The sequence below is a fragment of the Bradyrhizobium agreste genome, assembly GCF_016031625.1.
Taxonomy (GTDB): domain Bacteria; phylum Pseudomonadota; class Alphaproteobacteria; order Rhizobiales; family Xanthobacteraceae; genus Bradyrhizobium; species Bradyrhizobium agreste.
In genome coordinates, this window is the sequence record NZ_JACCHP010000031.1 from 1 (window position 1) to 57,671 (window position 57,671).

Genomic DNA, 57,671 nt, shown 5'->3' on the forward strand with positions numbered 1-57,671 from the left:
GCGCTCGGCGGGGTCGGCGGCCTGAAGCCGCTCATCGGCGTCCTCGAGATCGTCGTAGGATTCGAACGGGCTCGACATGATCACCTCAACAGATAGGGAATGTTGACGGTAACCGCGCCGGTCGGGCAATCCGCTTCACAGGGCATGCAGTACCAGCACTCGTCATAGGCCATGTAGGCCTTGTTCGTCATGTCGCTGATGCGGAGCACGTCGAGCGGGCAGACGTCGACGCAGACGGTGCACCCTTTGTCGGCGATGCATTTGGCGTCGTCGACGATCACCGGAACCGATGTCTGATAGGACGCGAGAGGCATTTGCTGTCTCCTGTTGCTGTGTTCTGGTGGATCAGGCGGAGGCGCGGATCCGCTGCTTGTCGTAGAGGTCCTTCTCGTCGTCGGTGATCGGCACGACGTAAGGTTCGACCGCGCGCTTCTCGCTTGTCATCTTGCCGTCGCGCTTACTCAGCAGCGTGTGGCAGAACCAGTTCTCGTTGTCCTTCTCCGGGAAATCCGTGCGCCAGTGATAGAGTCCCCAGCGGCTCTCCTCGCGGTAGAGCGAGGCGTGGGCTGCCATGTCGGCACAATCCATGATCGACTGCACTTCGAGTGCGCGGAGCAATTCATGCGCGTTGCGCGCGATCATGCGCTCCTGCATGTCCTCGCGCGCCTCGGCGAGACGGCGCATGCCGAGCTCGTATTTGCGCGTGACCTTTGGCGGCTGGAGATAGTCGTTGACGAGGCGACGCGTTTTGTACTCGATCTGGTTCGGCGGAATGCCGTCCTCGCGTGCGGTCGGCGCCATCACGCGGTCGCGCTCGATGGCGACGTCGGCCGCGTCGAATTCCGCAAAATCGTGGCTGTCGGCGAACTCCATCGCGTCGATGCCGGCGACCGAACCGTTGGTGAAGGCGCCGAGCATGTAGTTGTGCGGCACGCTCGCCATGTCGCCGGCCGCGTAGAGGCCGGGCACGGTGGTGCGCGCGTTGTCGTCGACGAACACGCCGGAAGCGCTGTGACCGGAGCAGAAGCCGATCTCGGAGATGTGCATCTCGATGGACTCGCTGCGATAGTTGACGCCCCGCCCCTGCTGGAACAGGCCGCGCGTCGGACGCTCCACCTTGTGCAGCGTCGACTCGATCTCGGAGATGGTGTCGGGATGCAGATGCTTGAGCTGGAGGAACACCGGGCCCTTACCGGACAGCAGCTCGTTGTAGAACTCCAGCATCATCTGGCCGGACCAATAGTCGCATTCGATGAAGCGCGAGCCTTCGTTGTTCGCCGTATAGGCGCCGAAGGGACCTGCGACATAGGCGCAGGCCGGGCCATTATAGTCCTTGATCAGCGGGTTGATCTGGAAGCATTCGAGGTTCGCGAGCGCGGCACCGGCGTGATAGGCCATGGCATAGCCGTCGCCTGAATTGGCGGCGTTCTCATAGGTGCCGAACATGTAGCCGGAGGTCGGCAGGCCCAGGCGGCCGGCGGCGCCCATGCAAAGGATTACGGCCTTGGCCTTGATCACCAGCATCTCGGCGGTGCGGGTATTGACGGAGATCGCGCCGGCGATGCGGCCATCACTGGACTTCAGCAGACGCGTCGCCATGTAGCGATTGGATATCAGGATGCGGGCGCGGCGGAGCTGGCGATAGAGCGCCTTCTTCACGGTCTCGCCGTTCGGCATCGGCAGCACATAGGTGCCGATGTGGTGCACTTTCTTGACGGCGTAGTCGCCGTTCTCGTTCTTCAGGAAGCGGATGCCGAAGCTGTCGAGCTCCTCGATGATCTCAAAGCAATTTTGAGCGTATTTATAGACCGCCTTCTGATCGACGATACCATCGTTCGCGATGGTGATTTCCTTGGTGTACTGCTCCGGCGTTGCATAGCCGGGGATGACGGCGTTGTTGAGCCCGTCCATGCCCATCGAGATCGCGCCGGAGCGCTTGACGTTGGCCTTTTCGAGCAGGACGACATTGGCCTTCGGGTTCTTCAGCTTCGCCTTCAGTGCTGCCATCGGGCCGGCCGTGCCGCCGCCGATCACCAGCACATCGCAGGAAACCTCCGAAAGTCCGTCGACGATCTGATCTAGTGCCATCACCTGCTCCTGGTTCGCCGATCCCCGGCGCCTTTGCATCAGATTTGTTCAGAGGGCGTCCCGGCGATAGCAATTAGTTGTCGCCGCGATGCGATTTGCGCCTCAGCGTTCGACGAAGGCCTTCTCGATGACGAAATGGCCGGGCTGGCTGTGATTGCCCTCGACAAAGCCGCGTGCGGAGAACATCGCGTGCAGTTCCTCCAGCATCGCAGGACTCCCGCACAGCATGATGCGGTCGGTCTCGATATTGAGGCCGTCCTGCCCGATATCGTCGAACAGCTGGTTGGAGGCGATCAGGTCGGTGATGCGGCCGCGGTTGCGGAACGGCTCGCGGGTGACGGTCGGGTAGTAGACGAGCTTGTCGCGGATCAAGGGGCCGAAGAACTCGTGATTGCGCAGGCCTTCGACGACATGTTCGCCATAGGCGAGTTCCGAGACCTGGCGGCAGCCATGAGCGAGCACGATGGTCTCGTAATTCTCATAGACGTCGGGGTCCTTGATCAGGCTCGCAAAGGGTGCGAGTCCCGTGCCGGTCGAGAGCAACAGCAGGCGTTTTCCGGAAATGAGGTTGCCAGTGATCAGCGTGCCCGTCGCCTTGCGGCCGACCAGGATGATGTCGCCTTCCCTGATCTTCTGGAGGCGCGAGGTCAGCGGGCCGTCCGGCACCTTGATCGAGAAGAACTCGAGCGCCTCCTCATGATTGGCGCTGGCCATGCTGTAGGCACGCATCAAAGGCTTGCCTTCGACCTCCAGCCCGATCATCGCGAACTGGCCGTTCTGGAAGCGGAATCCGGGATCGCGCGTCGCGGTGAAGCTGAACAGGGAGTCGGTCCAGTGCCTGACCGACAAAACCGTTTCCTTCTGAAATGCGCTCATGATCTCTCCTTGTCGATGACGCCCACGGTTTCGGAGAGAAGAGAGTCCAGCAATTCGGAAGTGAAATTCCCGGTCGATTAGTTTCACATTTCGCGGGTGATGATCGAAGAGGAGGCAGTGAAGATCAGTGCCACGCGTTCGCGCCGGCAATTAGTTGCTATTCGCTCGCGCCCGCGCCGACGTAGAGAGAAGTCGGAGGTTCATCATGACCATAACCGCATTGGCGGCACCGACCATCGCCGACTATGAAGCCAGCGTCGATCTGGCCTCGCTTCTCGTCCGCACCACGCAGGATGATGCGTTGAGCGTCCCGGCCGAAACACTCCGCCTCTCCTGCAAATGCGCCCACTGCACCCGCGCCCGTTTCGACGGCCGCTTCCCGGAAGCGTTTCCGGGAATTGCGATCACCGAGATCGGCGATCTCGGCTACGGGCTGAACATCGCGTTTTCGGACGGGCATAACAGGGGGATTTACCCGAAGACGTATCTGCTTAGTTTGGCGGGGCGCTGACCCGGTATTCGATGTCATGCCCCGGCTTGACCGGGGCATCCAGTACGCCGCGGCCTTTCCGTAACCCATTGCTGTCTCTGGAATACTGGATCGCCCGGTCAAGCCTGGTCAAGCCGGGCGGTGACAGCGGAGAAATGGCGAGGCCGTGCTACAAGCGAACCGCGAGCCCCCATCTGGCACGGACATTGCTCCGCTTTAGGGAACGATTTGAACGTTCCGGAGGCAGGTGATGTTGCAGGCGGCCAATGCGGTTCGCGGGGCTGTTCCCCCGGCAGTCCGGCCTGCGAGCAGTTCCTCGCTGCTGCTCACCGAGAACCAGCAATGGATCGGCGGTCCACCACCGTTGATGGACAAGCTCTCACCGCGCGAGCGGGAGTTGGTGCTGAAGCAGGGCCGGCGAAAAGTGCTCAACCGCGGCCAAACGCTGTTCAGCCAGGGCGGCAAGCATGACGGCATCTGGCTGATCGAGAGCGGCCGCATCCGAGTGTTCTACACCTCTCCACTCGGGCGCGAGATCACGCTCGCCTACTGGCATGTCGGCAATTTCGTCGGCGGGCCGGAGGTGTTCGAGGGCACCGTGCATCAATGGTCCGGCGTTGCGTCCAGTAATTGCAGCGTGGTGCACCTGCCCGGAAAGGAACTGCGGTCGCTTGCCGCAGAGATCCCCAACCTCGCGATCGGCCTGATCGAAGGCCTGACCTTCAAGGGCAAATGCTATTCGGCGCTGGCGCAGATGCTGGGAACGCGCTCGATCACGCAACGCCTCGCGCATCTGCTCTTGCACCTCGTCGAGCTCTACGGCGTCGAGGACGCCGACGGCACCGTGATCGCGGCGGCCTTCACCCACGCCGACATCGCCCACATGGTCGGCGCCACCAGGCAATGGGTCACGATCAGCCTGAAGCGGATGCAGGAGAAGGGAATCGTCCTGACCAAGCGCTCTCAGATCGTGGTCTGCCGGACCGACGTGCTGGAGGAGATGCGCGGCCAGGCCTCGGATTGAAAGGGAGCCGCGACCATGGCCGGTGCACAGGCAAGCGGCTTTATAGTGCAGGACTGCCCAAGGAGTATGCAATCAGCTTTTCCCGGCAACTAATCGACTGCGGCGGTCACTCCGGATTTGCCCTGCCGGTGCCCTCCCCCAATCATGGCAACCACAGCACATCCAACCGAATGAGGATGAGAATGGTCCGCCATCTTCCCACGCTCTCGATCGCGATGTCAGTGACGTCGCTGGCGCTTCTAACCGCGCAGCCGACTTCGGCGGAAACCGTCACCCTCGGCATCGGAACGCAGGACACCACGACCAACACGGTGACCGCGGGCGTCGTCATCCGCCAGTTGCATCTGCTCGAAAGATACCTACCGAAGGACGGCAAATACGCCAACATCAAGTTCGAGCTGGAGTGGCAGAATTTCACCTCCGGTCCGCCCGTCACCAACGCGATGATGGCGAACAAGCTGCAGATCGGCATGATGGGCGACTATCCGCTGATCGTGAACGGCTTCACCTTCGAGAGCAATCCGGAGAGCAAGAGCCGCCTGATCGGCGTCGCCGCCTACAGCCTCTCCGGCTCCGGCAATGGCCTCGTCGTACACAAGGACTCGCCCTACTACGATCTCGCCGATCTCAAGGGCAAGCTCGTCAGCGTTCCCTTCGGCTCCGCCGCGCACGGCATGGTGCTGAAGGCGATGCAGGATCGCGGCTATGCATCCGATTTCTTCCAGCTCGTGAGCCAGAGCCCTGAAGTCGGTTCAACCAACCTGCAGGAGAAGAAGATCGATGCTCATGCCGACTTCGTCCCCTTCGCCGAGCTGCTGCCGTTCCGCGGCTTCGCGCGAAAGATCTTTGACGGCGTCGAGACGAACTTGCCGACCTTCCACGGTATCGTCGTCCGCACCGACTTTGCCGAGAAATATCCGGAGGTCGTCGTTGCCTATTTCAAGGCGGTAATCGCCGCTAACCAGTGGCTGCGCGATGATCCGAAGCTGGCCGCGGAAAAGATCCAGGAATGGACCGGCATCAGCAAGGAAGTCGTCTACATCTTCCTTGGCCCCAGCGGCAACATGATCACCGATCCCACGGTCAAGCCGGCGCTGATCGATGCGGCCGCAACCGACGTCAAGGTGCTGCAGAATCTCGGCCGCATGAAGGAGTTCGATCCGAAGAAGTGGGTCGACGACAGCTACATCCGCAAGGCCTATGCCGAGATGAAGCTCGACTACGACACGCAGCTTGCGAGCACCAAGAACTACGAGATCACGGGTGAAGACGCTTTCTGCAAGAAGCCGATCGCAGATCCGCGCAAGGCCGGCGAGGTCTGGGTCGATGAGGCCGGCATCATGCCTTTCTCGTCCGCCAGCTGCACGCTCGGCGCCTATGCCGACTTCAAGGCCAAGGGCAAGAAGATCAACGTCGCATATGTCTTCGACACCACCCGCGGCATCAAGCTGTTCGCCGACCAGGCCTTCTTCGCGGTCGGCAATGGCGATGTCGCCCCGTTCCTGCTGAAGAAGGACGCCGAAGCCTATGCGGCCAAGATCAGCGGCAAGGTTCTGGGCTTCGACGATGCCGTGAAATCGGCCGTCACCGGAGGCAAGACGTGAGCAGCAGTCCCGCCATCCTGCGCCATCAGGAGGATGCCATGCCGGCAGCCGCAGCCGTCACCGAGTCCATGTCCGCGCCCGTCACGGCACCCACCGCGCCGCCCTCATTTGGCGCCCCAGCAGGGCGCTGGTATCGGCTCAACCAGAACAGGTTGCGCGCAACCGCCATTGGCGTGATCTCGCTCGCCGCCTTCCTTCTCGTCTGGCATCTGCTCACGACCTATCGCGTCGTGTTCTTCGTGCGCTTCACCAACGTGCCCTCGCCGCTGGCAGTCTATGCGAGCTTCACCAAGGCGATCCACGATCCCAAATTTCTGCTGCACATCCTTTTGAGCTGCCGGCGCATCTTCATCGGCTTCTCGCTGGCGGCCATCGTCGGCGTGCCGCTCGGGCTGATCATGGGCCGCTTCAAGCTGGTCCATGAGGCGGTGTTCCCGGTTGCGGAAGTGCTGCGGCCGATTCCGGCGATCGCCTGGGTGCCGATGGCGATCATGCTGTGGCCGACTAACGAGCAGAGCATCGTCTTCATCACCTTCCTCGGCTCGTTCTTCCCGATCCTGGTCAACACACTGCACGGCATGTCGCTGGTCGATCCCGTGCTGGTGCGCGCGGCGCAATGCCTGGGGGCGCGCGAGCGCTCGATCTTCCGGGAGGTGTACTTTCCGGCCTCGCTTCCACACATCTTCACTGGCCTCACCATCGGCATGGGAGTCGCGTGGGTGTCGCTGATCGCGGCCGAGATGATCTCCGGGCAATACGGCATCGGCTACTTCACCTGGGAGGCCTATTCGCTGGTCCAATATGCCGATATTGCGCTCGGTATGATCGCGATCGGCGTGCTCGGCCTCGGATCGAGCCTGCTGATCCGCGGCGCCGGACAGTTGGTGATGCCATGGAGGGCGAAATGAGCGCGATGGCGACGGCCACCCCGCAGGGGCATATCGAGGTCGAGAACTTTTCGCTGAGCTACGAGACCATCGACGGCTTGGTCGATGCCGTCACCAACACGCATATTCATGTCAAGCCGGGCGAGTTCGTCTCGATCGTCGGGCCCTCCGGCTGCGGCAAGTCGACCTTCCTGAATGCGGTGGCGGGGTTTCTCAAGCCGACCACCGGCACCATCACGGTCGACGGCGAGCGCGTCAGCGGCCCCAGCGCCGAGCGCGGCATGGTGTTCCAGCAATATTCGCTGTTTCCCTGGAAGACGGTGCGGGAGAATGTTGAGTTCGGCCTGAAGATGCGCGGCATGCCGCGCTCGCAGCGCGAGCGCGCCGCGCGTACGTTGCTTGGGCTCGCGGGCCTCGAGGCCTTCGAGAAGCATTATCCGGAAAAACTCTCCGGCGGCATGAAGCAACGCGTCGGCATCGTGCGTGCGCTCGCGACCGGACCGAAGGTGCTGCTGCTGGACGAACCCTTCGGCGCGCTGGACGCGCAGACCCGGGTGATCATGCAACAGATCCTCACCAACATGTGGCAGCGGCTGAAGATCTCGGTCTTGTTCGTCACCCACGACATCGACGAGGCGATCTTCCTCTCCGACCGCGTGTACTGCATGACCGCGCGGCCCGGTTCGATTAAGGCGGAGATCCCGATTCCGCTGGAGCGGCCGCGCCAGCAATCGGTGATGATGTCCTCGGAGTTTCTGGCGCTGCGCCGCGGGCTGATGTCCCTGATCCGCGAGGAGAGTCTGAAGGCGATGGGCGGCGAGATCAACGATTTGGGCATGCAGGGATTAAACATCGAGCTGCACGGCCATTCGCTGGTCGAGGTACTTTAGGCGAGAGCACCCTTAACCTGTCGCTCTTGCGCAAGGAGATAGAATCGCATTGCAGGTGAGCCCAGGAAAGGATTCCTGGGACATCAACTACGCTAACCGCGAAGCTCCTCATTGCAACCGATAGTCACCTCTCAGAGGCTTGACCCTCGTCTCGCGGCGAAAGCAATTTGCGTCTTCCGCTCCCGCTAGGAGCGTCAGCTAGCATAAGATTGTAGGTTGGCGCAGGAAATCCTGGGCAAGAAGCAGCGGCGGACTCGCTTATACTCACTTCCCTTGCTCGCTGATGGCATTTCTGAAGAGTCGATGGCTATAACGCGGTCGCCTAGTGCATCGCCACAAGGGCTACGCTTGCTCGGGTGACGATCTCCTTCCATGACGTAGAGACTGCTAGAACGGCTGACGATAGCCGCCGGCCCATCAGGATCGGCCAGGAGCGGATTTGGGTCCAGCCTCGGCTGGATCAATCATCCCGATCGTGTGGTAGGTGCGGCCGAAATAGATCAGATTGTCGGTGCAGCCCGATCTTTGCAGCGACGCTGCGCGACCTCTACAATCTCACCGCCGCCGCTCGCGGCCATTGGGTGCTGTGCGGCTCGGCCGAGCGCATCGCCGATACTCTCCAGCTCTGGTTCGAGGAGCGTGCCGCCGACGGTTTCAACGTGATGCCGCCCTATTTCCACAAAGGCTTCGAGGACTTTGTCGAGCTCGTGGTGCCGGTCTTGCAGGAGCGTGGGCTGTTCCGCAGCGACTATGAGGGCACGACATTGCGCGATCATCTCGGCCTCGCGCGGCCGGCCAATCCGTTCTTCACGGCTTAGAGCACCCCGGCAGTTCGCAGTGCATGCAACTCGCCGCGTGTCGCTGGCGGCTGCGGTGGCCGCGCGACGTCGCATGACAGGCGTCCAAGCAGTTTCAGACCGGCCTTTAGCCGCACGGTTGCCCGTCCTCCAGCGGACAATCACCTCAACAGCAATTGCGGCCGTCATCGCCATTCCGCTCGGGATCCTGCTCGGCTCGTCCGAAAAGGTCTACGGCTCGGCCAGCGCGTGTTCGAGGCCCAGCATCTCTTCGACATGCCCGCAATGTATGCTCTTCGCCGCGGGCGCGCTGGGCTATTCCCTGAACCTCATGTTCCTCGTGATCGACCGGCGATTCGTTCACTGGGCCGGACGCCGATCCCCAGAGGCGGCCATCAATTGTCGCAGGCCGAGGTGACGCTCGCCCGCGAATGGATCGGCAAGGTCGCCGCAATAGCTGCCTGACTCCGAGAACAGGGCGCACCGCCACACCCGGTGCGCCCTTCGCCATCCCTGCAAGCGACCTTCCGCTGCATCTGAGCAATCGGGCGCCACCTGCCGGAAATTTCCGCTTGCCCGCTTCCGCGTCGGCCTTAGAATTTGGGACATGGTTCCGAAATATGGAACCGCGTGGACCGACCTTCATGAGCGCTCTCACCAACGCGATCGAGATCCTGCGCTGCTTCTCCAGCGCGCGACCCGATCTGTCTTTTGCGGACGTGATGGCGTTGACAGGCAAGCCGAAGAGCTCGACCTCGCGGCTTCTGCGTTCCTTGCGCGATTGCGGCCTGCTCGAGCAGGATCCGCACACCCGCCGCTACCGCCCCGGCCTGCTCACCTTCGAGCTCGGCCGGCTGCACCGCGCCCATGACGATCTCATCAGCATGGCCGAGCGCGAGCTGCGCGAGGTCTGCGCGCGCACCGGACACACCGGCTACATCGCCGTGCTCGACGGCTACGAACAGGTCGTGCTCAGGATCGTTCCGGGCTCGAATCCCTTGCGCGTCGTCAATCCGCCGGGCCAGCGCACGCCGGCGCTCGCGACCTCAAACGGCCGCGCCATGCTCGCGCGCCTCTCGGATGAGGAGATTCGCGCGCGCGTGCCGGCGACCTATCCCAGGCTGCCGCGCAACTCGCCACAAAACTTCAAACAACTGACGGCGCGCCTCGACGAGATCCGCCGCACCGGCATTTCGGAAGCCGCCGACGAATCCATCGAAGGAGTCGGCTCGCAAGGCTTTGCGCTCAAGAGTGGCGAGACCGGCGAGTTGATCGGCATCGCGGTGTCCTATTCAGTGCAGGCGACCACTGCCGCCGAGCGCGCCAATGTCCGTCGCGAGCTGGCGGCGATGGCGGCAAAGCTGCGGCGGATGACCGGCGATCCACTTAATCAAGATGCCGCGCAGACGGGGACGCGATGAGCAGCGCTTCGACAACCCGCCCCAACGGTGTTGCGCTCTTCATTCTACCGAGCGCATTGCTGTTCGCCCTGTTCTTCTTCCTGCCGATCGGCCTGATGGCGCTAATGAGCGCATTGACCGGCAATCCGGTGGTGATGCCGAAGGTGGCGTTCACCACGCGGCACTACGCTCGTATCGTCAACGACCCCTATTATCTGGAAGTGATCTGGACCACGATCCGGATCGGGCTCGTGACCACGCTGGTTGCACTCGCAATCGGCTATCCGCTGGCGCACTGGATGGCGCGCATCAAGAGCCGCACCGGGCATGCGCTGCTGCTGATGGCCGTGCTGGCGCCGATGCTGACCGGCATCGTGGTGCGCACCTTCGCCTGGATGACGCTGCTCTCAGACAAGGGCGTGATCAATCAGACCCTCATGTCGCTCGGCCTTATCGCTCAACCGTTGAAACTCATGTACACAGAGACCGGCATCGTGATCGGCCTTGTCCACATCTACGTCCCGTTCATGGTGCTGACGCTGACCGGCGTGATCGGCCGCATCGACGAACGGCTGGAGCAGGCCGCGGAAAATCTCGGCGCGAGTCCCTTGCGCGCCTTTCTCGAGGTGACGTTGCCGCTCAGCCTGCCCGGCATTCTCGCCGGATCGCTGCTGGTCTTCGCGCTCGCGATCAGCGCCTATGTCACGCCGATCCTGCTCGGTGGCTTCCAGATCATGACGCTGCCGATCCTGATCTACCAGCAGATCTCGGCAAACTTCAACGTCGGCTTCGCCGCTGCGCTCGGCATCGTGCTGCTCGTGATCTCGCTCATGCTCGTCATCGCCTATAACCGCGCGCTCGGCCTCGTCTCCGGCCAGCGCGAATTGCAGTGAGGTCGGAGATGCAAACCGCGGCCTCGAACAGCGCAGCGCTCGCAGCAAGCCGGCAGGCAGCATCCGCACGGGCGGCTGCAGCCGCATGGCCTTACGGCCGCACCCTCTATCTCGTCCTCAACATCGCCATCCTGGTCTTCCTACTGGCGCCCATCGCGATCGTCGCGGTCTTCGCGCTGAACCCGACGCCGTTCATCCAGTTTCCGCCGGTCGGCGTGTCCTTGCGCTGGTTCGAAAAATTCTTCGCTTCGCGCGACTTCATGCACGCGCTCGGCTTCAGCCTCGAAGTCGCCGTGCTCACCACCGTGTCCGCAACTATGCTGGGCGCCTGCGCGGCGCTGGCGCTCGCGCGCGGCAACCTGCCGGGCACCCGGCTTATCGTCGCAACGATGCTTTCGCCCCTGATGCTGCCGGCGATCCTCACCGGCCTTGCGCTGTTCCAGACCTATGTGCTGCTCGACGTCGGGCGGCCGACCTGGGGCCTCGTTGGCGGCCACACGCTGGTGACGCTGCCTTACGTGGTGCGCACCACCCTCGCCGTGCTGCATAATTTCGACACGCGCCTGGAAGAAGCCGCGCGCAATCTCGGCGCCAGTCCCTTGCGCACTTTCTTCGAGGTGACTCTGCCGCTGATCAAGCCCGGTGTGATCGCAGGCGCGATCTTCGCTTTCATCGTCTCGTTCGACCAGTTCCCGGTGTCGCTGTTCCTGGTTAGCCCGGGCAACGAGACGCTGCCGGTCACGCTGTTCAACTATCTCAAGTTCGATCTCGACGGCACCATCGGCGCCGCCTCGGTGGTCTCGATCGTGCTCGCCTTTGTCGTCGTCATCGGGCTCGATCGCACGGTCGGCCTGCGCTCCTACGTCAAATTGTAACCGCTCATTCCAACGAAGGAATCGACACATGATGAAAGCTCTGGGATCGTCACGGCTCAGCCGCCGCCGCTTTCTGACCGCGGGCGCCTCGCTCGGCATCGGCACCATCGCCGCGCCTTACGTCGCGCGCGCCGAAGATCCGACGCTGCGCATCACCGGCTGGGGCGGCAAGTGGGGCGAGATCATGAAGGCCGAGATCGGCCCCGCCTTCGAGAGCGAGTTCAAGTGCAAGCTCCAGACCGACTCTGCCTTTCCATACTTGCCGAAACTCCAGGCGAGCTCGCGCTCGGCGCCGATCTACGACGTGCTGCACACCAACTCCAACGAGCAGTGGGCAGCCGCCGAGATGGGTCTTGTCGAGCCGAAGATCGATCCTAAGCTGGTGCCGAACCTCGCCGACGTCTATCCCTACGCGGTCAGCGAGAAGATCGTCGGCGTCTCGATCTTCACGAGCGCGATCGGCCTCGGTATGCGCACCGACAAAGGCTACGGCAACGTCACGTCCTGGAAGGAGCTGTGGGACACTAAATACAACGGCGTGCGTGGCGGCTATGTCATTCCGGTCAACAGTCTCGGCCAGGCCTTCCTGATGATGTGCGGCACGCTGTTTGGCAAGGGCCAGACCGATCTCGATGCCGCCTATGCGGCGCTCGAGAAGCTGAAGCCGATCAAGATCGTCGATTTCACCGGCGCGATGGAGAAGATGCTGCTGTCCGGCGAAGTCGGCCTGTGCGTCATCCACGATTCCGGCATCTATCGCTACGACGGCCAGAACCAGCCGATCGATTTCGTCGCGCCGAGCGAAGGCGTCTTGTCGCTGGAGCAGGTCCTGACCATCACGCCCGGCAGCAAGATGAAGGAGCTCGCCAACGCCTACGTCAACTACATGCTTCGGCCGGAGGTGCAGAAGCGCCTGGCTGAAACGGTCTGGTATTCGCCGGCCAACAAGAAGGTGAAGCTCGATGCCAAGTACGATGCCAAGCTGCTCACCACGCCCGAGAAGGTCTCGAAGCTGATCCAGGTCGATTGGAAGTGGTACAACGAGCGCAAGGACGAGATCGACCAGCGCGTCAACCGGATCTTCCGCGCATGAGCGCGTCAATCGAGATCGCCGGCGTCAGCAAGGTCTATGACGGCGGCATCCGCGCGGTGGACGCGGTCGCGATGGACATCCGGCAGGGCGAGTTCTTCTCCCTGCTCGGTCCGTCCGGCTGCGGCAAGACCACGACGCTGCGCATGATCGCCGGCTTCGAGACGCCGAGCGCTGGCGCGATCCGTGTCGACGGTGCCGACATCACCCACGTGCCCGCGCACAAACGCGACATGGGCATGGTGTTCCAGAACTACGCACTGTTCCCGCATCGCACCGTCGCTGAAAACGTCGCCTTTGGCCTGCGCATGCGCGGGCTGGACAAGGCGAGCATCGCCGCGAATGTGAAGGCGGCGCTCGCCATGGTGGAGCTGTCCGGGCTGGAAGATCGCCGCCCTGCGCAGCTCTCCGGCGGCCAGCAGCAGCGCGTCGCGCTTGCCCGCGCCATCGTGATCGCGCCGCGCGTCCTACTCTGCGACGAGCCGCTCGGGGCGCTCGACAAGAAGCTGCGCCAACAGATGCAATTCGAGCTCAAGCAGCTCCAGAAGAAGCTCGGCCTCACTCTCGTCTTTGTCACCCACGACCAGGAAGAGGCGCTGGCAATGTCCGACCGGATCGCCGTGATGAATGGCGGCCGGGTCGAGCAGGTCGGCACGCCCAGCGAGATCTACAACCAGCCGACCACGCGCTTCGTCGCCGACTTCATCGGCGACACCAACATCTTTCGAGGCGAACGCATCGGGCCGAACCTCAGCGTCGGCAAGGACCTGATCCTGGCGCTGCCGCCAGCCGAGACGCAGGGCACCGGCATTCTCTCGGTGGCGCTGCGCCCGGAAAAGATCCGGCTCTCGCCACGCATCGACGTGGCCATCGCAGCCGGCAGCTCCGCGCATGGCACCGTCGAGAATACCAACTTCCTTGGCGGCGCCGTGCTCTATCGCATCACGCTCGATAGCGGCCATCGCGTGCTCGTGCAGCAGCCCAATGCAGGCACGGGCCGCCTATTCGTTCCCGGCGACGCCGTCACGCTTGAATGGACGCCGGCCGATCTCGTCGTCTTGAAGGACTAGACCAGATGAACATGCCATTGAAACACCAGCGCATCGGGGTGGTCGTGATCGGCCAGAGCCCGCGCCCCACCGTCGCTGCCGAGATCGCCGCCGTGCTGTCGCCGGGCATCCAGATCGAGCTGCGCGGCGCGCTCGACGGCATGAGCCGCGCCGAGATCGACGCGATCCCGCCGATGGACGGCTACGACACGCTGTTCACGCTGCTGCCGAACGGCGACGCGGTCACCATCAGCAAGAAGGAGGTGGAGCGGCGCGCGAGCCAGCAGATCACCCGCTTCAAGCACGAGGGCGTCGGCGTGACGCTGATGGCGTGCACCGGCAAATTCCCAAATCTCGCGGCCGACGGCCTCGTCATCCTGCCCTCGGCCATCCTGCACAACCTCGTCGAGGCCGTGCTGCCAAAGGGACGGCTCGGCGTGTTCTCGCCGCTGCCCGAACAGACCGCGCTGATCGACAAGAAATGGCAGCGCGAGGGCGTCGAGGTCGTCGGCATCACGCTGCGTCCCGGCTCAAGCGACACCACAGTGGACGAAGCCGCGCGCACGATGGCGGACCTCGAGCCGGATCTCGTGGTGATGGACTGCATCAGCTACACCAGCGCCAACAAGGCGCGCGTGCGCACCGCCTATCCCGGCCCCGTGATCCTCGGCATTGCCGCGGCCGCCCGCATCGTCGAGGAGCTGGTATCGTGAGCAAGGCAGAGTTGAAGACGATCAGCCTCGAGGAGATCGAGGCGCTCGCGGTCGGCGCCTGGATCCTCGGCACCGGCGGCGGCGGCAGCCCCTATCTCGGCCTGCTCAACCTGCGCCGGCTCTATGCCGAGGGCCACCGCGTACAATTGATGTCGCCGCTCGACCTCGACGACGAGGACTGGGTCGCGGTGGTCTCCAACATGGGCGCGCCCCTGGTCGGGCAGGAGCGCCTCGCCGACAGCCGCAACATCGCGCGCGCCGTGCGCATGCAGGAGGAGATCAACAACGTCAAGTTCCGCGCCGTGATGTCGGTCGAGATCGGCGGCGGCAACGGCGTTCAGGCCCTGATGGCGGCCGCCCATCTCGGCATTCCCGTCGTCGATGCCGACTGCATGGGCCGCGCGTTCCCGGAGGCACAGATGACGTCGGTCGCAATCGGTGACCTGCGTCCCTATCCCTGCACGCTCTACGATCCCCGCGGAATCGAAGCCGTCGTGACCAAGGTGCCCACCTGGAAATGGATGGAGCGGGCAAGCCGCAAGATCTGCGTCGAGATGGGCTCGATCGCCTCCACCAGCAAGGCGCCGCGCACGGGGCGCGAGGTCAAGGACTGGGGCATCCATTTCACCACGACGAAGGCGATCCGCATCGGCCGCGCCGTGCAGGAGGCCAACCGCCGTCACGAGGACCCGATCGCCGCACTGCTCGCGACCGAAGGCGGCCAAAAACTGTTCACCGGCAAGATCGTCGACGTCGCTCGGCGCACCACGGAAGGGTTCTTGCGCGGCACAGCCATGGTCGACGGCAGCGACGCCGACCGCGATACCAAGCTCAAGCTCTCGTTCCAGAACGAATGGATCGTGGCCTGGCGTGACGAGGAGGCGATCGCGACCTCGCCCGATTTGATCTGCGTGCTCGACAGCGTCAACGGCCACGGCATCGGCACCGAGACCATCCGCTACGGCCAGCGCGTCACCGTCGTCGCTCTGCCTGCGCCGCCGGTGCTGACGAGCCCGCGCGGCCTCGAATTCGTCGGTCCGCGCGCTTTCGGCTACGACCTCGACTTCCATTCCCTCTTCTCGCCCGCAGCGGCCGGAGCTTAAGACCCCATGAAGCGTATTGGCATCGATGTCGGCGGCACCAACACGGACGCCGTGCTGATCGTCGACGAGAAGGTCGTTCATTCCGTCAAGCGGCCGACCACGGCCGACGTGACCTCGGGTATCCTGGACGCGCTTAGGGCGTTGCGCGCCGAGCCGTCCGCCGCGGTGAAGGTCGATGCGGTCGTGATCGGCACCACGCATTTCATCAACGCGGTGGTGCAGCGCCGCCACGTACAGAAGATCGGGGCGATCCGGATCGGCATGCCCGCCAGCGCCTCGCTGCCGCCGTTCTGCGACTGGCCGGCGGACCTCGCCAGCCCCGTTAACGGCGAGATCTTCATGCTGGAAGGCGGCCATGACTACGACGGCCGCCCGTTCATGCCGCTCGACATCGCGGGCCTCAAGAACGCCGCGCGAAAGATCAAGGATGAAGGCCTGCGCTCGGTCGCGGTGTGCTCGAGCTTCTCCCCGCTCGATCCCTCCTGCGAGACCACCGCGCGCGAGATCCTCGCGGACATCTGCCCTGACGTCGCGGTGACGCTGTCGCATGACCTCGGCCGCATAGGCCTGCTCGAGCGCGAGAACGCCGCGCTGCTCAATGCTTCGCTGCACGACCTCGCCGTCAGCACCGTCGCGGCGTTCCGCAAGGCGATCGCCGACAGCGGCATCGACGCGCCGCTGTTTCTGACCCAGAACGACGGCACCGTGATGCAGGCCGAGATCGCCATCGCCTTCCCGGTGATGAGCTTCGCCTCCGGCGCCACCAACTCCATGCGCGGTGCCGCCCATCTCTCCGGCCTCGACGACGCCATGGTCGTCGACGTCGGCGGCACCACTTCCGATATCGGCCAGCTGCGTCACGGTTTCCCGCGTGAAGCCAATGCCGTGGTCGAGGTCGGCGGCGTGCGCACGCTGTTCCGTATGCCCGACCTGCTCTCGATCGGGCTCGGCGGCGGCAGCCATGTCGACGAGGACCCGCTCCGCGTCGGCCCGCTCAGCGTCAGCTACCGCCTGACGTCGGATGCGCTGGTGTTCGGCGGCTCGCGCCTCACCGCCACCGACATCGCCGTCGCGGCCGGCCTGATCGATATCGGCGACCGTTCGCGCGTCGCTAACTTGCCGAAGCGCCTGATCGAGGCCGCGCTGCGCGACGCCTGGCGCAAGCTGGAGGAAGACATCGACCGCATGAAGACAGAGGCCGGCGACGTGCCGCTGCTCGCGGTCGGCGGCGGCGCCTTCCTGGTGCCGGATCGCCTGCCTGGCATTTCCGAGATCGTGCGCGTGCCGTATGGCGACTGCGCCAATGCGGTAGGCGCCGCGATCGCGCAGGTCTCGGGCGAAGCCGATCAGGTGTTCCGCGACCTCAGCCGCGAGGACGCGATCGCAGCCGCGCGCGACATCGCAGCCGATCGCGCCGTGCAGGCCGGCGCTGCTCGCGACAGCCTCAAGACCGTCGACGTCGAGGACATGCCGATCGCCTACCTGCCCGGCAACGCGCTGCGGGTGCGCGTCCGTGTTGCAGGTGCGATTGCCGATCCGGATCTGCCCGCGGCGGCCTAGCGGCCACGAGCGGATGATCGAGCGTGCTTATGTGTCGCGCATCCGCGCCACCCGGGCGAAAGCCAGCTGGTGACCGAGGTCCCGAAAAATTCGGCGTTGGCGCGCATGAAATCACGCTCGTGTTCAGGCAGTTCATCCTGCACGTAAATCGCCGGAAGGACGGCGGGACGTCACATTGCCCAAGGACCGATCGCCAACACAGATCGAGCCCGATGAACAGTGGTCCACTCTGCGCCAAGAGCTGCCCGAGCTGCTGCGTCCGATCGCCGACTATGTGGTACAGATCTGGTTCAAGTGGTCGCTCGCAACTATCGTAGCCGCCGCCACGTAGACCCATGCACTCCTCAAAGTTGCCATGATGCGTGGAAGCAGACCTCTGCTACATGCCAACATGCGGCAATCCGTCCGCCGCTCGCATGGGCTTCGCATGATTGCGCGAAGACGGAAAGTTGACGAGATCGAGGTAAATGATACGTTTGAACCGCCCGGTTTAGCCATCGAACCAGGCGCGAGAATAAAGGCGAGGGGTTCGGCCCCATCGTGTCACTCGGGTCTTACCCCTCATACATCGCACGTGGATCGGGGCGGCTCTGTAGAGGATGACACGGCGGACCGGGCAAGCCCTATTCGGCTCGGCCGCGGCATGGTTTACCGGCATGAACCTTTCATCATTTATGGGCCCTGGCCGGGCTCACGGTCCGCAGGTTCTGTGCGACGAGGAAGGGATTCGCCTGTGCCGAACCCGCCGCGAAAGCATTGACGGTGAGCGACAGGTTGTGTTGGCCGTCGTTCCGGCGGCGGAACATCCAACGCAGCACAGCCTTGATCGGCTCGCACACGAATTTGCGCTGAAGGGTGAACTGGACAGTGCCTGGGCGGCGAAGCCGCTGGAGCTTGTGCAAAATCGCAGCCGCACCATTCTTGTGCTCGAAGATGTCGGTGGCGAGCCGCTCACCTGGCTGATGGACGCTCCCATGGAGATGGTGAGCTTCCTGCGCCTGGCGATCCAGATTGCCGCGGCCCTGAGCAAGGTTCACCAGCGCGGTCTGGTTCACAAGGATATCAAACCAGCAAATATCCTGGTCAACCGCAGCAACGGCAGCGTGCACCTCACCGGCTTCGGCATCGCGTCGCGCCGTTTACGCGAACGGCAGTCCCCGGCCCCGCCCGAGTCGATCGCCGGCACATTCGCTTACATGTCGCCCGAGCAGACCGGGCGCATGAACCGCTCGATCGACTCCCGAAGTGACCTGTACTCACTCGGCGTCACGCTTTACCAGATGGTCACCGGCTCGCTTCCATTCACCGCTTCCGATCCGATGGAGTGGGTGCACTGCCACGTCGCAAGACAGCCAGAGCCGCCGATCAAGCGATCCGGGAACATCCCCGCTGCGGTTTCCAGCCTCATCATGAAGCTGCTCGCCAAGATGGCCGAGGAGCGCTATCAGACTGCAGCCGGCGCTGAAAGGGATCTTCAGCACTGCCTTGCGGAGTGGGAGCTTCGACGGCACATCGACGACTTCCCGCTCGGCCAGCACGATACGCCCGACCGGCTGCTCGTTCCCGAGAAGTTGTACGGAAGAGCGCACGAAGGCGCGATGTTGCTCGCCTCGTTCGAGCGCATTGTCAAGAACGGCACGCCCGAGCTGGCGCTGGTCTCGGGATATTCCGGGATCGGAAAATCCTCTGTTGTCAACGAGCTCCATAAAGTGCTTGTGCCCTCGCGTGGGCTTTTTGCATCGGGCAAATTCGACCAGCACAAGCGCGACGTCCCTTACGGGGCGCTCACCAAGGCGCTCCAGACCCTCGTCCGGCCCCTCCTGGGCAAGAGCGAGACCGAGCTGAGCAAGTGGCGCCATGATCTCCTGAGCGCGCTCGGTCCAACCGGACAGCTCGTCGTGGACCTGATCCCGGACCTGAGGGCCATCATCGGCGAACAACCACCTGTTCCCGAGCTGCCGCTCCAGCACGCGCAAAGCCGCTTTCACCGCGTGTTCGAGCAATTCATCGGTCTCTTTGCCCGATCCGAACATCCGCTGGTGCTGTTTCTCGATGATCTGCAATGGCTCGATATGGCGACGTTCGAGCTACTCGAGGATCTGCTGACCCGGTCGAATCTGAAGCATTTGATGCTGATCGGCGCCTATCGGGACAATGAGGTGGATTCCGCTCATCCCGTGATGCGCATGCGCGAGGCCATCAGGACACGGGGTGGACGGGTCGTGGAGATCACGCTCGCGCCGCTCGGCCGCAGGCATCTCGGCCAGTTGCTCGCGGACGCACTTCACTGCGAACGCCAGCACGCCGCCCCGCTGGTGCAGCTCGTGCATGAGAAAACCGGTGGCAACCCGTTCTTTGCCATCCAGTTCATGTTTTCGCTGGTCGAGGAAGGACTGCTCGCGTTCGACCATGATGCAGCGCACTGGTCCTGGGATCTCGATCGGATCCACGCCAAGCGATACACCGACAACGTCATCGACCTCATGCTGGGCAAGCTCACCCGGCTTCCCGTCGCGACGCGCACGGCCTTGCAGCAGATGGCCTGTCTTGGGAATATCGCCGAGGTCGCGGTGCTTTCGATCGTCCTCAACACGTCAGATGAGCAGGTCCACGTAGACCTGTGGCCTGCCGTCCGCCAGGAATTCGTGGAGCCTCAGGCCGGCGCCTATCGGTTCGTCCACGACCGCTTCCAGGAGGCGGCCTACGCACTGATTCCGGAGAAAGAACGGGCTGCGGCCCACCTGCGCATTGGCCGACTGTTCGCGGCCCGAACCCCATCGGAAGCAATCGAGGAAAATGTCTTCGAGATCGTGAGCCAACTCAACCGCGGCGCAGCCTTGATCACCGCGGGCGACGAGCGCGTGAAGCTGGCGGAACTGAACCTGTTGGCCGGCCGGCGCGCCAAGGCGGCGCCCGCCTTTGCCATGGCACTCGCTCACTTCGCCGCCGGGGAGGCCATGCTCCCGGAGGATCGCTGGGAGCAGCATTACGCGCTTAGCTTTGCCCTGGCGCTACAGCGGGCCGAATGCGAGTTCGTCGCTGGTGAGCAGGCAGCGGCGAAAATCCGCCTTGCCGAGCTGGCGAGCCGCGCAGCCACTCTGCCTGATCTCGCAGCCGTCACGCGGCTCCGCATGGAGCCCAGCGATCGCGACATCGAAATTGCTCTCGACTATTTGCGGCGCGTCGGCATCGCCTGGTCCGCACATCCCTCATCGGAGGAGGTCGGGCGGGAATACGAGCGAATGTGGCGACAGATCGGTGAGCGTCCGATCGAGGCCCTTCTCGACCTGCCCCGGATGGCCGATCCGGTCGCACGCGGAACGATGGACGTTCTCACGGTCCTGGTCTCACCCGCCTGGTTCATCGACGAGCGGTTGCGCCGTCTCATCATCGGACGGATGGCCAATCTGAGCATGGAATACGGCAACTCCGACGCCTCCTGCCTCGCCTACATCGTGCTCGGCACCGTGCTTGGCCCTGACTTTGGCGACTATGCTGCGGGGTACCGCTTCGCCCAACTCGGCCTCGACCTCGTCGAACGACGGGGGCTGGATCGGTTCAAGGCTCGCGTCTATCTTGGCTTTGGCAGCTGGACGCGACATGTGAGGATGGGCCGCCCGTGGCTCCGGCGTGCCTTCGACGCCGCGCAGCAGGTCGGCGACATCAACTACGCCAGCTTTACCCGTCACCATCTCTTGACACACCTTCTCGCCTGCGGAGATCCACTCGCCGACGTGCAGCGGGAGGCCGAGGCCGGGCTAGATTTCGCACGCCGGGCGCGCGTTGAGCTGGCGGCCGATCGAATTGCCGGACAGCTCCAGCTGATCCGGACACTGCGCGGACTCACCACGAAATTCGGCTGCTTTGATGATAACGAGTTCAACGAGCTTCAGTTTGAACGTCGGCTCGAGGCTGAGCCGCATCTGGAGCAGGCCGGCTTCTGGTACTGGGTGCGCAAGCTTCAGGCTCTGGTCCTCACCAACGACCCCGCTGCGATCGCGGCGGTGGCGCAGGGCGATCGGCTCCTGTGGACTTCGAAAGCCCTCTTCGACCGCGTCGAGTTTCACTTCTATGCTGCGCTGGCACAGGCTGCATTCGGCGAGGCCGCAGCGGCAAGCGAACGAGCCCCGCATCTCGATGACCTGGCTAGCCACCATCGCCAGCTTCAGCAATGGGCCGATATCTGCCCGGAGGATTTTGCTGACCGTGCCACTCTGATCTCGGCGGAGATTGCGCGCATCGAAGGGCGCGAACTCGATGCCATGCGCTTCTATGACCGCGCGATCGCCTCGGCGCGCGCTAGCGGATTTGTTCAGAATGAGGCGATCGCAAACGAACTTGCCGGACGCTTCTACGCAACGCGCGGTTTCGAGAAGATCGCCTATGCCTATCTACGCGATGCTCACTACGGATTTCTCCGCTGGGGAGCTGACGCCAAAGCAAGACAACTCGAACACCTGTATCCTCACCTCCACGTTGCAGAGGAACCCAGGTCCGCGGTGAGCCTGACCGCCGGGCAAATGGACGTCACCACCGTGGTGAAGGCGTCTCAGGCCGTCTCCAGTGAAATCGAGCTGCCGAAGCTCATCGGAACACTGATGAAGATCGCTCTACAGAACGCAGGCGCTGATCGCGGCTTGCTGATACTGTCGCGACATGATGACTTCTGGATCGAGGCGGAGGGCCAATCCAAAGGCGACGAGTTTGCGGTTGTGATGCACCGGACCCCCCTCTCAGCACCCGATTGCCCAGAGGCATTGCTGCGCTACGTCATTCGCTCGGAAAAGCCTCTCATCGTCGACGATGCGACGCAGCCTGATCCGCTTTACAGCGAAGAGTACGTCCATCGACGGCATCCCAGATCGATCCTCTGCCTACCGCTCATCAAGCAAGCCAAGCTCATCGGGTTGCTGTATCTGGAGAACACACTGACGACCTACGCCTTCACGCCCGATCGTGTTGCGGTGCTTGATCTGCTGGCCGCTCAGGCGGCGATTTCTCTGGAGAACACTCTCCTCTACCGGGATCTTCAGGAGCGCGAGGCCCGCATCCGGCGTCTCGTCGATTCCAACATTATCGGAATACTGTTCTGGGAGCGCAGCGGCGATATCTCCTATGCAAACGATGCCTTCCTGGACATGACCGGATACTCCAGGCAGGAACTGGTTTCGGGTGCGGTCCGCTGGAAGGACATGACCCCGGCGGAATACCGGAACGAAGACAGGCAGCGCATTGAACATCTCCGGTTGTGGGGGCAGATCGCGCCGCGCGAGAAGGAATTCTTGAGAAAGGACGGAAGCCGCGTTCCTGTTCTCATCGGCTCCGCCTCGCTGGCAGGATCCGATGACGAATGCGTCTCATTCGTCCTTGACCTGACAGAACTCAAGCGGGCGGAAGCCGAAGCGCGCGAGAGCGAGCGGCGCTATCAGGGAATGCAGCTTGAGTTGGCGCACGCGAACCGGGTCGCTACTATGGGTCAGCTTACCTCTTCCATCGCCCATGAGGTCAACCAACCCATCTGCGCTATTGCCATCAACGCGGGTGCGGCGCTGAACTGGCTGGCTCGGAAGACGCCTGATATCGAGAAAGTGCGGTCATTGATATGTCAAATCGCCGACGACGCGCATCGCAGCGGTGAAGTGATTGGTCGGATTCGTGAACTCTTCCAAAAAGCGCCGCCGCGAAAGGAGCGTGTGGATCTCAACGAGGTGATACGGGAAGTGCTCGTTCTAACCCATAGCGAAGCGCTGAAAACCGGCACTTCGGTGAGGATAGAACTTGCGGAGACTTTGTCGCCGATCGAGGGGGACCGCGTGCAGTTGCAGCAGGTTTTGCTCAACCTGGTTGTCAACGCCATGCAGGCTATGGCCACTATCGAAGGGACAAGAGACGTTCTCATCACCACCGCCGCGACCGAGGCAAACGTGCTGGTCCGAGTCGCTGATTCCGGGCCAGGCCTCGATCCAGAGACGCTCGGGCATGTTTTCGATCCATATTACACCACCAAACCTGACGGCTTGGGCATGGGACTTGCGATCTGCCGCTCAATCATTGAGGCCCACAACGGACGCTTGTGGGCGAGCGACAACCAGGCTCGCGGAGCCGTGTTTCAGTTCACGTTGCCAGCTCAGCAGGAGCCGACCTGAAGCGGGTCTCGTGGCACAGCAACCCGGTCGAAAGTGAATTCATGGGCATCTACCCGGCTTAAGCGGCGATGTCATTCTCATCCCTAGCCCTCGCCTCCGCTCCATCTGTCATGAGCTAGGCGGGTCCCTCTCGGTTCCGATTTGCTGTCGAAGTTGGGCGTTTCCTCAGTCTAAGGGCAGCAGGTCTGTAACTAGGATCTGCTGTCCGTCAGTGCACCGACAAATGAATCACGTTCCATGACGCCGGGCCTAGATGCGCTCGTAGCAGGCCACCTTCGATGGTCCCCTCCTGCAGCGGCGCCGGCTTCACCCGCTCCGGCGTGTCCTTCGTATTTGTCGCATGGAGATCATCGTGGCGCAATTCAATCGCCTGGGAAACAGCGAAACGGCCAAAACCGCGTGCCTCGACATTGACCTGCATATCCCGCTTCAGGTCTCGGTTAAGTAAAAAAATCGAAAGACCGCCGCCCTCTCCTGCAACTGCCGCGACCTTCAAATAAGGCACGTTGGACACCGGGAAGGTTAGCTCCTGCACACCTCGAGGATCATAGTAGGACGAATCGTAACTGTCCGACTCAACCTGCGTGCGCAGGACCTTGCCGCGGCCGAAGCGGCTCATATGCGCGAAAGGAAAGAAGATGGTCTGGCGCCACGCTCCTCCGCCCGTCTCGGTCATGATCGGCGCGATGACGTTGACGAGTTGCGCAAGGCAAGCGACCTTCACCCGATCGGCATGATTGAGCAAGGAAATGCAGGCGCCGCCGAAGGCGAGCGCATCTTCCATCGTATAGATTTCCTCGAGAATCGGCGGTGCCACCGGCCAGCCTTCCTTCACCCGGTCGGCCCGGCTGCGACGCGTGCGATACCAGACGTTCCATTCGTCGAAGCTCAGCATGAGACGCTTGTTGGAACGCCGCTTGGCCGCAACCGCATCAGCCAAGGCGACGACCTCCTCTATGAAGCTGTCCATCAAGTCGGGACTTGCGAGAAACGATGCTGTGTCCTGCCTGTAATTGTTGAGATAGGTATGGAGCGAAACGTAGTCGACATGATCGAAGGTGTGCTCGAGGACCGTATCTTCCCACTGGCCGAATGTCGGCATGTTGCGCCCCGACGAACCGCACGCAGCAAGCTCGATGGTCGGATCCACCCAGCGCATCATCTTGGCCGCTTCGCTGGCGATCGCACCGTAGGCGGCGGCGCTCTTGTGCTCCATCTGCCAAGGTCCGTCCATCTCGTTGCCGAGGCACCATAGCTTGATGTCATGCGGCTTGTCCCAGCCGTGCTTGCGGCGCAGCTCCGACCAGGCCGTTCCGCCAGGATGGTTGCAGTATTCGACCAGGCTGCGCGCTGCATCGCCGCCGCGGGTGCCGAGATTGACCGCCATCATCGGCGCGACATCCGCAGCCCGGCACCAGTCCATGAATTCATTGGTGCCAAAACTGTTCGGCTCCGTGCTGAACCAGGCAAGGTCCAGGCGCGCCGGCCTCGCCGCCAGCGGCCCGACGCCGTCCTCCCAATTGTATCCCGAGACGAAGTTGCCGCCGGGGTATCGAATGAGCGTCGGGCCGAGCTCCTTCACCAGCGCCAGCACATCCTTGCGAAAGCCCTTCTCGTCCGCGGTCGGATGGCCAGGCTCGTAGATGCCGCCATAGACGCACCGGCCCAAATGCTCGATGAACGCACCGAACAGGCGAGGATCGGTATGACCGATGGCAAAGTCGCGGTCGATCAGAACTCTTGCTTTCCTCATGCTCTTCTCTCGGGTTCCCCGGGGCTGGTGAGATAGTTCATGCTAGGTATGTCGGCCGCGGCTGGGGAGCCTCAGGTTATAGCACGGCTTCACGCAATTGGCGCGTATAGGGATGCTGCGGCGCCTTCAGCACCGTTCTCGCATCGCCGCTTTCGACGACGCGGCCCTTCTGCATGATCATGATGCGGTCACTGATGTAGTAGGCCGTAGCCAGATCATGCGTGACATAGATGATCGATATCCCAAGTTCGTCCCGCAATGTCTTGAACAGATTGACGATGGATATGCGCAGCGACGCATCGATCATGGACACCGGCTCATCCGCGACAATCAGTTTTGGCTCGGCCAAAAGTGCTCGGGCGATTGCGACCCTTTGAAGCTGCCCGCCGGACAGCTCGTGCGGGTATCGATGGCGCACCTCCTTGAGCGAGAGCCCGACTTTGTGCAGCGCGTGATTAACGGTCGTTTCGGCTGCCCCCTCGCCGGCCTCACCGGAAAACCGGCGCCGCGTCATGAACAGATACCGATCGAGCCGCTTCAGCGGGTTGAACGACTCAAAGGGATTCTGAAAGATCGGCTGCACCTTGTGCATGAACGCCATGCGACCGGCACTGTTTCGAATGGCAGCAAGGTCGATGCCGTCGAGCACCAACTTGCCGCTGGTCGGCGTTTCAATGTTCAGGATCATTCGTGCCAGCGTCGTCTTGCCGCTCCCGGACTCACCGATGATCGCCAAGATCTCCGGTCGCCGGGCGGCAAGCTGGAAGCTCACCTCGCTCACCGCAGCGATCTTCTGCCTTGACCATAGCCCTCCCCGGACGAAGGTCTTGCTGACCTCGGAGATGTCGAGGAGCAGATCGTTCATGGCCGGCTGCCTTGGTTGACGGCGAAGCAGGCAACGCGATGCCCGGTGTCGGCTTCCAGCATGGCAGGGACCTCGCGCTTGCAAATCTCGGTTGCGAGCGGGCAGCGCGGATGGAATCGGCATCCGGGCGGGGGATCGGCGAGATTGGGCGGGGAGCCGCCAAGCCCCTCGCGAGGCGTGTCATCGCCGATGCGCGGACGGCTCGAAATGAGATGCCTAGTATAAGGGTGTAGCGGGTTCCGGAAAATCTCCGCGGTCGCGGCCTCTTCCACGAGACGTCCAGCATACATAATGGCGAGGCGATCGGTGACGTGCGCGTGCACGCCCATGTCATGAGTGACGAACAGGACCGACGAGCCGGTCTCCCGCTGAATGCCCCGGATCATGCCGAGCACCTCCTTTTGCACCACCACGTCGAGTGCGGTCGTGGGCTCATCGGCGATGATGAAATCAGGACGGCAAATCGTTGCCAGCGCAAGCGTGGTTCGTTGACGCATGCCCCCCGAGAGCTCATGCGGGAAGGCTGCCAGCACCGATGGGTCGAGCCTGACCCGCGCCAGATGGGCGATCACCTGTTGCTCAAACTGCTTCCGGCTGCCGCCGATATGCGGGTATGCGAAATCGACGAATACCGATCGGACACGGCGAACCGGATTCAGCACGTTCATCGATCCCTGCATGATATAAGACAGATGCCGCCAGCGAATCCGCGCGACGTCCACTGGCGGCGCGCGGTGCAATCCGCCATAGCCGGGCAGGAATGCAAACTCCACGCTGCCGCCCACGATCTCGAGTGGCGGTCTGATCGCCCCTGCGATGCTCTTGATCAGCGTGGTCTTGCCGGAGCTGGATTCTCCAGCAAGCCCATAGATCTCACCGCGATTAACAGCAAAACTGACGCCGTCGACCGCTTTGACGCCGCGTCTGACGCCGAAGTGGCTGGTCCGGTAATGGGCTTGCAGATCGCGAACCCGGAGAATCGGCTGGGCGCCTTGGGGCGCGGGCGCGGACTGAGCGTTGGCGTGCATCACGAGGCCCCTTCCATGCTCCAGAGGCGGCTTCGTGGATCGATGTAGGCATTCGCAGATACCGCGAGCAGGAAGAGCCCGATAAACACCATGATCACCGTGATGGTCGGAAAGACGATCCACCACCAGACTCCTGCCACCATTGCGGTGTGCTGGTTGGCCCAATAGATCATGCCCCCGACCGTCGGCGTGTTGATGTCGGTGAAACCGAGCACCGCAAGCGTCACCTCAAGTCCGATCGACCACACCATGTTGTTCATGGTCGTCGAGAATACGATCGGCATGACATAAGGCAAATGCTCCTCGGTGAGTATCTGCCGTGTGCTCATTCCGGAAAAAAGGCTGGTCTGCGTGAATTCGCGTGCCTTCAGGCTCATGACCACCGAACGGATCAACCGGGCGTCATAGGCCCAGCCGAAACAGGCCATGATCAGCGCAAGCATCAGCCAGGAGATGCGGTCGCGCATCATGAAATAGAACAGCACTAAGATCGGCAGCAGAGGAATGACGATGAACGTATCGTTTACTGACATCAGGGCGCGATCGATCCACCCCCCTTTGTAGCCGCTGATGAGTCCGATCACGAGCGCGAACAGGCGGCTGATCAGAGCCACCGTGCATCCGAACAACAATGTATTTCGGATGGCGAAGCTCAATTGCCAGAACACGTCCTGGCCGCGCGATGTGGTGCCGAACCAGTAGGTCAGCGACGGCGGCACGTCGGGCGGCACCACATACACACTCTCCGGCGGATAGGGCGAAAAGCTCGCCAGTACGGACAGCAACAGAACGAAGACGACCAGCACGGCCCCTATCCGGAATTCAGGGCTGTCGCGCAGCAGATCGCGCAGAAGTACGATCATCAGCTGACCCTCACCCTGGGATCGAGCAACGGATACAGAAGATCGATGGCGAGCACGCCGATCGACACGCCGAGGATCGAGATGGTGGTCACGCCGAGGACAAGCCCGTAATCTCCGGCATAGACGGCGTCGACCAGGAGCGAGCCGAGACCGGGATAGCCGAACACCTTTTCGGTGATCACGGCGCCGTTGAAGATTCCGCCCAGCGACATGGCGAGCCCAGTCACCTGCGGCACGAGCGCGTTACGCATCACGTAGGATGTCAGGACACGCCAGGATCTCACGCCGGCGAGTTCGGCATAGACGACGAAGTCCTCGGCGAGGACATTGGATACCAGCGAGCGCATGCCAAGGAACCAGCTCCCTATGCCGATCAGGATCAGCGAGAGCGCTGGCAGAATCGCGTGCTGCAGCACGCTCAGAACGAATTCGGGAGTCAATGTCTGGGGCAGGTTCATCGCCGATCCTCCGCTGATCGGAAGCACCGGCCAAAGGAAGCCGAACACGATCAACAGCAGCATCGCCAGAATATAGTATGGGATCGGATGGAGGCCCATGGCGATCACCCCCATCAGCTTCAGGCCACGGCTCTGCCGGTAGTAGCCAGCCAGCCCACCCAGCAGATTTCCGAGTCCCCAGGCGACAATGGTCGAAACCGCAAGGAGTCCCGCGGTCCAGGGCAGCGCACGTCCGATGAGGGTGCCGACTGGGGTCGGAAACGCCGACATCGAGGGACCAAAATCAGCGCGCAGGATCCGCTTCCAGAACAGCAGGTATTGCTCAACGGGCGTGCCGCTGAGACCGTAGAGCTCGCGCAAGGAGTTGCGCATCTGCTCGATCGCTCCCGGGGCGGTGTTGCCATAGGAGGTCACTGCCGAGATCGATTGCTCGACGGGATCAATTGGCGAAGCATGGGTGACGACATAAGCGATATTGATGCCGATGAAGACAACCAGCAGAAACTGCCCGAACCGCCGGCCCACATAGGCGAGGTATCCCCTCATAGGTGCACCAGGGATGTCCGCCAAAGTCGTTCATCCAAGCACGGCCCATGCGGTCGCATTTGTGTCACCGCATCCTAACTGGCCGGCTTCAGCCTGACGAACATGTAGCGCGAATTGCCCCAGTTCGGCACTGGATTGGTGTAGGGATTCTCCGAGGTCGGAAAGCCTGTCCAGTAAGTCTGGTCCATTGCGGTGAACACGTTGTAAGCCATCAGTGGTATGGTGGGCATCTCCTTCACGGCGAGCTTGACGTACTCCTTGCCGAGCTCGATCGATTTCGGATCATCGAAACCGACCGTCCGGATCTCCTCGATGATCTTGTCGAGGGCGGGATTGGACCAGCGCTGCCAATTGCGGAGCGGCTGCGGTTTTCCTGGCTCGGCGATGAACTGCGAGTGCCAGCTGTCGAGGAAGTAGGACAAGTCCTGGTGGCCGCCCCAGGTTTCGACGCTCCAGCCGATGAAGGTGTCGAAATCGCCGGCCGCCCGTCGCGTGGGCAGCGTCCCCTGCGCGACATCGATCTTGGCATCGATTCCCGCCTGCTTCCATAGCTGCACAATCATCGTTCCGGCACGGGTCATCACCGGACGCAAATCGCCTTCGACCATGACGCGGAGGCCGAACGGCTTTCCGTCGGGCGTGATCCAGGTACCGCCTCGTTTGGTGAAGCCGGCCTTTTCCAGAAGCTCCTGCGCTGCCTGCGGATCGGTCTTCCACCAGCCCCTGCCGAACGCCTTGGCAATCTCCGCAGGATCGGATGGGATCTGCTCGCCCATGGACGATCGCAGCATGTCGGCAATCTGCTTGCCGATCGTGGGGTCATACGGCTTGATCTTGCGCTTGCCGGTATCGATCTCGAATGCCTTGAGCCACTCTTCCATCGGCCCATGATAGGTCGCCGGGTGGGTTCCGGTCGGTGGCACACCGATCGCCGATATCGTAGCGGCGCCGCGATAGGCCGCCATCGCCACGGCCTTGATGTCGATCAACAGCGCCAGCGCCCATCGCACGTCCGGGTTCTTGAAAGTCTCATTCTGGGTGTTGAAGATCACGGCGGGAAGCGTCGGGTCGGGGTGGCCATAGGGGAAACCCTTGAACCATGCCCGCGTCGCCTTGCTCTGCTTGGCAAGGGCGAACATGCCCTCAGGCGCAATATCGTGGATCACGTCGAGCTCGTGGTTGAGTTGCGAGATCACCCGCTTCTCGGGCGGTCCGGGATCGACATAGGCGAGATATTTCGGACCGGGCCTGCCAAAGCGCGCAAGCGTGGTGCGCTGCCAGTCGTCCCGGAGGTGCCAAATGTACCATTTGCCGTCGGGATCGTAGCTCTGCAGCAGGTAGGGGCCGAGAGAAATCGGCTTGTTGAAATCGAATTTGGCGGGATCTTCGACTTTGTCGAAGACGTGTTTGGGCAGGATCCACACCGCCCCCCAGCGCACCGTGAAATTGGCGTGGAAGCGTGAGTTCGGCTTCTTGAGCTTGAACACAACCGTATGGGCGTCCGGAGCATCAACGGATGCGACGTTGCTCGCCAGCACCGCGCTGAAACGCATGCCCGGATTTTTGATCTGGGTCGCCACCGTCGAGACGACATCGTCGGCGGTGAATTCGACGCCGTCGCTCCAGAAGATGCCGCTGCGGAGCTTGACCGTCATTTCGGTAAAGTCGGCGTTGTATTGCGGCTTCTCGGCAGCCAGCGAATTGTCCCAGACGCCGTCGAGGCCGCTCTCGGGATCGATGTACCAGAGCGTATCGAGCGCGACCTGCTGCAATCCGTTCGACTGCGATCCGGCATTGATCGCCCAGATGTTGAACCAGCCCGCGTTCTTGACGGTTCCTTCCGGGTTTTCCAGGATCAGCAAATCCTTTCTCGAGATGTTTTGCGGAATGCCCTGCGCATGGCTCGGCGCCAGCGCGACCAGCAGCGAGCCGAGCGCGCACGCAATCGGCAGCAATGCTCGAATGCAGCGCATCATGTCCTCCCGGCGCGGTTTGTCTCGATGCCGTTTTGGCTCGATGCTAAAGGCGCCAAAACCGATGAACAACAGAAATCTTATGCCGCAGGGGTGCATGTGTGAGAGAGCCGGCCGATCGTCGGCCAGAGCGCAATCTGAAAATCAGCGGCCGCCCACTGGAGCGATCACCATTTCAATGCGGCCGTGCGCACGGGATGATCCCAGAGCGCAGTGGTTTCGCTATCGAGCAGGCTCACGGTGAGCGAGCATCCGGCCATCTCGAGGGAGGTGACGTAGCTACCGACCAGCGAGCGCGCGATGCGCAGGCCGCGCTTCTCGAGCATGCGGCGCGCCGCGTTGTACATCAGATAGAGTTCGATCGCCGGCGTGCCGCCGAACCCGTTAACGAGCAGGAGGGCCTCGGAACCCTTGCGGCCTTCGAGATCCTGCGCAATGGCTGTGGTCATCTCCTCCGCGATCGCATCAGCCCGCTCCAGCTTGACGCGGCGGCGTCCCGGTTCGCCGTGAATACCGACGCCCATCTCCATCTCGTCCTCGCCAAGCGAAAAGGTTGGCGTGCCCGCGGCCGGCACCGTGCAGCTCGTCAGCGCCACGCCCATCGAGCGCGTGCGCGTATTGACGCGCTCGCCGAGCGCAACGCAGGTCTTGAGGTCGGCGCCCGTCTCGGCGGCCGCGCCGACGATCTTCTCGACGATCAGGGTGCCGGCCACGCCGCGGCGGCCGATGCTGTGGATCGAGTTCTCGACCGCGACGTCGTCATCCGTGACGATGGTCGCCGTGCGGCCCTCGGCAATCTCGGCCGCCATCTCGAAGTTCATGCGATCGCCCGCGTAGTTCTTCACGATGAAGAGCACGCCGGCGTCTCCGGCGACGCCTTGCGCCGCCTCCACGATCTGATCCGGCGTCGGGGAGGTGAAGACCTGTCCCGGGCAGGCCGCATCCAGCATGCCGTAGCCGACGAAGCCCGCATGCAGCGGCTCATGGCCGCTGCCTCCGCCCGAAACGAGGGCGACCTTGCGCGGATTGAGGTCGCGGCGCCTCACGAATTTGCGCTCCGCCCCGAGCGTCACGAGATCTGCATGCGCAGCCGCAAAGCCGTCCAGGCTCTCTGCGAGCACGCCGTCGACCGAGTTGATGAACTTTTTCATTGTCTCCTCCCCTCTCCGTCCCTTTGCGCCTCGCGGCTATTTTTCTCGCATGATGGCAACGAGACGCCGCGCGAACTCCTGCAGCAGCGCGTCCAGCTCGGCGTTGCGCTTGGCACTGCCGAGGTCCGGCAAATGCAGCGTCAAAGTCCGTTCATGCGAGCCTTCTGTCAGCCGCCCGATCCGGCGCGGGTGCGCGCGCGCATAGGCGCGCAGGAAGGCGGCCTTGGCCGGCGGCGGGAAATGGCAGACATCGAAGATCGTGTTGAGATGCTGCACGGGGATCGGCACTGGATAGGCCGGATTGCTGATCTGGCTGACGAAGCTGCGGTTCTTCCCCATCGCGTGCGCAAGGCGTAGCCGCATGCCCGACGGACGGCTCTCCAGCACCTCCTTGAAGATGCGCTTGTAGACCGCGACAGCGCCGGCCTCGGCCGGCTCTTCGATCGCCGTGTCAGCCAAGTGCGCCTCCACTGCTCAGCCGGTCGATGGTCTGCTTGATCTGCGCAAGCGCCGCGGCGTTCACGGACAGCTCGCGCAGGCCGCAGTTCAGGAGCGCAGGGACGCAGCGCGGATCGCTGGCCATGTCGCCGCACAGGCTGACGCTGGGGCCGGCGCGCCGGCCATGCTCGGCGGTCCGCGCGATCAATTCGAGCACAGCCGGATGCAGAGGATCCATCAAGGGGGCCAGAGCTCCGTTCGAACGATCGCAGGCCAGGACATATTGCGCCAGATCGTTCGAGCCGATCGAGAAGAAGGCTGCCTTGAACGTCGCAATCGCCAGGGCCGCCGCAGGGACCTCGACCATGATTCCCAGCTCGGGCAGCATTGCGGCTATGCCCTCGGCCCGCAAGCGCTGCACGATGTCAGCAAACAGCTTCCGCCCGGCCTCCAGCTCGTCCGCCGAGGTGACCATCGGGAACATGACCTTGAGGTTGCCGCGCACGGCCGCGCGCGCCAGGGCGCGGAGCTGGACCGCGAAGATCTCGGGGCGAGCCAGGCAGAGCCGCAAGCCGCGGAGCCCGAGGAAGGGATTGGCCTCGCCTTCGATCGTGAATCCCGCCACCGGCTTGTCGCCGCCGGCATCGAAAGTGCGAATCGTCACGGGGCGCGGACCGGCCCAGCGCATGACGGCATCATAGGCCCGAAACTGCGTCTCCTCGTCGGGCAGGCCGCCCCGCTCGCTGAGCAGGAACTCGGTTCTCATCAACCCGATGCCGTCGGCATATTGCGCATCGGCGTGGTCGAGATCCTCGACGCGCTGGATGTTGATCAAGAGCTTAATCCGCTCGCCGCGCCAGAACGCCGTCGGCCGCCGCAGGATCGCTCGGGCCGACGCCCTGCTCTTGCGGTGCATCTCCCGCCGCTTCTCGAACAGGCGGAGCTGCTCGCCGCTGGGATCAAGCTCAAGGGTCGCCCCTTCGCCGTCGAGCAGCGCCATGGTTCCGGCGTGAGGGATGGCGCCGAGCTGCACGACCATGGGAATGCCACGCGCACGGGCCAGCATGGCGACGTGGCTCGCGGGACTGCCGCGCAAGAGCGCCAGACCGCCGCCGTCGGACCAGTCGATCTCCAGAAATCGCGAGGGCGGAAGATCATCGGCGCAAACGATCGCACCGCCCGGAACCTTCAGGGGCAGGCCCGCGCCTCCGCGCAGGACATTGATCACGCGGTCGCGGAGGTCAGCGAGGTCGGAAGAGCGCGCCTTGAGATATTCGTCCTCTGCCGAATTGTAGTCCGCGATCTGCGCGTCGAGCGCCGAACGCCAGGCGACATCCGCCGCATTTCCCTCGCCGATGGATGCGAAAATGGTCTCGATGAAATCCTCATCGTCCAGGAGCGCGACCTGGAATTCGAGAATCTGCGCGGCCTCGCCGCCGGCGACCCCGGCCAAATCAGCGATCTGCCCGCTTGCCGTCTCAATCGCAGCACGAAGAGCAAGCGCTTCTTCAGCCAGGTTACCCGCGACACGCTCGCCACCGGCATCAGCGTCGACCCGGACGAACGGACCATGGGCAAAGCCAATCGAGGCGGTCCTGCCGCGGTAGGCCAGTCCGTTAGCGCCGCCCCGCATGCTATGACGCCTCGTCGGGAAAGTCGGTTGCGATCAGGTTGACCAGCGCCTCGACCGCAGCCTCTGCATCGCTGCCGGAAGCCTTGATCTCGATCGTGCTGCCGTGCGCCGCGCGCATCGCCATGATTTTGGCCACGCTCTTGGCATTGATCCAATCCGGAGCACCCGCGACCCGGACCGAAATGTGCGCCTGGAACCTCTTGGCGAGCTTGGTCAGCTTGACCGCCGGGCGCGCATGCATGCCGACCGCGTGCACCAGCCGCACACTGCCGTTGAAGATCTGTCCGTCCGCTTTATCCAGCATCGTCATATTCCGTCATCGCTTCGCCGACATCTCAGTCGGCAGAGAGTTCCTCGGCCACGGCTTTCACCTGGGCCAGCGAGCTGCCGCCTGCCGCCTCGGTCGCCGCCATCACGGCGCCCTCCACGATCGGCGCGTTGCATACGACGACGAGATCGCGCCGTGCGGGCTCCAGCATCTCGACCGCCATTTCGCTGTTGGTTTCGGCGCCGCCAAGATCGACGAGGATCGCGACGCCCTTTGTGGACCAGGCATTATTGATGGCGTCGATGATCGAGGAAACACTGGTGCCCAGTCCACCGTCCGGATTGCCGCCACAGAAGGCCACCTTGACCTCGCTGCCGACCATCTGCCGCACCATGTCGGCGGTGCCCTTGGCGATATCCTTCGAATGCGAGACGATCACGATACCCACAGTGTCGGTCATTGTTGTCCCTCCAGGCTCGCGCAGACCGCCTGCACGAGTACGCAGCTCGAACGTGCGCCGGGATCGACATGTCCGACGCTGCGCGGTCCGAGGAACGACGCTCGCCCCTTGGTGGCCTGCATCGGTGCGGTCCGCTCGACCGCTTCGGCCGCGGTGGTGCGGACCCGCGCGATCAGATCCGGTTGGCCGGCCGCCATCCTCAACGTTTCCAGGACTGGAACAAGCACGTCGAGCATTGTCTTCTCGCCGGCCTGCGAGCGCCCCCGCGCGCTCACCGCATTCACGCCGCTACCAAAGACATCCGCAAGATCGTCCGGCAAGTGCCTGTCATGCGAGAGCGCTTCGCCCGCGGCAAGAAAGAAACTGCCGTAAAGCGGCCCGGAGGCGCCTCCCACGGTCATCACCAGGGTCTTGCCGATCATCTTCAGCGCCTCGTCCAGCGGTTGCGCCGAGATGGCATCAAGCTTGCCGAGCACTGCCTCGAAGCCGCGCTTCATGTTTGTCCCATGGTCACCGTCGCCGATCGCCTGATCCAGGGTCGTGAGTTCCGGCGCGCTCGCGATGACCTGCTCTGCGGCCACCTTCACCAGGGTCCTGATCGTCTCGGGTTGTAGCGACATCGAGTTGATCCTCTAGTGAACCATCGCAGGGATGCGTTGTCCCGCGCGATCGAAACAGAGCGGATGCACCAGGTGCAGTTCGACTTCCTGGCCGGACTGAAGTGGCTGGCGCGGATCCGCAAGCGTCACCAGCATCTCGCCCTTATAATCCAGGTGAACGTGATTCTGCTCACCGAGGTGCTCGACGCGGTGCACCCGGCCGACCATCCGTCCTCCATTGCGCGCAGCGATTTGCAGATGCTCGGTTCGGATGCCGACCGTCTCCGTTCCCGGTGGCACCGGCACGTCAGACAACAGATGGGCCGGAAGTAAGTTGATCTGGGGCGAGCCGAGGCGCGAGGCGACGTAGCTGCTCGACGGGCTTTCGTAGATCTCCCGCGGCGTGCCGCACTGAAGAAGCTGGCCGTCCCTGATCACGCCGATCCGGGATGCCATGGTCATGGCCTCGACCTGATCGTGGGTCACGTAGAGAATGGTTGCGCCAAGCTCGAGCTGGATCCGCTTGAGCTCAAGACGAAGCTCCGCTCGGAGCTTCGCATCCAGCGACGACAGCGGCTCGTCCATCAGGTAGATCGAGGGATCGCGAACCAGCGCGCGGCCGATGGCCACCCGCTGCATTTCGCCGCCGGACAGGCGGGTTGCACGGTTTTTCAGCTTGCTTGCGATATGCAACAGCTCCGCTGTCTGCTCGACGCGCTTGCGGATAATTGGCTCGGGCACGCGCCGCGCGGGGGAGCGCAACGGAAACGCCAGATTGTCATAGACCGTGAGGTGCGGATACAGCGAATATTGCTGGAAGACAAAGGCTATATCGCGTGATCCTGGCGGATCGTGCGTCACGTCGCGGCCGTCGATCATGACCGAGCCGGCGTCGGGGGTCTCGAGCCCGGTGATCAGCCGCAACGTCGTGGTTTTGCCGGCACCGCTCGGCCCGAGCAGGACCAGGAATTCCCCGTCATTCACCGCCAGCGATAGTTCGCGCACGGCCTCAACCGTGCCGAAGCGCTTGCTGATGTTGCGCAGGATGACGTCAGCCACGGCGCGCGCTCCCTTCATTGGCGGTCCGAATAGCCAAACCGCTGCCGACATCGAACAGCGCGAGCCTCTCGGAGTTGAATTCAAGACCTACCGTCTCGCCGATCCGCACCGACGCGCTGGAGGGCAACCGCGCCGCGACGCGTCCATGCGCCGTGTCGACGGTGACGATCTGCGTGGTGCCGAGATATTCGGCGCCGAACACCTCGCCGCGGACGGGTGCCGCGTCGGCAAAGCGAATGTGCTCAGGACGTATCCCGAGCGCCAGCGGTGCGCTCGCACGATCCTCGCGGATCTCTGGGACTTCGACGCTGACGCTATGGAAGGCGACAGCCCGATCCCCCGCCCGTAGGCCGCTTTCAAACCGCAGGAAATTCATCGGGGGCGAGCCGATGAAATCGGCTACGAACATGCTGGCGGGCCGGTCATAGACCTCTTGCGGCGAGCCGATCTGTTCGACGCACCCCTTATTCATGACCGCGATCTGATCCGCCATCGACATCGCCTCGAGCTGGTCGTGCGTCACGTAGACCGTAGTAGCACCAATGCGATCATGGAGGTCACGGAGCTCGCCGCACATCAGATGCCGAAACTCGGCGTCGAGCGCCCCGAGCGGCTCGTCCATCAGAAAAGCCTTCGGCCGCCTGACCATGGCACGCCCCAGCGCGACCCGCTGCCGGTCGCCACCCGACAGCTTTGACGTCTTGCTCGACAAGAGATGCTCGATCCGCAACAGCCGCGCCGTTTCCTGCACGCACTCGCGAATCTGGCGCTTCGCCATGCCCTGGCACTTCAGCGGAAAGCCGATGTTTTCGGCGACATTCATGTGCGGATAGAGCGCGAAGAGCTGGAAGACGAAGGCGATGTCGCGCGCGGCGGCGCGCCGGAACGTCACGTCCTCGCCGTTGAGCATGATCTTTCCATCGGTCGGCAGCTCGAGGCCGGCGATCATGCGCAACGTGGTGGTCTTGCCGCAGCCCGACGGGCCGAGCAGCGCAAAGAAGACGCCGTCGTCGATGGTGAAGTTCGAGCCTTCGACGGCCGTGAACTGATCGAACGACTTGCGCAGGTTTTCGATGCGGATTTGTGCCATAGCTGCCGCCCTATTCCGGAAAATGGCTGACGATGACATAGCCAACCGTGCCGGCGAGGATCGTCACGAAGGAATAGCTGTACAGATCGATCGACCACGGCTGCACCAGCATGACGATGCCGCCCCCGATCAGGGTCATCGCGCCGGCCTCCCAAGGCCCACGAAGGAACCAGCGACACATTCCGCTTTTGGCAACCGCAGAACCGCTCATTTGCGCACAGCTCCGAAAGTGATGCCGCGCAATAGATGCTTGCGCAACAGCACGGTGAACAAGACGATCGGTATGACGAACAGCGTGGTCGCCGCAGCAACCGCCGGCCAGTCCTGCCCGCCCTCGCCGATGATGAAGGGAATGAAGGGCGGCATGGTCTGCGCCTCGCCGCTGGTCAGGAGAACCGCGAAAGCATACTCGTTCCACGAGAAGATCAGACAGAAGATTGCGGTTGCCGCAATTCCCGTGACGGCCTGCGGCAATACGACCTTGCGCAACGCCTGCAGCCGCGTGTAGCCATCGACAAGGGCGGCCTCCTCGTATTCGCGCGGGATCTCGTCGATGAACCCCTTGAGCAGCCAGACCGCGAGCGAGACGTTCACGGCGGTGTAGAGCAGGATCATTCCGAGCCTAGTGTCGGTCAGGTTGAGCTGCCGGTACATCAGATAGATCGGGATCGCCACCGCAACGGGCGGCATCATGCGCGTCGAGAGGATGAAGAACAGGAGGTCGTCAGCCAGGGGAATGCGGAAGCGAGAGAAAGCGTAGGCCGCGAGCGTGCCGAGAAAGACAGCCAGGAAGGTCGAGCCAAACCCGATGATCAGCGAGTTGACGAAGCGCGGCACAACCTTCGACGGTCCGGCAATGACCATGTCGCGCTGGCGCACGAGCTTGTCGTACCACGTCTCCGGCGGCGGCAGCTTGGCGATGAAATCCGGCGTCTGGCGGGTGCGCACCGTAAAGAGGTTCACGTAGCCTTCGAGGGTCGGCTCGAAGATCACCTTGGGTGGATAGGCGATGGCGTCGCTCTGCGACTTGAATGCGGTGGCGACGATCCAGAGCAGCGGCAGGATCGTGATCACCGCATACAGGATGACGAGACCGCCAGCTACAATCTTTGCGCGCGGCGAGGCTTCGACGATGGAGTGAGCGGAAGACTTGGTGAGGACAGCGGTCATCGTTGCTTCACCTTATTGAGCGCTTTGACGTAGATGTTGGCGGCACCGAACACGGTCACGAACAGGATGATGGCGAGCGCGGAGGAATAGCCGGTGCGCCATTTCTCGAATGCCGCGCGCTTCAGCGTGATCGACACGAGCTCGGTGGTCGAGCCCGGGCCTCCAGACGTCAACAGATTGACCATGTCGAACATCTTGAAGTTCTCGATCGCGCGGAAAAGCACGGCGAGCATCAGGAATGGAACCGTCATCGGCAGCGTGATCGACCAGAACTGCCGCCAGGCCGAGGCGCGATCGACTTCGGCCGCCTCATAGATGTAGTCGGGAATGGAGCGAAGCCCAGCGAGGCAGATCAGCATGACGTAGGGAGCCCACATCCAGGTGTCGACCAGCACGATGGTCCAGGGTGCGAGCGAGACCTGCCCGGTCATGCTGAACGAGCTCGGCGGCACACCGGTGAACATACTGATGAGGTAGTTGAACGGGCCGATTTGCGGCTGCAGGAGCAGCGTCCAGAAGTTGCCGACGACCGCAGGCGACAGCATCATCGGCAGCAGAATGATCGTGGTCCAAAAGCTGTGACCACGAAATTGACGGTTGATCAACAGCGCCAGGCCATAGCCGATGACCACCTGTAGTGCCACCGACCAGATCACGAATTGCGCCGTGGTCTGGAGCCGGAACCAGACGTCCTCGTCGGTGAGGATGTCGGTGAAATTGTCGAGCCCGACGAACCGCAGCGGCAGATAAGACATGCTGAGGTTGAGGCTGGTGAAGGACAACCGGATCATCCACACCAGCGGAAAGATGTTGATCGCCAGCAACAGCGCGATCGTCGGCGCAACGAACAGCCAAGCGATGGTCCGGTCCGACAGGCCGCGGACGCGCCGCGTGGCACGAGATTTGGCGGGCTCGCTCACGCCGGGGATCATAGTATCATCGGGTTGAAGGATCGTCGTCATCTGGTCCATCGACTGGCTGGTTCGGTTTCCCCGGGATACACCCCGGGGAAACCGGTTCAGTTGATGCGAGTGCCGCGCCTATTGCGACGCGACCTGCTTGCCCTGCTCCTTGAAGACCTTGGTCCAATCCTTGACCAGGAGATCGAGCGCCTGCTGCGCCGTGCCCTTGTCGGCAACGACGTAGTCATGCACCCGCTTCTGCATGTCGAGCAGCAGTTGCGCATAGGATGGCTCGGCCCAGAAGTCCTTGACGATGCCCATCGACTCCAGGAATTGCGGTGCGAATGCCGCGCTCTTCGGGAAGTCGGGCGCGTCGACCACCGCCTTCAGGGCCGAATAGCCACCGAGCTGCCACCATTTCTGCTGCACGGCAGGCTGCGCGAACCACTTGATGTAGGCGAGCGCGTCGTCCTTGCGATCGGAGGTCGCTACCACCGAGATGCCCTGTCCGCCGAGCTGGGTGAAGTGTCCGTTCGGGCCGGCCGGGTTGACGAAGAAACCGATCTTGTCGCCGCCGACATTCGGATCCTTGTAGAGGCCGGGGAAGAAGGCGAACCAGTTCATCTGCATCGCCACCTGCCCGGACTTGAAGGCGTCCAGCCCCTCCTGCATGTAGGCATTGGTCATGCCCGGCGCGGTGCAGCACTTGTAGAGCTCCTTGTAGAACTCGAGCCCCTTGGCCGCTTCCGATGAATTGACGACGCTCTGCATCTGGTACGGCTTCTTGGGATTGTCGTAGCTGAAGCCGTAATTGTAGAGCACGTTGGTCACGCCCATGGTGATGCCTTCGGAGCCGCGCTCAGTGAAGATGTAGGCACCGTAGACCTTCTTGCCGTCGATCTCGCGGCCCTGGAAGAACTCAGCAACCTGCTTCAGCTCGTCATAGGTCTTCGGCGGCGCCAGGTCGCGGCCATACTTGGCCTTGAACGCGGATTGAATTTCGGGCCGCGAGAACCAGTCCTTGCGATAAGTCCAGCCTACCGCATCGGCCATAGCTGGCAGCGCCCAATAGTTCGGCGAGTTCTTCGGCCACTGCGAGTAGCCGACGACCGTCGCCGGGACGAAGTCGTCCATCGATATCTTCTCCTTGTCGAAGAAATCGTTGAGCTTGACGTACCACTTGTTCTCGGCGGCGCCACCGATCCACTGGCTATCGCCGATGATCAGGTCGCAGAGCTTGCCGTGGGAGTTGAGCTCGTTGAGGAAGCGATCGGCATAGCTCGTCCACGGGACGAACTCGTATTTCATCTCAATGCCGGATTGCTTGGTAAAGTCCTTGCCGAGCTCGACCAGCGCATTGGCCGGATCCCATGCCGCCCAGCACAGCGTGAGCTGCTTGCCCTGAGCTGCGGCTTCGCCTCCGCCAAATATCCCCAGCAGCGCCGTCCCGAGGACCGTGGTTGCCGTCGAGCTTCTTAGCCAATTGAATGTCCGCATATCCGTTTCCTCTCTCGTTGAAGCATCTAACCCGCTCGGCGCTCCCTGCCGGAAAGACGCCAAGATCCTGAAACCGAGTTTGAGGAGCGATGAGTGGAGAACGAGACTGACCATTTCCGGAAACGGGTCCGGAAGGGCTTGGGCTCCTCCCACACATCGGCTCGATGCGTGATGTTTATGTTTTTTGTAGAACTAAACGTATTACTAAATTTTGGGAGCCGTCAAGCCGGCTTGTCGTTAGCCTGGCGAAAAGATTCGCGACGTTCGCGCGCGCAAGCGGGATGTTCGCAGCGCAGCAAAATGCCGGGCTTTTGTCGGAAGCTTCGATTTCCGATCTGACGCCGCGGAGCAATCCAGCCGCCCGGATAACCGGCGAGCCAGAAGTTGGCCATCGCCAAGCATGTTTAGCAAATAGCTTTACTGAACGTTCAACAAAGCGATTAAGAGCGTGAGCGGTCTCCTCATCGGCCGAAATCTGCTATCGCCGCGGACCACACCTGTTTCGCCCCAGAAACGACCTCGCCAAAGCGCAGCTAACGCAATCGAACTCAAGCAATGAGCGCAGCAAGTTCGACCAGCGGGGCTGCACGGAGCGGGATGAGAGGGTGGCGCCTCATGTTTCCACCAACTGATGCTGATCGTCAGCACTCACCTATCTCGCTCCCCTCGGAAGCAATGGACGTGCTCCTTCCGCTGACCCGAGGCAGCCCAATCTCATCTCACGAGGTCTGCTCACATTGGCTGTGACGAGATTTTTCTTGATCTCCCGGTGCACACGTCGTGCACACGGCGTCTTCTAAGTATCTGAAAGACCTTAATTCTCGCTCCAATCCATCATGGGCCGGTTTAAGCAAGCTCGAAGCGAATAGTGGAAAATTAAGCCAACTCGCTCAGCGCGGCGGTCCAGCGTCCGAGAGAGTTCTCATCTCACCGGTCGTTTCAGGAAAGTAGACCTTGCAGCGTTGGCCGGCTGGCAAGCGATGATCCGAGTTCGGCAGTGCGAGGCGAACGCCGAAGGTCCCGCTGGAAGCATCGAAGACCCGGTCGACGACGACAATCTTGGCCTCGTAGCTGCCACCAATCGGCGGATCGGGACGGACGATCCCGCTCATGCCCGTGCGGAGCTGCGGATACATCCGCACCGGCAGAAAGGCTTCCACATGCAGCGGATCGAGCTGTGCGAGCACGGCGATATAACCCTCCTGATAGATGAACTCACCGGCCGTGAGTTTGCGCTCGCTCACCACACCGCCGATCGGGCTGCGGATCACGCGCTGATCAAACGTCGCTTCCGAACGATCGACCTCGATCAGGGCAAGATCCCGCTCGAGCTTCTCGCGGGCGAGATCCTGCTCGGCGACGCGAAGATCCGCTTGAAGCTCGTCGAACTTGTCCTGGGCGACAACGTGCTTCTCGAGCAATTGACTCGCGCGATCCATCCGTGCCCGGGTCAACGCAAGGCGCGCGAGCTGCGCATCGATCCGCGCCGAGCTGGCCGCGCGCGCGCGATTGTAGGCAAGCGCCGCCGTCTCGACGCGTGATTCCAGCTTCGCGATCACCTGCCCCGGCGCGACCACGTCGCCGCGGCTGACCAGCACCTCGGCGAGCAACCCCGGTACGGAACTGCCGAGCTTGACGGTCTGGGATGGATCGATCACGCAGTCGAACACTGGCTCCGCTGCGGTTGCGGGCAGCGTCAAAAGGATCGGGCCGAACGCGCAGAGTGCAGCCAGGAGACGGGACTGCACGGCACGACGGCCGCTATTCTGCCTTGCCGGCAAATGCCAATGCATGATCGAGCCTTTCGTCACTGTTCAACAAAGCCCCGCGCATGCGGGAATGAAGCCGTTCCGCCTTCCACTGGGCGCCCCGGATCGCGATCGCGGCCAGCCGCTGGCTGCCGATCACAAGTCCAAGGCGTACGAGCATCCGCATGATGCCGCTCGGGTCCATATCGAAGAGCGCGTCCTCGGCCGACAGGATCGACTGGCACCAGCCGGGCTGGCCCTGCCGGGCGCAGCGGCCGACGAGCTGCCGGTCGATCCGCCGCGAGTCGTGGCGCTCCGAGATGATCACATGCAGGCCGCCGCGGACACAGACGTCCTCGGGCACCTTGATGTCGGTACCGCGCCCGGCCATGTTGGTCGCCACCGTGATCCGGCCCGGCTGTCCTGCAGCCGCCACGATTTCGGCCTCTGCGCTGTCCTGGGCCGCATTGAGCACGACATGGTCGAGGCCCGCGGAGTGCAGATATTCGCTGGCGCGCTGCGAGGCCAGCACCGAGCGCGTGCCGAGCAACACCGGCAGGCCGCGCGCGGTCAATCCCGCGATCGTTGTGGTGATGGCCTGCCACTTCGTCGTCTCGTTCGGCAGCACCCGGTCCGCTACCTGGACACGCCGCGAGGGCCGATGGGTGGGAATGCGCGCGACCTTGAGCCGGTAGACCCGCCATAGTTCGCCGGCGATTTCGGTCGCCGTTCCGGACATGCCCGAGAGCCGGCGGTAGCGGCGGAAGAACCGCTGATAGGTCATCCGCGCAAGGGTCTCGCGCGCGCCGGTCGCCGCACAGCCTTCCTTGAGCTCGATCATCTGGTGCAGGCCGTCGCTCCAGAAGCGATCGGCCATAACGCGTCCCGTATATTCGTCGACGATCTCGACCTTGCCGTCACGCACGATGTAGTGCTCGCCGCGATTGAACAGGTAAAGGGCGGTTAGCGCCTGACACACCAGCTCCTCGCACTGCACCGGACCGTTCCCCAAACCTCCGGCCGCTTCGGCGAGCCGCGCGACGCGAAGTAGGCCGCGCTGTGTCAGGCTGATCCGCCGCTCATTGCTGCGCGTCAGGTAGTCACGCCCTTGCTCCAGCGATCGCGCGATCTCGATGGCCCGGCGCACGTCTTCCGAGGAGATGGCGGACGGCAGACTGCGCGAGAGGATCAGCGGCGTGCGCGCCTCGTCGATGAGGACGCTGTCCGCCTCGTCGACGATGGCGAAGGCCAACCCCCGCAGCAGCAGCGAGACGGGCGGCGCCGCACCGAGACGCGCGACCTTACGCCGAAGATTGCCCCGCTGCTGACCGAGTTCGAGACGGTCCCGGAGATAATCGAAGGCGAGATCCTTGTTGGTGCAATAGGTGATGTCACAGGCATAGGCGGCCTGTCTCTGCTCGGGTGTCAGATCGTGCACGACGATACCTGCCGATACACCGAGAAAGGTATAGAGCGGGCGCATGATGTCGCAATCGCGCGTGGCGAGATAATCGTTGACCGTCACGACATGGACCGGCATGCCGGCCAGCGCCGCAGTTGCGGCGGCAAGCGTCGCGGTCAGTGTCTTGCCTTCGCCGGTGTCCATTTCGGCGACCATGCCCTGCAGCATCGCGTAGCCGCCCATGAGTTGCACATCGAAATGACGCATGCCGAGGACGCGGTCGGAGACCTCACGGATCACCGCAAAGGCCCTGGCCACGACCGCCGGGTCCTGCGCCTGCGTCCGCCGCAACGGCTCACGCAACGCCTGCGTATGCGCCTGAAGCTCAGCATCGGGTATCCCGGCAAGCAGTCGTCCCTCATCTGCGACCCGCACCACGATGTCGCGCAGCCGTCGTGCTCGCAGCGGCGCCCGGGTGACCAGCATCGAGCCGAAGGCGTCGGCGACGCGATCGAGCGGTCTCGGGCGCGGCCAACGCCGCTCCGGGTAGAGCACCGGCCGCGGCAGCACGAAACCGGGCGACGACATGGGGGCGTCAGACACTGAACTGCCTCAGGAACAGCTGCCGCACGGATCGCACCACGCGCCAGGCAATCGGCTCAGTGCCGTGATCGAAGCGGACGTAGACGCGGCCGCCGATCACTCGCGCCGCGACCTCCTCCGGCACATGGAGATCGAACTGGAACTGGGATTCCAGCGCCTTCGGTGCATCCGGCTTCGATGGATCGAGCGCGATGTCGCCGCCGCCGCGCGTGCTCAGCGCAAGGCTTGGAAGCTCGGCCACCGCGCTCGGCACCTCGCGTACGATGATCGCGGGGAAAATCTGGTCGTTCCGGTCGACGAAGCGAACCTCGACCTTCGTCGTTCGGCGCCGCACCAGATCGACGTCGTTCTGCGGCACCACGACGCGAACGACGAGGTCGCTGGCTTCGACTACATAGCCGAGCAGATCGCCCTTCTTGACATAGCGGCCCGGCAGATCCGCCGCTCCCGGCAGCATCACGCGCCCGGCCTTTCCGGCAACCAGCGTGAGCTGCGACATCCGCTTGCGGTTCAGTTCGAGAGCGCTGTCGACATGGCGGATCTGCTCGCGAAGGATGTTGGCCTGGACGAGGTCGGAGGTCAGCACCGCACCGAGCCGCAGCCGGTAGGTCTCGGCCTGGATCGCGAGCACCGCGGTCTGGCCGGCCAGGATCGGATCCTCCAGCGTCAACAGCGGCGCGCCGGCGGCTACATTCGTGTCGTTGGGCGCAAGCACCTCCACCACGTGACCGTCGGTGAGGACGCGCGCCGCCGACTGGTCGGGCACCACGACGACGCCCTGCGCCAGCGTCGCATAGGGCAACGGCACGACCAGCAGCAGGACGAGCAGGCTCCCCGCCGCCGCGGCCGTGATCGCGAGCGCACGTCGTCGACGATAGCGAAGCTGCGGACTGCGAGCGACGTAGCACAGGCCCTTCACCAGCGGAAACATCAGGCTGCTGGCCACCGTCCAGAGCGCCAGGCCGACCCCGATAAAGAACAGTTTTGTGCCGATGAAGAGCGCGACGCCGAGCATTACCGACAGACGGTAGAGGAACGATGCGACAGCGAAGCCCAGCAGCCATAGCTGCTCTCCCGGAGCGGTCACCGGCGAATGGGCGTCGTCGATGCGGAAGGCACAGCGCTGTACCAGATAGCCGACATATTGATTGGCCCGAGTGCCGAGATTGGGGATTTCGAGCAGATCGGACAGGACATAATAGCCGTCGAACCGCAGCAGCGGATTGCCGTTGAACAGGATGGTCGAGACACCGCAGATCAGCGCCACGTTGAAGGCGATGGCGCGCACAATGCCGGATTCGACCGACACCCAGAGTATCACCGCGACGGCTGCAAGGGCGGCTTCGACCATGATCCCGGCGGCGCCGACAACCACCCTCCGCCACTTCCGTGGAAACGCGGAGGACGCCGATGCATCGACATAGGGAACGGGCATCAGCGCGAGCAGCATCACGCCCATCTCATGGACCTCACCGCCCCAGCGGCGGGTCGCATAGGCATGGCCCAGTTCGTGCAGCGTCTTGATGACGGGATAGATCGCGAGGAGCAGCACGATGTTGCCCGCGGTCAGGACCTGGTCGGTGATGTTGTGGGTCAGAACCGACCAGTTCATCGCGGCCACGACGATCCCCGCAGCTACCAGCGCAAGCCAGACCAGCAGTCCGGAGGTGCTGAACAGGACGCGCGCCAGCGACAATGTCGCGACCAGGAAGCGGTCGGGATCGAGCAGAGGCAGCCGCAAGGCGAGCGGATTGCGCAGGTGCTGCATCAGATTGTACCGGGCGTGGCGCTGCGCCCGCTCGCTGATCTCCTCCATGTCGGGCGGAATTTCCCCGAGCAGGAGATCGGCGGCGTGAAGTTGCGCCAGCAGGCGGATCAGTTCATCCTCAGTCGGCTGGTGCTCGCCATATCTCGCGCCGATCAATTGCCTGATCTCGCCGACGGTGCGACGGCCGTCCATCATGCACGCGAAATAGTGCGCCGCCGGCGACAGGCGGTGGTAACGCCCGTTCTGCTGGTCCTGCAACACATACCAGGTCTGGCCGCGGAAGCGCTGGCGGTGCATGCGGGCGTGCGTCCGCAGTCGCGGTCTCAGGCCGGCGACGCGATACCATGACTGGCTGCGCGACGACTTGCTCATGCCTTCGCCTCCGTGCGATCCCGTCGTCCGGCACGGCGGTGGGCGGGGCCTACGCGAACCACCGCCAGCTCCAGACCCGCCACCATTCGATCAGTGATCGCGACCAGATCCAGATCACACGGCGGCGCTCGATCTCGATCTTGCCGACGCCGCGCATTCCAGGGCGCAATTCCGGCGCCGCGCCTTGTAGCGACGCCTCGACGCGGAAGGTGTTGCGGCCCTCCTCGGCCTTGGCCACGGGCGTGATCTTCTCGACCGTAACCGGAAAGGTGCTGTGCGGCAGCGACGCGACCAGCAACTCGCCGCGCGCACCGACGATGATATCGCCGATCTGGCTCTCATCGACGTCGAGCACGACGCGGTAGGCTTCGAGCGGTGCGATCTCGAACAGCACCTGGCCTCGCTGCACCGCCGCGCCAATCGACTGGCTGAGATCGCCGGAGATGACGAGGCCGGCGAACGGGGCCCGCTGCGACGAGCGCGCGAGCTGCTCATCGACGAGGCGGATCTGGGCCTCGGCTTCCTCTCGCTCGGTCTCCGCGATCCGTGCCTCGGCTCGGCTGCGCGCGCCGAGCGCCTTCTCGTACTCGTAGGTCTTCCTCTGCCGCTCGGTCACCCAGCGCAGCCGCTCGAGCGCGAGATCGCGCTCATCCAGCGCCATCAAGAGCTGGCCCTCGCTCACGGTGTCTCCCGCACGGACCGCCGCCTCCTTGATGAAGCCATTGAATGGCGCGACGATGGCACGCTGGATCTTGCCTTCGATCACCGCATTGGCCGTGACCCGGTAGAGGTCGGTCATGACGTAGAACAAGGCGAAGACGGCGGCTGCGATCACCAGCGCGAGCTTGCGCCCGAAATAGCCCGGCCCAAACAGCCGCCGCACCTGTTCCCAGAACGACGACGCAATCTTCACGATCAGCCAGCGGTCCTCGAGCCGTTTGACCTGCAGCACCGGACCGATCACCGACGAGACGCATTCCAGGAATTCGACCGCGTCCTGATCGAACGGAGTATCCTCGCCGCGCTCGAATGTGAAGGCGCCGACGAATTCGTCCTTGACGTAGAGCGGTGCCGTGAGGACCGCGCCGCAGCCATGAGCCGCCGCGAGCGCGGCATGGGCGCGAGTCACCGACAGATCGCCTGGCACGGGCGGATGGAGGATGACCGACTGCTGATCGATCGCCTCCTCCATCGTCCTGGCGACCAGACGCACTAGATTCATGTGCTTGCCGAACTGCGCGGTGTGCGAGATCGAGGTGACGCGCACCCGCCCGTTCCTGACAAACCCGAGACTGACCCGTTCGCAGCCGTGCCGGAGCGCGAGCTCGGTGACGCAGACGCGACACGCGGCGGGAAACCGCTCCTCCTCGAGGCAGGCAGCCAACAGATCTAGCGCGTCCATCATGCGTGCGAGGGTGCGCTCCTTGGCAGCAAGCGTTCGCAGCCCGAGCTGTTCGCGAACCCAGGCCGCGCCCCACTGCAATTGTCGCATCGCGACGCGCAACTGCGGCGGCCGGTTCTCGCACAACTCGAGCGCGATGGCCCCAACAGGCCGTTCGTCGATCGCCAGAGGATAGGCAAGCTGCGCGACTTGCGACTGAGGGCCAGCTTCGGTCGCAGCCTGCTGTACCACGCCCCGGTTCTGGGCGACTGCGGCATCGACGACAAGACCAAGCCGCTCCGCGGCATCGCTCCCTTGCGGCCATGATACAATGGGGCGGCGTCCGGACGATCCGTCCTGCGCCGACACCGACGCGAGGGTCACGCCGGGGATCATGCTGCACAGCACGGCAACCCAGGCGGCTACGACATCGTCCAACCCCTGCGCCTCGCCCAAGCGCTTCCATAGCGCCTGTTCGAGCACCGCGATCCGAGCATCATCGCCCGGCCTCGACCGTTCGGTTGAGCGAAGGTCGGGTGGCCGCTCGCTACCGCCGAGCATGGCGGACTGGCCTGACGCCGGACGTGCACATGGTTCGTGCGGGTGCTTAGCGCCCGTCGATCTTCAACTGGCCGTGCCGCGCCTCGTACTCCTTGAGCACGCCGCCGAGCGCAATCCACAGCCGCTTGGCGGCATGCGGGCTCAGGATGACGCGGTCGGTCAGGTCGACCTTGACCTCGTTGGCAACGTTCCAGGTCTTGTTGGTACCGAAGAACAGATCGACCTGTTCGAGCGTGCTCTGGATGTTCACCACGTTGGCAAAGTGGGTGACCATCCGACTGTCGTCCCAATGCACGGCTGCCTGGCGGGTAGCCTCGGTGGCTTCACCGTGACCGTTGCCATTGGTCCGCACCGCGTGGCCTTGCTCTTCAACCTGTTCCATACGCATCCCCTTCGAACTCGTTTCGGGACCTGCCTGCCCCCATCCACCTCTGCGGGTGCCGGCGGACGGCGGCGACCTTCGCAGCCCAATGTGACAGCCGTTTATCTGCACCGCCAATGGCACAGAACTTTGTTTTGCAAGGCGGTGCATGCGCTACACCTGTACCGCCTTGCCGGCGAGCTTCTTGGCCTGAGTGATCGTGTTGATCCAGAGCCAGTCGTCGTCAACCTGATCGGAGACCACCGCAGTCGATGCGAGCGTCGCAGCCGCGGGCATTGCCGCCATCCTGACGCCGCTCGGGTCGACGACGCCCAGCGGTCCGGCGGCGATCAATTGCTGGACCTGGCCGGCGCTGAGCGCGCTGCCGAACATCGCGACCTCGTCGATCAGGCCATTGAAGGACTTCGTGATCCTCAGCCGCGACAAATCGCTCGAGCGGTCGGTGTTGGTTTCGTTCGATCCTCCAATGACGACGGCATCGCGGTTCTGGACGAGGCCGCCGGTATAGGCGTTGGTGCCGGCCAGCGCGCCGTCGAGATAGAGCTTCATGCCATCGGCGCCGAAGGTGAACGCGATGTTATGCCAGCTATTCCGCGTCACAGCCTGGGTCGAGCGGATCGAGTAGACCGCGGTACCCGCCCCCTCCATGCGCACCACCAGACGGTCGCCATCGAGCCCGATGGTCAGACCGGCGTCGGAGTCGGCGCCGTCCTTGGCGAACAGCGTCTGCTGGCCGGACGTGCCGCGCGCGTCGAACCAGAGATCGACCGTGCCGTTGGCGACCTCGAAGGCGGCGTCATGGGCCACCGCGATATATTCCCGGCTGTTGCCGTGAACGTCGGCGGCAGTGCCGGCGCCGACCGGCGCAACACTTGCCGGCGGGCCGGCGTCGTCGCGATCCGGCCAGCCGGCGGCGAAGAACGTTCCATCCTGTGGTGTGCCGGCACTGTCGTGCACGATGGAGCTGGTGTCGTTGAAGTTCCAGTAGCCTATTGGCGTCAACAGGGGCTGGTCGGGTTGGGCGTCGACGCCGGCCTGCACGAGAACCTGGGTCGCTCCGCTCTGGAAGACCGTGAACGAGGTAGCACCGACCTTCTCGGTGCCGAGGTCGCTCCAGGCGCCGATCAGCCGCAGCGACTGGTCCGGCGGTCCGAGCACGGCGAGCGTCCCGTTGCCGGCGAGCGCCTGGATGTCCTTCGCCGAGAGCGCCGATGGATTGGAGCTGCCCGCGCCGAGCACATAGGCGGTCGTGCCGTCGCCGAAGCTCAGGCGCTCGACATTCTCGTACTGGTCGGTGCCGTCGATGGTCGGCCCGTTGCGGCCGGCATCGATCAGAGCCTTCGCACCCTGGTTCATCAGCCGTCCGACCTGTGTCTGGTTGAAGGCGCCGTTAAAGATCGCGACCTCGTCGATGAAGCCATTGAAGACGTGGTTGACGGTGAGCCGCGACAGGTCGGCCGCGCTATTGCTCTCGTCGGATCCACCGATCACGATGGGCGCGGTGTTGGCCGCGATACCGCCGGTATAGGCGTTCTCGCCGACGAGGACGTCGTTGAGATAGAGCTTCATGCCACCCGCGCCGAAGGTTAGAGCGAGCTGGTTCCAGCCGCCCTTGCCGACGATGTTGCAGGTCTCGATGCGATATGTTTGACAATCGCCCTCGAGCTGAACTTCGAGATGCGAGTCGACCAGACTGATCGTGAGCCCGTTGCTGACGCCGATGCCGTCCTTGGCAAACAGCGTCTGCACGCCGGTCGTGCGGCTGGCGTTGAACCAGAGCTGGATCGTGCCCTCGGCCAGTTGCAGGTCGGGCGACGATGCCGCCGCGATATAGCTGCGGTTGTCGCCATGGAACTCCGCGGACGTGCCCGCACCGAACGGCGCCACAGTGCCGCTCGCTCCAGCATTACCGAGATCCGGTGTGCCCTTGAAAGTCGCGGTATGCGACAGCCCCGTTGCGTCGGCCAGTGTCGAGCCGCTGGTCTCGTTCAGCGACCAGTAGGCGACGCCCTGCGGCAGCGCCGGGCGCGTATCCGTCACCTGCAGCGCGCCATCCACGAAGGCGAACTGGTAGTCCGCGAGTGCGCCCGAAAGGCCCGGTCCCGCACTGGCCTGACGTGGCCCGGTGAAGGTCAGCCGCCGGATTTGGCTCGCATCGAGCGCCTGGCCGAACACGGCGACCTCATCGATCTCGCCGCGATAGAGATTGGTGACGTCGAGGCGTGAGAGGTCGCCCGACTGACCGCGGTTGCTTGCGTTCGACGCTCCGATCACGATCGCCTGGCGGTTATCCGCAAGGCCGCCCGTATAGGCGTTGCTCCCGGCCAGCGCGCCGTCGAGATACAGCTTCATGCCGCCGCTGCCGAAGGTGAAGGCGACATGGTGCCATCCCCGTCCGACATCGTCGCAGCTCGAGATCTGATAGGTGGCGGTGCCGCTCTGCATCGTCGCCGACAGATGATGTCCATCGAGGCTGATATTGAGGTCGCCGGCATTGTTGCCGAAGCCATCCTTCGCGAACAGGGTCTGCCTGTCGCTGCCGTTGTCGGCGTTGAACCAGAACTGGATCGTGCCGTTGGCGACCTGGAGCGAGGTATTGTTCGCGACCGCGACATAGCTGCGCGGATCGTTGCCGAAACCGACCGCGGTGCCGGTATCGTAAGACGTCGCCGGCGCGCCCGCCTCGCCGAGATCGGGCGACCACTTGCCGTAATAGGTGCCGTTGTTGGTCCCGACCGAGTCGGTGAAGGTCCGGCCGCTGGTCTCGTTCAGATTCCAGTACGAGATCGGATTGACGATCGGCCACGACACCGTGTCGATGCCGGCGCCGCCGTCGATGAGATCGTTGCCGCCGTTGCTGACGAGGTAGTCGTCGCCGGCGCTGCCATAGATCGCGTCGTGGGCTGGTCCCCCCACCAGCAGATCATTGCCGTTGCCGCCGATCAGCGTCGCGGGTCCCGATCCGGCGAAGACCTGGTCATTGCCGTCGCCCGCATTGACGGTCAGCGATACGTCGACGCTCTGATCTACGCGCACGACGTCGTTGCCACCACCGGTGACCACGAGGATGGCATGGACATCCGCGGCATTGAACGTCTTGATCACATCCTGGCCGAGCTTCGGCAGGAAGTCCGCATAGACCTCGATCGTGTTGCCGTTCGGATCGTTGGCCCCATTGGCTCCCTTGGTGATCAGATCGGCGATCTGGGTCGCGTTCAGGGACTGGCCGTAGAAGGCAACCTCGTCGATGTGACCGTCGAAGGAGTCGGTGATGCGCAGCCGCGACAGATCGCCGGATGTGTCGCGGTTGGACGAGTTCGAGCCGCCCATCACGATGGCTTCGCGGTTCTGCGTCAGCCCTCCGGTGTAGGCGTTCTCGCCCACCAGCTTGCCATCGAGATACAGCGACATGCCGGAGTCACCGAAGGTGAAGGCGACATGGTGCCACTGGCCAGCGCGGACCTCTTGGTCGCTGCATACCGTGTAGGTGTTGCAGCCGCCATGGCCGTCGGTACCGGCCATGGTGACCACGAGCTGGTCGCCATCCAGTCCGATGTTCAGACCGCCCGGCACGCCAGCGCGATCCTTGGCGAACAGCGTCTGCTTGCCATGGGTTTGGTCGGCATTGAACCAGAACTGGACCGTGCCGTTGGCGACCTGGAACACGGGGTCGGCGGCAACCGCCACGTACTCCTTGGTATCCCCATGGAATTCGGTCGAGTTCTGCGCGTTGAACGGCGCCTGGGTCAACGACGGTCCGGGGTCGGCAAGATCGAGGGCTCGATCCGAATAGAGCTTGCCGTCCTGCGGCGTGCCGGCGCTGTCGGCAACCTTCGTGCCGCTGGTCTCGTTGAAATTCCAGTAGGCGATCGGGTCGAGCGGCTTGCGGATCACGACAGTATCGGCATCGCTGGTCCCGCCGATACGCAGCACACCATCCTGGAGGGCGACGCCACTGAGGCGCGCCTCGGTGGTGGCCGTCGCTACCCCGAGATCGTCGTCGGCGAGACGTGCCGAGATCGTCCAGAAGCCAGGATCGCGATAGAGATGGCTGAACGTGAAGTCGCGCGTGCCGGCGGCGAACGCCGCCTGGGTCGCGGCTGTTCCGTCACCCCAATCGATCACCACCGTATAGGTGTCGAGCGTGCCAGGATCGTTGAACAAGCCGGACAGGATCACTGGTTCGCCCGGCAGAACGTTGCCGACATCGGCCGCGTTGTTCGTGAAGGTGACGAAGCTCGGCGCTACGTTGTCGACCGTGACTTTCGCGTCGATCGAGGCGGTTGCTCCGTCCTTGTCGGTGAGTGTCGCGGTGATGCGATAGGGATCCGAAGCGGTCCCGGTCGGATTGTCGTCGAGGTAGCGGTGGCTCGCCGTGAAGGTATGAGCCGTATCGTCGATGGTCATCGCCGAAACGTCGCCGTCGCCCCATACGACCGCGCCGGTGTGGGTGTCGAAGATACCCGCATCGGTGAAGTGGCCGGTCATAGTGACGATGCCGTTTTCATCGATGGCGATGGTCGAGGGCAGCGTCGAGCCCGACTGCTGCGCAGCCGGAACGCCGTTGAGCGATAGATCGACAAAGATCGGCGCAGTATTCTGCACCACGACGCTGGCGGTCGCAGCATTGCTGTCGGCGCCGCGCTCATCGGTGACGATCGCCGTGATCGCATAGTCCGACCCGGGCCGCGTGGCTAGGTCGGGATTGTCGGCGTAGACACGGGTCACCATAAACGACCGATGGATCTGATCGACGACAATCGTCGTTCCCGCATCAGTGCTGCGCGAGCTCGTGCCGTCGCCCCAATCGATCCGGACCGTGTGGCTATCGAGCGGACCGGCATCGGTATAGGTGCCGGACACCGTCACCGCGCTGCCTTCGGTCTGCTGCGCGGGCACCACATTGAGCGAACCGGCGACCGGCGCCACGTTGTCGACCTTCAGGGCCAGAGCTGCGGGCGAGCTGGAACCGCCGTCCTTGTCGATCGCTGACGTGGTAACTTGATAGCTGCCATCCTGCACGTAGCGGTGAGACACGTCGAAATTCACTACGCCGGCCGGAAGGCTCACAGTCTGCACCTGCGAGCCATCGCCCCAGTTGATGGCGAGCGAGAAGGAATCGAGCCTGCCGGGATCGACGATCTTGCCGGTCAGCCGCGCGAAGTCATTCTCGTTGATCTCCGCAGGTCCGGCGCCGGACGCCGGCATGATGCCGACGCCCGACAAGGCCGGCGGAACATTGACCACCGCGACCGGCGCGTCGGGAGCCGCGTAGCTGCCGTCATTGTCGGTGGCCCCGACCCTCACCGTGTAGTTGCCGTTGTCGGCATAGACGTGCGCGACCGTGGCGTTGCCATTGGCCGCAGTCGGATCGATCACGACGTGATCGACCGAACCGTCGCCCCAGTTGACGTCCCAGGACCGGATCATGTCGGCACCCGGATCGCTTGCGGAAAGATCGAGCGAGTATTTCGCGCCCTCGGTGGTCTGCGCCGCGCCCGAGACGGTAAGCGTCGGCGGCACCTCGTTGACAACGATGGTGGTGAAGGCGTCGGCGATGCCGCCGTCCTTGTCCACGACCTGGCCGTGCACCACGACGTTCCCGGCCTGGCGCAGATACTGGCTCGCCACCGTGACCTGACTGCCCGCGAGCAGCGCGGTGTCGAAGCTGCCATCATTGTTGAAGTCGAATCGATATTTCAGACTAGCCGCGTCGACCGGCGACGGATCGTTCGCGCCGTTGATCGCGACCGTCGCGGTGCCGCCCTCGTTGACCGGCCCGCTGTTGGTCATCGACGTGAAGGTCGGCGGCGCATTGTCGACGATCAGGCTGAAGCCATGGGCGACCGTCGTGGTGCCGCCTCCGATCTGCGGATAGGTGACCCGCAGGATAGGCGCGTTGAAGACGCCGCTGTCCGCGATGCCGAGCGTCTGCAACTGCACCCAGGTCAACGTGGCCGAACTGCCATGGGCATCGGCGGTCCCGTCGGCGTTCAGATCCCAGGCATAGTCGCTCGGCGCGCCGTCGGCGGTCGCCGACAGCTTCAGCGAGTCGCCTTCCTTGATGCGATAGGGATCATGCGCGTTGACGTTCGCGGCTCCCGCACCGACCGTCACCGTGTACGGATTCGACGAGGTGCCGCCGGGGATCGTGTCCTTGTCCTCGGCGTTGACCCGGATCATCGCGATGCCCGGATTCTGGTAGGTGTGCACCGCGTGGCTTGTGTCGGCACCAAAGACTTCGGTCGCGCTGCCATCACCCCAATCCACGCGCCACTCAAGCACGCGATCAACCGGCGACGGATCGACTGCGCTGAAATCGATACTGAAGGCGGTGCCTATCGTCGTGTTGTGCAAACCTTCCGCGATCGTGACGGTGGGCGGCGTGTCGCTGATCTTGATCGCGGCCACCGCGGTCGTGGTCAGATAGTCGCCATTGGCGTCGGTGTCGGTGTTGGAGGTCTGTACGGCAATACGGTAGGTGCCGTTGTCGTTGAGGCCGAAGTCGACCAGCCGCTGCCACGGGATCGTGACACGATACTGATTGGACCCGATGCTGGTTCCGACGATTTCGCCGAACTGGCCGTCACCGTCGATGTCGAACGCAACCGGCCCCGACAGCGCGTTCTTGGTGCCGAGCGGCAGCACCGTCACCGTCAGGACGACATCCTGCCCTTCGGCGATGGAATAGGTCTGCTGGCTGAAGGAGACCTTGGGTGAGGACAGAACCTGATAGCCTTCGAAGGTGTCGTAGCTGACGGCGCCCTTGCCGATCAGATGCACTTCCCCCGAGGTGATCGTGACCGCACCATTGGCCATGCCGTTGGAATAGATCACTGCATTTGGATCCTGCGGGTCCATGATCAGGAGATCGCCGGGCAAAACGGCCGGACTGTTGCCGTGCAGGGTCGTCATCGCAGTTGCCGGCAGGTTGGTCAGCGCGACGCGCACCGTATCATTGCCCTCACCACCCGATACGTCGGTGTGGGCGCCGTCGCCGACGCTCTCCAGCATGATCAGGTCGTTGTTGTCGCCGCCGTCGATGCTGGTGGTCGCACCTCCCCCGGTCGTGGCGACGTCGATCGTGTCGGCACCGACGCCGCCATTTATGGTCAGGCCGTCGGCAGCGGTCTTGGCATTGGCCACGCGAAGGTCGAGCCGGTCGTTGCCCGCCCCCATCGCGATGCCGGTGATGGCGGCGTAGTCGCTGATCACGACGTGATCATCACCATCGCCGCTGTCGATGCTGGTCCGCGCTACGATCGCCGGCGGCGCCGACATCAGCGCCACGGTATCGTCGCCGCTGCCGAGCACGACGCTGATTTGCTCGATGCCTTCATGCTCCGTAGTCATCGCCGACGGAGGCGCCTGAACGCTGAGGTCGACGCTGAAGACAGCGAGACCGCCCTGGTCGGCGCCGGCACCGGCGCTGGCGACCCAGACTTGGACGGAGGTGCCGCTCTTCCGCCCGAACACCAGCGAGCTCGGCACTTCAAGTCCGCGAATGCCTCCGACGCCGTCACGAACGACCTGCGCGAAGACGAGCTTGCCAGTGACCGCGTTGCGCTGGAACACCGCAAGGCTATTGCCGTCCGCGCCGGTCACCATGACGTATTGATCGTCGGGCGTCAGCGCCACATCGGATGCGCCGGTCAGGCCGCGCACGCCCTCCGCGCCGTTGCGCAGCGTCTGCACGTGCACGAGCTGACCGGAGCCATTTGCCTGGAAGACCGAGAGCGTGTTGGCGCTCTTGCTGGTGACGTAGACGAAATCGCCGGTGGAGGTGACGGCAACGTCGGACGCGCCGGTGAGACCGTTGGCGGCGCCGCTGAGCGTCTGCACCGTCGCTCCGGCGCCATCGACGACCCGCAGGCTGCCGGAGGTGGGATCGACGAAATAGTGGTACGTGCCCTGCCCTGCCTCATCGCTGGCGGCCGTATTCCGGGTCGACAGCAGGCTGAGCGTGCCATCGGCAGCGACATGATAGGTCCGTACGCCTGCGGTGCCCATCGCCGTCAGCGTGCCGCTCGACGCGTCATAACCCAGGTTGGCGTAATAGGCGCCGCCGTCGGTCCTCGTCTTCGACGCCTGGAAGGTCAGGTCCCCGGTCGCGGAGTCGAGCTTGAACACGGCGAGCGAGCCGTTGGTGGCGCCCGCGACGATGACATAGCCGTTGGCGCCCGTGACCGCGACGCTCGAAGCGCCGGCAAGACCGG

General features: G+C 63.5%; 41 protein-coding genes and 1 pseudogene (1 of these 42 running past the window's edge). 15 read left to right on the forward strand and 27 right to left on the reverse strand.

The genetic code is table 11. From position 1 onward, the window contains the following. Positions 1-80: 80 nt before the first annotated feature. From HZZ13_RS33030 to HZZ13_RS33040, 3 genes are all read right to left on the reverse strand, one after another. On the reverse strand, positions 81-314 hold the full coding sequence (locus tag HZZ13_RS33030) for a 4Fe-4S dicluster domain-containing protein (protein WP_135168233.1): 234 nt from the start codon (positions 312-314) through the stop codon (positions 81-83). Between the two features lie 31 nt (positions 315-345). Then, positions 346-2,088 carry a fumarate reductase/succinate dehydrogenase flavoprotein subunit gene (locus tag HZZ13_RS33035; RefSeq protein ID WP_197963629.1) on the reverse strand — a complete coding sequence of 581 codons (1,743 nt, stop codon included), beginning with the start codon at positions 2,086-2,088 and terminating at the stop codon, positions 346-348. A 102-nt stretch (positions 2,089-2,190) separates the two neighbouring features. Beyond that, complete coding sequence (locus tag HZZ13_RS33040) at positions 2,191-2,964, reverse strand: ferredoxin--NADP reductase (RefSeq protein ID WP_197963630.1); 774 nt, start codon at positions 2,962-2,964, stop codon at positions 2,191-2,193. 205 nt (positions 2,965-3,169) lie between these two features. Here HZZ13_RS33040 and HZZ13_RS33045 point away from each other — a divergent pair, with 205 nt between their 5' ends. From HZZ13_RS33045 to HZZ13_RS33120, 15 genes and pseudogenes are all read left to right on the forward strand, one after another. Continuing rightward, positions 3,170-3,475 (forward strand): gamma-butyrobetaine hydroxylase-like domain-containing protein, encoded by a 306-nt coding sequence (locus HZZ13_RS33045; RefSeq protein WP_197963631.1) that lies wholly within the window; start codon positions 3,170-3,172, stop codon positions 3,473-3,475. Positions 3,476-3,704: 229 nt separating this feature from the next. Then, positions 3,705-4,478 (forward strand): Crp/Fnr family transcriptional regulator, encoded by a 774-nt coding sequence (locus HZZ13_RS33050; protein WP_197963632.1) that lies wholly within the window; start codon positions 3,705-3,707, stop codon positions 4,476-4,478. Between the two features lie 182 nt (positions 4,479-4,660). Next, the gene (locus HZZ13_RS33055) at positions 4,661-6,082 is read left to right on the forward strand and encodes an ABC transporter substrate-binding protein (RefSeq protein WP_197963633.1); all 1,422 of its coding nucleotides are present in this window, start codon (positions 4,661-4,663) and stop codon (positions 6,080-6,082) included. A 38-nt stretch (positions 6,083-6,120) separates the two neighbouring features. Continuing rightward, a complete protein-coding gene (locus tag HZZ13_RS33060; protein ID WP_197963665.1) occupies positions 6,121-6,990 on the forward strand; it encodes an ABC transporter permease in 870 nt (289 codons plus the stop codon). After that, positions 6,975-7,859 (forward strand): ABC transporter ATP-binding protein, encoded by an 885-nt coding sequence (locus HZZ13_RS33065; protein ID WP_376707091.1) that lies wholly within the window; start codon positions 6,975-6,977, stop codon positions 7,857-7,859. Before HZZ13_RS33060 ends, HZZ13_RS33065 begins: the two co-directional genes overlap by 16 nt. A gap of 533 nt (positions 7,860-8,392) precedes the next feature. Continuing rightward, a pseudogene (locus HZZ13_RS33070) lies at positions 8,393-8,677 on the forward strand (nitrilotriacetate monooxygenase); the annotation flags it as partial. A 623-nt stretch (positions 8,678-9,300) separates the two neighbouring features. Continuing rightward, a complete protein-coding gene (locus HZZ13_RS33075; RefSeq protein WP_197963635.1) occupies positions 9,301-10,077 on the forward strand; it encodes an IclR family transcriptional regulator in 777 nt (258 codons plus the stop codon). Next, positions 10,074-10,949 (forward strand): ABC transporter permease, encoded by an 876-nt coding sequence (locus HZZ13_RS33080; RefSeq protein ID WP_197963636.1) that lies wholly within the window; start codon positions 10,074-10,076, stop codon positions 10,947-10,949. Before HZZ13_RS33075 ends, HZZ13_RS33080 begins: the two co-directional genes overlap by 4 nt. Positions 10,950-10,957: 8 nt before the next feature. Then, positions 10,958-11,824, forward strand: a complete 867-nt coding sequence (locus HZZ13_RS33085; RefSeq protein WP_210349573.1) for an ABC transporter permease — start codon at positions 10,958-10,960, stop codon at positions 11,822-11,824. A gap of 28 nt (positions 11,825-11,852) precedes the next feature. Then, positions 11,853-12,917: an ABC transporter substrate-binding protein gene (locus HZZ13_RS33090; RefSeq protein WP_197963638.1), complete on the forward strand. Its 1,065-nt coding sequence runs from the start codon at positions 11,853-11,855 to the stop codon at positions 12,915-12,917. Further along, positions 12,914-13,984, forward strand: coding sequence for an ABC transporter ATP-binding protein (locus tag HZZ13_RS33095; protein ID WP_197963639.1), 1,071 nt, complete (start codon positions 12,914-12,916; stop codon positions 13,982-13,984). Before HZZ13_RS33090 ends, HZZ13_RS33095 begins: the two co-directional genes overlap by 4 nt. Positions 13,985-13,989: 5 nt before the next feature. Continuing rightward, a complete protein-coding gene (locus HZZ13_RS33100) occupies positions 13,990-14,676 on the forward strand; it encodes an AroM family protein (RefSeq protein WP_197963640.1) in 687 nt (228 codons plus the stop codon). After that, positions 14,673-15,779, forward strand: coding sequence for an S-methyl thiohydantoin desulfurase family protein (locus tag HZZ13_RS33105; RefSeq protein ID WP_197963641.1), 1,107 nt, complete (start codon positions 14,673-14,675; stop codon positions 15,777-15,779). The genes HZZ13_RS33100 and HZZ13_RS33105 overlap by 4 nt, the downstream gene beginning before the upstream one ends. Positions 15,780-15,785: 6 nt before the next feature. Further along, a complete protein-coding gene (locus HZZ13_RS33110) occupies positions 15,786-17,339 on the forward strand; it encodes a hydantoinase/oxoprolinase N-terminal domain-containing protein (protein ID WP_197963642.1) in 1,554 nt (517 codons plus the stop codon). A gap of 656 nt (positions 17,340-17,995) precedes the next feature. Further along, positions 17,996-23,485, forward strand: a complete 5,490-nt coding sequence (locus tag HZZ13_RS33120; protein WP_197963644.1) for a trifunctional serine/threonine-protein kinase/ATP-binding protein/sensor histidine kinase — start codon at positions 17,996-17,998, stop codon at positions 23,483-23,485. Between the two features lie 208 nt (positions 23,486-23,693). Here HZZ13_RS33120 and arfA read toward each other — a convergent pair whose 3' ends face one another. The 24 genes from arfA to HZZ13_RS33240 form a co-directional block, all read right to left on the reverse strand. Next, a complete protein-coding gene (arfA, locus tag HZZ13_RS33125) occupies positions 23,694-25,238 on the reverse strand; it encodes an arabinosylfuranosidase ArfA (protein ID WP_197963645.1) in 1,545 nt (514 codons plus the stop codon). A 76-nt stretch (positions 25,239-25,314) separates the two neighbouring features. Then, positions 25,315-26,103 carry an ABC transporter ATP-binding protein gene (locus tag HZZ13_RS33130; protein WP_197963646.1) on the reverse strand — a complete coding sequence of 263 codons (789 nt, stop codon included), beginning with the start codon at positions 26,101-26,103 and terminating at the stop codon, positions 25,315-25,317. Next, positions 26,100-27,131, reverse strand: coding sequence for an ABC transporter ATP-binding protein (locus HZZ13_RS33135; RefSeq protein WP_197963666.1), 1,032 nt, complete (start codon positions 27,129-27,131; stop codon positions 26,100-26,102). Before HZZ13_RS33135 ends, HZZ13_RS33130 begins: the two co-directional genes overlap by 4 nt. Further along, complete coding sequence (locus HZZ13_RS33140) at positions 27,131-27,994, reverse strand: ABC transporter permease (RefSeq protein ID WP_197963647.1); 864 nt, start codon at positions 27,992-27,994, stop codon at positions 27,131-27,133. The genes HZZ13_RS33135 and HZZ13_RS33140 overlap by 1 nt, the downstream gene beginning before the upstream one ends. Next, on the reverse strand, positions 27,994-28,998 hold the full coding sequence (locus tag HZZ13_RS33145; RefSeq protein WP_197963648.1) for an ABC transporter permease: 1,005 nt from the start codon (positions 28,996-28,998) through the stop codon (positions 27,994-27,996). Before HZZ13_RS33145 ends, HZZ13_RS33140 begins: the two co-directional genes overlap by 1 nt. 74 nt (positions 28,999-29,072) lie before the next feature. Continuing rightward, the gene (locus tag HZZ13_RS33150; protein WP_376707092.1) at positions 29,073-30,974 is read right to left on the reverse strand and encodes an ABC transporter substrate-binding protein; all 1,902 of its coding nucleotides are present in this window, start codon (positions 30,972-30,974) and stop codon (positions 29,073-29,075) included. 164 nt (positions 30,975-31,138) lie between these two features. After that, complete coding sequence (gene dhaK / locus HZZ13_RS33155; protein WP_197963649.1) at positions 31,139-32,122, reverse strand: dihydroxyacetone kinase subunit DhaK; 984 nt, start codon at positions 32,120-32,122, stop codon at positions 31,139-31,141. Positions 32,123-32,158: 36 nt separating this feature from the next. Next, positions 32,159-32,581: a hypothetical protein gene (locus tag HZZ13_RS33160; protein WP_197963650.1), complete on the reverse strand. Its 423-nt coding sequence runs from the start codon at positions 32,579-32,581 to the stop codon at positions 32,159-32,161. Further along, the gene (gene ptsP / locus HZZ13_RS33165) at positions 32,574-34,193 is read right to left on the reverse strand and encodes a phosphoenolpyruvate--protein phosphotransferase (RefSeq protein ID WP_197963651.1); all 1,620 of its coding nucleotides are present in this window, start codon (positions 34,191-34,193) and stop codon (positions 32,574-32,576) included. The genes HZZ13_RS33160 and ptsP overlap by 8 nt, the downstream gene beginning before the upstream one ends. Position 34,194: 1 nt before the next feature. Next, positions 34,195-34,497 carry an HPr family phosphocarrier protein gene (locus HZZ13_RS33170; protein ID WP_246504661.1) on the reverse strand — a complete coding sequence of 101 codons (303 nt, stop codon included), beginning with the start codon at positions 34,495-34,497 and terminating at the stop codon, positions 34,195-34,197. A gap of 31 nt (positions 34,498-34,528) precedes the next feature. Beyond that, positions 34,529-34,921: a dihydroxyacetone kinase phosphoryl donor subunit DhaM gene (gene dhaM / locus HZZ13_RS33175; protein WP_197963653.1), complete on the reverse strand. Its 393-nt coding sequence runs from the start codon at positions 34,919-34,921 to the stop codon at positions 34,529-34,531. Next, positions 34,918-35,541 carry a dihydroxyacetone kinase subunit DhaL gene (gene dhaL / locus HZZ13_RS33180; RefSeq protein ID WP_197963654.1) on the reverse strand — a complete coding sequence of 208 codons (624 nt, stop codon included), beginning with the start codon at positions 35,539-35,541 and terminating at the stop codon, positions 34,918-34,920. The genes dhaM and dhaL overlap by 4 nt, the downstream gene beginning before the upstream one ends. A gap of 12 nt (positions 35,542-35,553) precedes the next feature. Continuing rightward, a complete protein-coding gene (locus tag HZZ13_RS33185) occupies positions 35,554-36,579 on the reverse strand; it encodes an ABC transporter ATP-binding protein (protein WP_197963655.1) in 1,026 nt (341 codons plus the stop codon). Then, on the reverse strand, positions 36,572-37,669 hold the full coding sequence (locus tag HZZ13_RS33190; protein WP_197963656.1) for an ABC transporter ATP-binding protein: 1,098 nt from the start codon (positions 37,667-37,669) through the stop codon (positions 36,572-36,574). The genes HZZ13_RS33185 and HZZ13_RS33190 overlap by 8 nt, the downstream gene beginning before the upstream one ends. A 10-nt stretch (positions 37,670-37,679) precedes the next feature. Further along, positions 37,680-37,808: a hypothetical protein gene (locus HZZ13_RS37710; protein WP_018645440.1), complete on the reverse strand. Its 129-nt coding sequence runs from the start codon at positions 37,806-37,808 to the stop codon at positions 37,680-37,682. 68 nt (positions 37,809-37,876) lie between these two features. Next, positions 37,877-38,839, reverse strand: a complete 963-nt coding sequence (locus HZZ13_RS33200) for a carbohydrate ABC transporter permease (protein ID WP_197946874.1) — start codon at positions 38,837-38,839, stop codon at positions 37,877-37,879. Next, entirely contained in the window at positions 38,836-39,771 is a 936-nt protein-coding gene (locus tag HZZ13_RS33205) for a carbohydrate ABC transporter permease (RefSeq protein WP_246504667.1), read from the reverse strand. The genes HZZ13_RS33200 and HZZ13_RS33205 overlap by 4 nt, the downstream gene beginning before the upstream one ends. Before the next feature lie 108 nt (positions 39,772-39,879). Then, a complete protein-coding gene (locus tag HZZ13_RS33210; RefSeq protein WP_197963659.1) occupies positions 39,880-41,238 on the reverse strand; it encodes an ABC transporter substrate-binding protein in 1,359 nt (452 codons plus the stop codon). 890 nt (positions 41,239-42,128) lie between these two features. Then, on the reverse strand, positions 42,129-43,031 hold the full coding sequence (locus HZZ13_RS33215; RefSeq protein ID WP_197963660.1) for an efflux RND transporter periplasmic adaptor subunit: 903 nt from the start codon (positions 43,029-43,031) through the stop codon (positions 42,129-42,131). Then, positions 43,000-44,991 (reverse strand): preprotein translocase subunit SecA, encoded by a 1,992-nt coding sequence (locus HZZ13_RS33220; RefSeq protein WP_311972863.1) that lies wholly within the window; start codon positions 44,989-44,991, stop codon positions 43,000-43,002. Before HZZ13_RS33220 ends, HZZ13_RS33215 begins: the two co-directional genes overlap by 32 nt. After that, the gene (locus tag HZZ13_RS33225; RefSeq protein ID WP_197963661.1) at positions 44,984-47,131 is read right to left on the reverse strand and encodes a PqqD family protein; all 2,148 of its coding nucleotides are present in this window, start codon (positions 47,129-47,131) and stop codon (positions 44,984-44,986) included. The genes HZZ13_RS33220 and HZZ13_RS33225 overlap by 8 nt, the downstream gene beginning before the upstream one ends. Positions 47,132-47,180: 49 nt before the next feature. Then, a complete protein-coding gene (locus HZZ13_RS33230; protein WP_197963662.1) occupies positions 47,181-48,950 on the reverse strand; it encodes a GAF domain-containing protein in 1,770 nt (589 codons plus the stop codon). A gap of 169 nt (positions 48,951-49,119) precedes the next feature. Then, on the reverse strand, positions 49,120-49,455 hold the full coding sequence (locus HZZ13_RS33235; RefSeq protein ID WP_197963663.1) for a DUF3467 domain-containing protein: 336 nt from the start codon (positions 49,453-49,455) through the stop codon (positions 49,120-49,122). Between the two features lie 153 nt (positions 49,456-49,608). Next, positions 49,609-57,671: the 3' portion of a LamG-like jellyroll fold domain-containing protein gene (locus tag HZZ13_RS33240; RefSeq protein WP_210349575.1), read on the reverse strand. It continues 1,063 nt past the right edge of the window; 8,063 of the gene's 9,126 nt are visible here — the last part of the coding sequence; its start codon lies beyond the right edge, outside the window — the gene reads right to left on this strand; its stop codon occupies positions 49,609-49,611.

Bases quoted from the DNA above. Each gene is read 5' to 3' on its own strand.
- HZZ13_RS33035 (WP_197963629.1), bottom strand. From the start codon at position 2,088: ATGGCACTAGATCAGATCGTCGACGGACTTTCGGAGGTTTCCTGCGAT.
- HZZ13_RS33150 (WP_376707092.1), bottom strand. From the start codon at position 30,974: ATGATGCGCTGCATTCGAGCATTGCTGCCGATTGCGTGCGCGCTCGGC.
- HZZ13_RS33060 (WP_197963665.1), top strand. From the start codon at position 6,121: ATGCCGGCAGCCGCAGCCGTCACCGAGTCCATGTCCGCGCCCGTCACG.
- dhaM (WP_197963653.1), bottom strand. From the start codon at position 34,921: ATGACCGACACTGTGGGTATCGTGATCGTCTCGCATTCGAAGGATATC.
- HZZ13_RS33120 (WP_197963644.1), top strand. From the start codon at position 17,996: ATGAACCTTTCATCATTTATGGGCCCTGGCCGGGCTCACGGTCCGCAG.
- HZZ13_RS37710 (WP_018645440.1), bottom strand. From the start codon at position 37,808: ATGACCCTGATCGGGGGCGGCATCGTCATGCTGGTGCAGCCGTGGTCG.
- arfA (WP_197963645.1), bottom strand. From the start codon at position 25,238: ATGAGGAAAGCAAGAGTTCTGATCGACCGCGACTTTGCCATCGGTCAT.
- HZZ13_RS33085 (WP_210349573.1), top strand. From the start codon at position 10,958: ATGCAAACCGCGGCCTCGAACAGCGCAGCGCTCGCAGCAAGCCGGCAG.
- HZZ13_RS33100 (WP_197963640.1), top strand. From the start codon at position 13,990: ATGAACATGCCATTGAAACACCAGCGCATCGGGGTGGTCGTGATCGGC.
- HZZ13_RS33090 (WP_197963638.1), top strand. From the start codon at position 11,853: ATGATGAAAGCTCTGGGATCGTCACGGCTCAGCCGCCGCCGCTTTCTG.
- HZZ13_RS33145 (WP_197963648.1), bottom strand. From the start codon at position 28,998: ATGAGGGGATACCTCGCCTATGTGGGCCGGCGGTTCGGGCAGTTTCTG.
- HZZ13_RS33045 (WP_197963631.1), top strand. From the start codon at position 3,170: ATGACCATAACCGCATTGGCGGCACCGACCATCGCCGACTATGAAGCC.
- HZZ13_RS33040 (WP_197963630.1), bottom strand. From the start codon at position 2,964: ATGAGCGCATTTCAGAAGGAAACGGTTTTGTCGGTCAGGCACTGGACC.
- HZZ13_RS33075 (WP_197963635.1), top strand. From the start codon at position 9,301: ATGAGCGCTCTCACCAACGCGATCGAGATCCTGCGCTGCTTCTCCAGC.
- HZZ13_RS33190 (WP_197963656.1), bottom strand. From the start codon at position 37,669: ATGGCACAAATCCGCATCGAAAACCTGCGCAAGTCGTTCGATCAGTTC.
- HZZ13_RS33225 (WP_197963661.1), bottom strand. From the start codon at position 47,131: ATGAGCAAGTCGTCGCGCAGCCAGTCATGGTATCGCGTCGCCGGCCTG.
- HZZ13_RS33110 (WP_197963642.1), top strand. From the start codon at position 15,786: ATGAAGCGTATTGGCATCGATGTCGGCGGCACCAACACGGACGCCGTG.
- HZZ13_RS33030 (WP_135168233.1), bottom strand. From the start codon at position 314: ATGCCTCTCGCGTCCTATCAGACATCGGTTCCGGTGATCGTCGACGAC.
- HZZ13_RS33050 (WP_197963632.1), top strand. From the start codon at position 3,705: ATGTTGCAGGCGGCCAATGCGGTTCGCGGGGCTGTTCCCCCGGCAGTC.
- HZZ13_RS33205 (WP_246504667.1), bottom strand. From the start codon at position 39,771: ATGATCCCCGGCGTGAGCGAGCCCGCCAAATCTCGTGCCACGCGGCGC.
- HZZ13_RS33200 (WP_197946874.1), bottom strand. From the start codon at position 38,839: ATGACCGCTGTCCTCACCAAGTCTTCCGCTCACTCCATCGTCGAAGCC.
- HZZ13_RS33210 (WP_197963659.1), bottom strand. From the start codon at position 41,238: ATGCGGACATTCAATTGGCTAAGAAGCTCGACGGCAACCACGGTCCTC.
- HZZ13_RS33215 (WP_197963660.1), bottom strand. From the start codon at position 43,031: ATGCATTGGCATTTGCCGGCAAGGCAGAATAGCGGCCGTCGTGCCGTG.
- dhaL (WP_197963654.1), bottom strand. From the start codon at position 35,541: ATGTCGCTACAACCCGAGACGATCAGGACCCTGGTGAAGGTGGCCGCA.
- HZZ13_RS33080 (WP_197963636.1), top strand. From the start codon at position 10,074: ATGAGCAGCGCTTCGACAACCCGCCCCAACGGTGTTGCGCTCTTCATT.
- HZZ13_RS33235 (WP_197963663.1), bottom strand. From the start codon at position 49,455: ATGGAACAGGTTGAAGAGCAAGGCCACGCGGTGCGGACCAATGGCAAC.
- HZZ13_RS33170 (WP_246504661.1), bottom strand. From the start codon at position 34,497: ATGCTGGATAAAGCGGACGGACAGATCTTCAACGGCAGTGTGCGGCTG.
- HZZ13_RS33055 (WP_197963633.1), top strand. From the start codon at position 4,661: ATGGTCCGCCATCTTCCCACGCTCTCGATCGCGATGTCAGTGACGTCG.
- dhaK (WP_197963649.1), bottom strand. From the start codon at position 32,122: ATGAAAAAGTTCATCAACTCGGTCGACGGCGTGCTCGCAGAGAGCCTG.
- ptsP (WP_197963651.1), bottom strand. From the start codon at position 34,193: ATGCGGGGCGGCGCTAACGGACTGGCCTACCGCGGCAGGACCGCCTCG.
- HZZ13_RS33095 (WP_197963639.1), top strand. From the start codon at position 12,914: ATGAGCGCGTCAATCGAGATCGCCGGCGTCAGCAAGGTCTATGACGGC.
- HZZ13_RS33065 (WP_376707091.1), top strand. From the start codon at position 6,975: ATGGAGGGCGAAATGAGCGCGATGGCGACGGCCACCCCGCAGGGGCAT.
- HZZ13_RS33140 (WP_197963647.1), bottom strand. From the start codon at position 27,994: ATGATCGTACTTCTGCGCGATCTGCTGCGCGACAGCCCTGAATTCCGG.
- HZZ13_RS33135 (WP_197963666.1), bottom strand. From the start codon at position 27,131: ATGCACGCCAACGCTCAGTCCGCGCCCGCGCCCCAAGGCGCCCAGCCG.
- HZZ13_RS33130 (WP_197963646.1), bottom strand. From the start codon at position 26,103: ATGAACGATCTGCTCCTCGACATCTCCGAGGTCAGCAAGACCTTCGTC.